The following is a 57,671-nucleotide window of genomic DNA, read 5'->3' on the forward strand; positions in this document are numbered from 1 at the left end:
TCAGATTGCACTCACTTTTTTCACTTCTCTATTTTATTGCGATCGCATTCCTCTTTAAAAACTGTCCGGAGTATTGTAATAAAAAAGATAACTTTAGACCACCTCCAAACTTATATCAAATCAGTCATTGTAAATCTAAAATCTAAAATCTTAAACTTAAAATGGTATAACTTATGGTAATATTATCCAATTCAGCTTTCCTAGCGGACTGCAAAACTCATCGCCAGCTTGAATCATGGATAGTTTTCTGCCAATTGCCTACTTTCAAAACCAATTTCTCCCATTTACCGACGCCAAAATTTCCATAGCAACCCACGCACTGCACTACGGAACCGGAGTTTTAGGCGGGTTGCGGGGAATTCCCGACCCCCAAAATGCCGATCGAATATTGCTATTTAGATTAGACCGTCACTGTCAAAGATTAAGTCAAAGTGCCAGCTTCCTTCACTGCGATTTACCCGCCAGCAAAATCCAACAAATAATTATTGATTTTGTCCAGAAAAACCAACCAACAAAATCATTTTATATCCGCCCTTTTATCTACACATCCAGTTTAGGAATTGCCCCCAGACTGCACAACGTAGACACAGACTTTTTTGTCTACGGATTAGAACTTTCAGACTATTTGCCCAAAGAAGGAGTCAACTGTAGAATTAGCTCTTGGTACCGCCAAGAAGACCGCAGTTTGCCCTTAAGAGGTAAAATTAGCGGCGCCTACATCACCTCAGCTTTAGCCAAAACCGAAGCAGTAGAATCCGGCTTCGACGAAGCAATTATGATGAACACTCAGGGAAAAGTTAGCGAAGCTTCAGGAATGAACATATTTGTCGCCAGAAACGGTAAATTAGTTACTCCCGGTTTCGAGCAAGATATTCTCGAAGGAATTACCAGAGACAGCGTAATCACAATCGCCAGAGACTTAGGAATTGAAGTCATAGAAAGACCAGTTGATAGATCAGAACTGTTGATTGCAGACGAGATTTTCCTCTGCGGAACCGCCGCGAAGATTACGCCAATTAAGCGAGTAGAAAACTATCACTTGCCCAAAAACCGACCCATCACAGAAAAACTATTGCACAAACTCACGGGAATCATCGAAAATCGCGATAGTAACTACCAAGACTGGGTATTTCCCATCGACCTAAATTAACCGTTTGTAGTAAGGAGTTCAGTCGTTCTTTTAAGGACTAAATTCCTCACTACAAATCATCAACTGGACTGCCGTGTCCTTACACCCGTCTGCTGTATTTCATCGGGTTAAAAACTTCTATATCAACGCTCCAGAATTAACTAGATCGATAATATCGATAATTAAGAAATGCGATGGAAGCTCGAGAATTTTACGAACAAGGATTCGACCTCGGTCGCAGGGGGCTGTACGAGGAAGCAGTTGCAGCTTTTACTCAAGCAATAAATCTCAATCCTGACTTTGTAGAAGCTTACATGATTCGTGCTACTGCTCGAAGTGGAACAGGAGATTTACAGGGGGGAATTGAAGATTTTGAGAAAGCTATGGATATCTACAGGGCTAGAGGACAATCGCAAATAGCTGATATGCTTTTAGTCCCCTGGAGTGCGTTGCACAATGAAATTAGGTTTAAGGACTAAAGTCCTTACTACAAACTAAAGTTCACTCACACAAAGCAGCAGCGTGAAATTGAATATGATCCTCCATAAAACTAGCTATAAAATAATAGCTATGATCGTAACCTTCCTGCATCCTTAAAGTTAGTGGCTGTCCCGCTTTTGCACAAGCCTCCGCGAACACTTCCGGCAACAACTGCCCATCAGCAAGATACGAATCAGCCGTGCCGCAGTCAATCAGAATCGGACGGTTATATCGCGCTGCAACTACCAATTCGCTAGCATCCCAAGCCCTCCAAATCTCTTTGTCGTTGCCGAGGTAGTTTGCAAAAGCTTTTTCTCCCCAAGGGCAGCGCATTGGCGCGGAAATAGGCGCAAAAGCGGAAACTGAAAGATAGCGAGATCCATTTTTCAAAGCGCAAATTAACGCCCCGTGTCCGCCCATCGAATGACCGAAAATTCCCTGTTTTTCTGGTATCGCTGGAAAATTTTCGGCGATTAAATTCGGTAATTCATCAACCACATAACTGTACATTCGATAGTGAGCATTCCAAGGTGCGGCTGTGGCATCCACATAAAAACCCGCACCACTTCCTAAATCCCAATCGTCATCTTCCCCAGAAATGCCAGTATTGCGCGGGCTAGTGTCGGGCGCGACCAGAATTAACCCATATTTTGCCGCAAACTGTTGCGCCCCCGCTTTTGCCATAAAGTTCTCTTCTGTGCAGGCTAAACCTGATAGAAAATACAAAACTGGTACGGGTTGAGATAAAGCTTGGGGGGGCTGATAAAGTGCGAATTTCATCTCGCTGTTGCAAGCAGAGGATTGATGGCTATAAAAGCCGAGTTTGCCACCGAAACTTTTATATTCTTTTTGCAGTTTTAGGGAGTCAGAGATCATAATTGGGAATTGGGAATTGGGAATTGGGGATTAAGCTTTGTTCTATCGGTTAGATTCGTTACAAAATCCGTTGCCGAACTTCTTCCTTCAAAAACTCAAAATGTCAACACTGTGCGAATTACTTCGCCTTTGTGCATCAAATCAAAAGCTTCATTGATTTTGTCGATCGGCATTACCTGAGTTACCAGACTGTCAATATCAATTTTACCGTCCATATACCAATCAACAATCTTAGGAACATCAGTTCTCCCTTTCGCGCCGCCAAAAGCCGTGCCTTTCCAAACCCTGCCAGTTACTAGCTGAAACGGGCGGGTGCTAATTTCTTGACCAGCTCCCGCTACCCCAACAATTACGCTCACGCCCCAACCTTTGTGGCAGCATTCCAAAGCTTGCCGCATCACATTAATGTTGCCGATACATTCAAAACTGTAATCAGCTCCGCCTTTGGTTAAATCTACCAAATAAGGCACTAAATCGCCTTCCACTTCGCGGGGATTGACAAAGTGAGTCATGCCGAATTTTTCCGCCATCTCTCGCTTGTCGGGATTCAAGTCTACGCCGACAATCATGTTAGCTCCCACCATGCGAGCCGCTTGAATTACATTCAAACCCACGCCGCCCAAACCAAAAACTACCACATTAGAACCAGGCTCTACTTTCGCAGTATTGATGACAGCACCGATGCCAGTTGTGACGCCACAGCCGATTAAACAAACTTTATCAAAAGGAGCATCTTCGCGAATTTTTGCTACTGCAATTTCCGGCAATACTGTATAATTAGCGAAGGTAGAAGTTCCCATGTAATGGTAAAGTTTCTGCCCGTCTATGGAAAACCTGCTCGTGCCGTCGGGCATCACTCCCTGGCCTTGAGTCACGCGAATTGCTTGACAGAGATTAGTTTTGCCGCTCAAACAATATTCGCAGTTGCGGCATTCGGGAGTGTATAGAGGAATTACCCGATCGCCCACTTTGACGCTAGTTACTCCCGCCCCAATTTCGGCGACAATCCCGGCTCCCTCGTGGCCTAAGATAGCAGGAAACAAACCTTCAGGATCGGCACCGGAAAGAGTGTATGCGTCTGTGTGACAAACACCCGTGGCTTTAATTTCCACCAGCACCTCTCCAGCCCTCGGCCCATCCAGATCAACCGTTTCAATACTCAAAGGTTTGCCGGCACTGCGAGCCACTGCTGCTTTTACTTTCATGCTTTCTCCCTGCGATCGATTTGTTAATTGACCCGTCAATATGTATTATATTACTTAATGTCAAACTAGGAGCAACTTTATGACAAAATTAATTGTAATTACCGGAGTCAGTCGCGGTCTTGGTCTTGCCATGACCGAAAAGTTTATTGAATTGGGACATACAGTTTTGGGATGCGCCCGTTCTTCCGAAGCGGTGGAAAAACTCAACCAAAAATATAGTACGCCACACCATTTTACTTGTTTGGATGTCGCAAACGACGATCGCGTAAAAGCTTGGGCAACAGAAATGCTGGCAAAAAATGAGCCGCCCGATTTGCTAATTAACAATGCAGGTGTAACTAATCATCTCGCGCCTCTGTGGAATGTTAGTAACGAAGAATTTTCGCAGGTAATTGATGTTAATATTAAGGGTACAGCTAATGTAATTCGCCACTTCGTCCCCGCAATGATTGCTCGAAAAAGCGGCATAATTGTCAACTTTAGTTCGGGTTGGGGCAGGTCAACTTCACCGGAAGTTGCGCCCTATTGTGCTTCCAAGTGGGCAATAGAAGGACTTACCCGATCGCTCGCTCAAGAATTGCCCGCAGGTATGGCAGCAGTTCCTTTGAATCCGGGGATAATTCACACAGATATGCTGGAAATTTCCTTCGGAGAAGATGCGGCAAGTTACACGTCAGTCAAAGCATGGGTGCAAAAAGCAGTTCCTTTTTTACTCAAGTTGAAAGCTTCCGATAACGGAATGCCGCTAACTGTTCCTGGATAATACAGCAACCCTTACAGCATTTGCGAACCTCTCTCCTTTCTTCTCCTCTGCGCCCTCTGCGCTCTCTGCGGTTCATAAAAAAATATCAAAAATGAAATAAAATTGCTATATTCCCAAATCAAAACTCTTTCCCCAAATAGCCACAGTGAACTTGCCGCTAACCTCCCCCTCGCAAACCGAAACCCGCAAAGCAGACCACCTGCGGATTTGCCTCGAAGAAGACGTACAATTTCGCGAAACTACCAGCGGCCTCGAACGCTACCGTTTTGAACACTGCTGTTTGCCAGAACTCGATCGCACCCAAATCGATTTAACCTCCACATTTCTCGGCAAAAAACTAGCCGTTCCCCTGCTAATTTCCTCGATGACCGGTGGCACAGAATTAGCCCAGACAATCAATTATCGCCTCGCCGATGTCGCTCAAGAATACAAACTGGCAATGGGAGTCGGTTCCCAGCGAATCATCGTAGAAAATCCTCAACTAGCTCCTACATTTGCCGTCCGTCGCCGCGCTCCAGATATTCTACTATTCGCCAATATCGGAGCAGTTCAATTAAACTACAATTACGGTTTGGAAGAGTGCCAAAAAATTGTTGATATTCTCGAAGCCGATGCTCTAATTTTGCACCTAAATCCGCTGCAAGAGTGCGTCCAAACCGAAGGCGATACTAACTTTAAAGGACTGCTAGATAAAATAGCCAAATTGTGCGCTAAATTACCAGTACCAGTTATTGCTAAAGAAGTCGGCAACGGTATTTCAGGAAAGATGGCAAAGAAATTGCTCGCTGCGGGGGTAGGTGCGATCGACATTGCCGGGGCCGGAGGCACTTCTTGGGCGAAAATAGAAGGAGAGCGAGCTAAAGATGGCAAGCAGCGCAGGTTAGGCGCAACCTTTGCCGACTGGGGAATACCGACAGCCGAGTGCATTGTCAGCACCCGCGCCGTAGCGCCGGATGTTCCCCTGATTGCCTCTGGAGGCTTGCAAAACGGGTTGGATGCAGCGAAGGCTATCGCCCTTGGCGCGGATATTGCGGGACTGGCGCGGCCGTTTCTACAAGCTGCAGCGGAATCGGAATCAGCCGCAGCCCTCCTTGCTGAGGTATTAATTGCAGAAATCGCCACCGTGATGTTCTGTACAGGCTGCGGTAATTTGGATGAGCTAAAACAATCTGGGGTTTTGGAAAGGTTAAGATAAAAGTGAGTCAGCAGTCAAAAGTCATTAGTCAGCAGTCAAAAGTCATTAGCTAATAACTACGACAGAGGATAATTGCTAAATCCTAGTTGCAGGAATTACCCATAATATCGTTTCCGCTGGCATCGGAAAAATATCATTCCGATTGCAGTGCGATCGTCCCGCTCACCTCGGTATGATTCCACTCTCACCGGATGTGCTCTAACTAATGACTAATGACTATTGACTATTGACTAATAACTAATTACCAATTATCTAATGAAAGATTTCCTAAAATATACCTGTGCAAGTTTACTGGGAACCTTCCTAGGATTGTTGCTGCTGGGCAGCATAGGATTGGGGGGACTGGTACTGCTAATTGCTATGGCGGCATCGTCGTCTAAAGATTCAGGCCCGCAAGTTAAAGATAAGTCTGTATTGGTATTAGACCTTTCTTTAAATATCACAGACAGCAAACCGATCCGCAGCACAGGCGCAGCGATTCAAGATGTGCTTTCGGACGATTCCGGCGATGCTGTGACGCTGCGGACTGTTTTAGATACGATCGAATATGCGAAAAAAGACCCGAAAATCGTTGGCATTTATCTCGAAGGCAGCTCGGATTCGAGCAGCAGCGGGTTTGCCAATCTCAAAGAAGTTCGATCGGCCTTGCAGCGTTTCCGAGATGCCAAAAAACCCATTTTTGCTTACCAGATGGACTGGAATGAGCGAGATTATTACCTCGGTTCCGTTGCTAATACAATTGCCGTCAATCCTTACGGCGCTTTGGAAATCAACGGTTTTAGCAGTCAGGCAATGTTTTTCACCGGTGCTTTGGAAAAATACGGCGTGGGAGTGCAAGTGACTCGCGTCGGCAAATACAAGTCAGCCGTTGAGCCGTTTTTACTCACAAAAATGAGTCCCGAAAATCGCCAGCAAACTCAAAAGTTGCTCGGAGATATGTGGGGAGAATACCTGAAAACTGTCGCCCCGAGTCGCAAAGTGACTGTTCCGCAACTGCAAGCGCTTGCAGATAATCGCGGAATTTTGATGGCTGACGAAGCTCTCAAAAACAAGTTAGTTGATAAAGTTGTATACTTTGACGAAATATTGACCGAACTCAAAAAACTAACAGGAACCGATCGCGAAAACAAATCTTTCAAGCAAATTAGTTTGAAAAACTACGCAAAAATTGCTGAGAATAAAAACTCAACTAGCGCTAACAATAAAAACCAAATTGCTATACTTTACGCTGAAGGAGAGATTGTAGACGGCGAAGGGGGCCCGACTGAAGTAGGAGGCGATCGCATCGCTCAAGCAATGCGGAAAATCCGAGAAGATGACGACGTAAAAGCCTTAGTTTTGCGCGTCAACAGTCCCGGAGGCAGTGCGACGGCGGCCGAAGTAATTGCACGCGAAGTTATGTTGACGGGCAAAAAGAAACCAGTGATCGTTTCGATGGGAAATTTAGCAGCTTCCGGCGGCTATTGGATTTCGATGGGTTCCAGCCGCATTTTTGCCGAACCAAATACGATAACCGGTTCGATCGGCGTTTTTGGAATGCTGTTCAACGCCGAAAAGTTGGCTGCTAACAACGGCCTAACTTGGGACGTGGTGAAAACCGGCCGCTTTGCGGATACTAACACGGTTTCCCGCCCGAAAAATCCTCAAGAATTGGCGAATATTCAGAGGATAGTCGATCGCATTTACGATCGATTTATTACTAAAGTCGCCAACTCCCGCAAACTGCCGAAAAACAAGGTACAAGAAATTGCTCAAGGCAGGGTGTGGTCTGGTACGGCTGCGAAACAGTTGGGTTTAGTCGATGAAATTGGCGGGCTTGAAGATGCTGTCAGAGAGGCTGCTAAGCAAGCTAAACTCGGCGACGATTGGAAGGTGGAAGAATATCCCAAACGCCGCAGTTTGGAGGAGCGAATTTTGGAAAGAATTTCAGGCGTTCACGTTTTGAAACCCGCCGCCAAACTTGACCCGCTAACGGCCGAATTTAAGAAAATGCAAGATGAATTGGCTGTTATCAAGTCGATGAACGACCCGCAGGGGGTTTATGTTCGCTTGCCTTTCAATTTGCGGATTAATTAATTGATACCAAATCCGGGATTTTTACCCATTTATTCTTCAGTCCCACTTGACTCTGACAAATGTTTTGCTCTTGAACTGTTGCCAGCGCTGAGTCTAATAGGGGTTTTTAACCCGGATTTGGTAAAAGTAGGCTGACCAAGAATTTCTTGATGGTACCCGCCACGTGATTTATCAGTGGAATCAATCCAAAATCTCAAATCGAAAATCCTCAAGCCCCCGCATTTACCCGTGGAGTCGCCTCTAAAATCTAAAATCTAAAATCTAAAATCGATTGACGCATCCTACCAACAACTGAAAAGCCCGGTTTCTGGAAGAAACCGGGTTTATGAATACCCTAAAAGTCGATCGACTGGGAATTGGCAATATTTGTTATGCAGCACGCTGAGTTAACAATCCCCAGATGAATAGTAGAACGATCGCACCTACGACTGCAAAAGCTATGCTGGGTAGAGTCAATGCTCCGAAGGATGCTCCCCCGCTCGTCCCCAGCAAGACTTGGCCTAGATAACCTCCCACTAACGCGCCCAAAATTCCTAAACCTGTTGTTGCCAGAAAACCGCCGCCTTGAGATCCCGGATAAATGGCTTTGGCTAGCGCACCGGCAATCAGTCCTAAAACGATCCAAGCAATAATTCCCATTTCTCTTTCTCCTGAATACTTAAACTTTTCTTGTGCCTTGTCTTATGTTCTTAGAATAACAACCCCTATCCCGCTCTTACCTCTACCGCAGGGATGAACCGAAAGTGGTAGGATTTCTCATGAATCGTCGGAGTTTGAGGCTTTTTAATATCTCAAAAGAGTTAACCCATATTTTCGAGGGAAGAAAGGTACTTATGCTCAAAGCAAAAAGGAAATAGGAGAATTTTTTCTGGGACTTTTTGTGTTTTACTGGTAAAAAATTACAATAATTTTGTGAAATGAGGAAAGTTTGCGCCCGATGGATCTGACTCTGTGCATGATTGTGAAGAATGAAGAGGCAACACTGTCGCGGACTTTGGACAGCGTTAAGGGTGTTGTGGACGAAATGGTGGTGGTGGATACGGGTTCGGGCGATCGCACTCGTGAAATTGCCCGAGAATCCGGGGCGAGGGTTTATGACTTTGAATGGTGCGACGACTTCGCAGCGCCGCGCAATGAGTGTCTGAAGCACGCCCAGGGCGACTGGATTTTGGTGTTGGATGCCGATGAGGTGTTGGTACCGGAGATTCTCCCTCAAATAAAGCAGGCAATTGCGAGCGATCGGCTGCTGCTAATCAATCTCATCCGCCAAGAAATCGGTGCCTCTCAATCTCCCTATTCCCTAGTGTCGCGCTTGTTTCGCAATCGCCTCGATATCCGCTTTTCTCGCCCTTACCACGCAATGGTAGACGACAGCGTGGCTGAGATTTTGCAGAGGGAACCAAATTGGAAAATAGCTTCTCTCCCCGATGTGGCGATTTGGCACTCTGGTTATCAAAAAGATGCGATCGCCGCAAAAAGTAAATTCCAAAAAGCTCAAGCAGCAATGGAACGCTATATAGCTTATTATCCAAACGATGCTTATGCTTGTAGCAAATTAGGCGCTTTGTATGTAGAAAGCGGGCAAATCGGGCGGGGAATTAATTTATTAACCAAAGGCTTGACTGCGGAGGCCATTAATGATTCTATTCTTTACGAACTAAACTATCATTTGGGAATTGCATATCGCCAGCAGCAGCAGTTTGCCAAATCAAAAGAACACTATCAAGCGGCAATTAATACCAATGTGTTCCCGCCACTCAAGTTGGGTGCTTACAATAACTTGGGCAATTTGCTCAAAGATGAAGGAGATTTGAAATCTGCTGAAAAAGCTTACAAAGCAGCTTTAAAAATTGACCCTAATTTTGGAGTAGGTCACTACAATTTGGGATTGACGCTGAAGGCAGCCGGAAATTTAGCAGATGCGATCGCCTATTACCGACAAGCAATAAAAATCGATCCCGAACACGCGGAAGCTCATCAAAACTTGGCAGTAGCCTTGCTCAAAATTGGCAAAATGCCAGAAAGTTTAGCAGAATTCAAAAGAGCGATCGCCCTTCACGAACAGCGCCGCCCATTTGAAGCAGAACGCCTGCGCCGGGGACTACAAGAAATGGGTTTACTTTAAACTTGCATATCTACTTTATCGTTACCAAATAATTCTTAGGGGCAATCCCCGATGGTTTCCCCTCGCTCCCCAAGGGGTAGGCACTCTTGGCACTACCCTACAAATTCTGAAAATTACCAGCAAAATCAAGCAATTATCTCTACTTTGCCGCTATCCAAATCGTAGCGGCCCCCAACAACTTTAAGCTTGCCGGCTTTGATTGCTTCAGCTAAAATAGGCGACGAGGATTGTAACTTATTTACATTCATTTTCACATTAGCTCTGACTGCGTTATCCCACGCATTGCCTGTTTGACCTTTGGTCGAATCTACTGCGGGTTTAATCGCCGCCACCAAAGTGCTAATGTGACCCGGCACAGCTTTACCATCTAAAGCTGCTTTGACAGCACCGCAGCGTTCGTGACCCAGAATTACTAATAGTGGCACGCCTAATTCTAAGGCCGCATATTCTATATTTCCGAGAACCACATCGTCGAGAAAATTGCCAGCTACTCGGATATCAAATAAGTCCCCTAATCCTTGGTCGAAGATAATTTCGGGAGCAACGCGCGAATCAGAACAAGCCAGGATGGTTGCAAACGGGTGTTGACCCTTTGCTACTTCTACAACTCGCGATCGAGCTTGGTCGGGAAATGTCCGTTTTTGCTCAATGTAGCGTTGATTCCCCTCCATCAATTTCTTAAGAGCACTGCTAGGAGTAATGTCAGTAGGAGTAATGTCAGAGATTGCCTCTGCCTTTGCTGCTTCGGCTTGTAAAAACGCAGGTGCCAAGCTTGCCGCCAGCATCCCTGCACCAGCCCTCAGCATTAAATTCCGTCGCGAAATCATACCTGTTCTTTCGCTTTCAGTCATCAGAAAAATGGGTAGAAACCCCGTCCTTTTAGGACGGCTTTACATTTTTGATTTACTACCGCCTTGGGACTGGTTGGCTCGGTGTGCTTTTGTGTTGCACTTTCAACGGGACAATTACCGCCTCAAACTTCCCAGCCCTGTACGCATAGTGTTTTGCTCTTTTCGAGCCTCCCTTGCGGGGTAATGTTAGCTTCGACAATGTTTTGAGAGCTTGTTAGGCTGAAAGCACTGTTCCAGTGACCTTAGAACTGTTTAACCTTCAGCGACAGAGCAAGGAACTAGCTACGCATTCCAGGGTGTCGTGACTCTCAAAACGTAGGCAATTAAGCCTTAGTCTGGTCAGTACGGCTTTCGAGATTTCTCTTTCAAGCCTCATGCCTTTAGGCTGAGGTTCCTGACTGCTTGCAACTCGGTTCAATTGTTTGTATTTTTTAGCATAATATATACCACAAGCTCAGCCCGACTTCTTTAATTTTTCTTTACAAGCAGCTCCGGCAAAATTTAAACTTCAAAAAAGTTGGCCCTTTTTATTTCATTCCTATTTTATTTAGTAAAGTCAACGGCAGTCATCCTTCTGCGGACAGGGATGCTAGAATGTATCTAAAACGACAATTATTTATCAATGGCTCGAAATGTCCTACGTCGCCAGCATTCATATCTATCCGGTCAAGTCCCTTGACGGCATAGCAGTCAGTCAAGCAAATATTCTAGCCAGCGGAGCTCTAGAAGGCGATCGTTCTTTTGCAATCTGCGATGCAGCAGGAGAATTGGTTAACACTAAGCACAACAGCGGAGTCAGTTTTCTACGCTTATCCTTTGACATCAAAAAGAGAATTGCCGGTCTGAAAATTCAAGGCACCGAACAAGAAATATTTTTTCATGTAGATAGAGAACGCTTGGGAATAGAATCTTGGTTGAGCAGCTACTTTGGTTTCCCTGTCAAATTAATTGAAAACTTGCTTACAGGTTTTCCCGACAATACCGCTGCACCAGGGCCAAGCATTATCAGTACCGAAACAATTGCCGAAGTTGCATCTTGGTTTCCGAGAGTTTGCGTTAACGAGATGCGCCATCGCTTGCGAGCTAATATTGAAATAGGAGATGTCCCGGCTTTTTGGGAAGACCAACTTTTACCACAAGCCGATGAAATTGTGAGGTTTAAAATAGGGACTGTAATATTTGAAGCTATTAATCCAGGTCAGCCATGTCTCCTATCTACGCGAAATTATGCGGCGCAAGCAAGCGATCTAAATTTTAAAAATATACTAACAGCAAAGCAGAAGGAAATTATGCCTGACCTGCTAAAAAAAGGGCATTTAAATCACTTTACTCGGCTGATAGTCAACACGCGACTCGCACCTCAATCAGCAGAAAAAATATTACACATAGGAGACGAAGTTCACATTATCAGGGTCAGCAACTCTCTATTGAATACCATTTCTGATTAGTTGTAGGTTACGAGTCTGATCAAGCCGGCGGCAACTCCAAAGTAAGTTGACCCAAAACACCAGTTCTAAAATCGTTTAACATCTGCCTCGCCGTCCGTTCGACATCTCCTTTGTACCTGTCTTTTGCTACCTCGTGCAAATAATCTTCACCATTACTAGAGGCTGCATCTAATTTATACCTGGATTTGAAACCTGATAGTGATATCAACGTGTCATCAGTCGCCTCCAGCCCTTGGAGCAAATCTACCATAGCTGCTGCTACTACTTGATTGTCGTAAGCTGCTTCGCCAATATCTTCGCAAATAGCTAATTTTAGGGCATTTTCTTGATTGTTAATTCGGGTTGGGATCACTCCGGGGGCGTCTAATAATTCAATTTCGTCAGAAATGCGAATCCATCGGAGCGATTTAGTTACTCCAGCTCTGCGGGCACTGTCTACCACTCTCCGCCCTAACAGCCGATTAATTAAAGCAGATTTTCCGACATTGGGAAATCCCATTACCACTGCCCGGACTGGACGGGGCAGCATACCTCGATCGAACCTTCTTTTATTGAGCTGCACCCCAGCATCCTGCACGGCATCCGCCACAGCGTCTACTCCTTGACCGTGCTCGGCATTAGTAAAATACGCAGTTTCCCCCTGGGCATCAAACCATGTTTCCCACGTCTCGCGCGATCGAGGCGTAATCATGTCCATGCGGTTGACGACCAATACTCGTGCCTTGCCGCCCACCCAATTCGGCATTTGGGGGTGATAAGTAGCCAATGGAATGCGGGCATCTCGGACTTCGAGCACCACATCTACCCGCTTTAGCTGTTCTTTTAATGCCCGTTCAGCTTTGGCAATGTGACCGGGATACCAGTGAATTTTCATTAGTTAGTTGACTGTTGACTGTTGACTGTTGACTGTTGACTGTTGACTGTTGACTTTTGTTACTTGTTAGTTGTTATTTGTTAGTTGTTAGTTGTTAGTTGTTAGTTGTTAGTTGACAGTTGTTAGTTGTTAGTTGTTAGTTGTTATTGGTTAGTTGTTGAATGACAACAGTCAACTGCCAACTGCCAACTGCCAACAGTCAACAGTCAACTGACAACTGTCAACAGTCAACTGACTAAGGCACAATCAAAACTGCACAAGGAGACAGATTGATCACCCGATTGGTAACGCTGTCAGACGCCCCATCATCGGTTAAACCCATCCCCCGACAGCCCATCACAATCAAATCTGCCCCAATTTCGTCAGCCACATCACAAATCGTGAAAGCAGGTTTGCCTTCCCGTTCGATGATTTCAGCTTCAATTCCCTGCTGGGAAAACATCGATTGGGCCTCAGAAAGAAGTTTGGCGACTGCTTCGGGGGAAGTCATCACCTCTCGCGCGGGGGCGTCGGCCTCCTCGGCTGGGGGCTCGACTACCGAGAGAATAACTAAACGAGCACCGTAGGTTTTTACGATATTGACCACCTTTTCGGCAGCTTCGCGGGCTTCTCGGCTTTGATCGACAGGAAATAAGACTGTCTTGAACATACTGCACATCTCCGGGACACGGACTCCGATAAAATGTTTAGGTTAAGCCAATCAGTGCCGTTTGTTCCATCTTCCGTTTTTTATACGGGCGCGGTTGAATGCGTCCGAGGCCGGGGTGCAAGTTACCAGTGCCGCCATTTCAACGGAATTCGACAAAAACACACATATTAGGAGGTTAATCCTGTGACAAAAAAAACTGTAGCAAATTTATCGGCATCGGACTTATCGGGCAAACGGGTATTGGTGCGGGCGGACTTTAACGTGCCGCTCGACAACGGCAATATCACCGATGATACTCGCATCCGGGCGGCTCTGCCGACAATTCAAGATTTAGCGTCCAAGGGCGCTAAGGTGATTTTGTGCAGCCACTTCGGCCGTCCCAAGGGTGTGACGGAGAAGTTGCGCTTGACGCCCGTTGCTGTGCGCCTGTCGGAATTGTTGGGCAAAGAGGTCAAAAAGACTGACGACTGCATCGGTGATGAAGTCGCTGCTACAGTCGCCGCGATGCAAGATGGCGATGTGCTGTTGCTGGAAAATGTCCGCTTCTACCCAGAGGAGGAGGCAAACGACCCAGAATTTGCTAAGAAGTTAGCTTCTGTGGCGGATTTGTATGTCAATGATGCTTTTGGTACGGCTCACCGGGCTCACGCTTCTACTGAGGGTGTTACTAAGTATCTGAGTCCTTCTGTGGCTGGGTTTTTGATGGAGAAGGAACTGCAATATCTCGGCAGTGCGATCGACAATCCTCAGCGTCCTTTAGCTGCTATAATCGGCGGTTCAAAGGTTTCCAGCAAGATTGGAGTCATTGAAAAACTGCTCGAAAAGTGCGACAAACTGCTGTTGGGTGGTGGCATGGTTTTCACGTTCTACAAAGCTCGCGGCTTGAACGTGGGCAAGTCTTTAGTGGAAGAGGACAAGCTGGAACTGGCTAAGTCTTTGGAAGCTAAGGCGAAGGAACGGGGAGTTGCTTTTCTGTTACCTACTGATGTGGTAGTTGCTGACAAGTTTGCTGCTGATGCTAACACTCAAACTGTCTCTGTTGAAAGCATCCCCGACGGTTGGATGGGTTTGGATATCGGCCCGGATTCAGTAAAAACTTTCCAAGATGCTTTGGCCGATTGCAAAACTGTTATCTGGAACGGGCCCATGGGCGTGTTTGAGATGGAGAAGTTTGCTGTGGGAACTGAAGGTATCGCTCATTCTTTGGCTGGACTTACTAAAACTGGTACTACCACAATTATCGGTGGTGGTGACTCGGTGGCGGCTGTTGAACAGTTGAATTTAGGTGAACAAATGAGCCACATTTCTACTGGTGGTGGTGCTAGTTTGGAGCTGCTCGAAGGTAAGGAATTGCCTGGTGTTGCTGCTTTAGATGAAGCTTAATTAAGTTAAGTAGGGCGGGCTTTGCCCGCCTTGCTGGAAGCTGGCCTATATCCTTGGCTGCGAATCATTTTTTTGAAGATTTACCGCAGAGGGCGCAGAGAACGCAGAGCAAGAGAAAAGAGAGAAGGATATGGGTTTAAAGTCTATAGTTTGCTAGTATAATTTTTTTGAAGTAGCAGTGAGGTTTGTTTGTGAAACTTAAACTCTTGGCAACTGTAACGGCAAGTTTAGCTTTGTTTGGGCTGGTCGATCCCGTTCAAGCTCAAAATCCAGATCATGTTAGGCAATTGCTGGAAACTAAAGAGTGCGAGGGCTGTGACTTGAGAAATGCTGATTTGTTCAAGGCTAGCTTGTACAGAGCTAATTTAAGAGGAGCGGATTTAAGCGGAGCAAATCTCTATGAAGCTAATTTGCTAGAAGCGGATTTAAGTGATGCTAATTTGTCTAATGCTAATTTAGTCAACGCTGAGTTGTACGGTGCTGAGTTGTACGATGCTAATCTGCGAAATGCGGATTTGTCTAATGCTTTTTTGGGGCGAGCTAATCTGACGAGTGCGGATTTGCGCGGTGCTAAACTTTTTAATGCGAATCTGGCCGAAGCTTCTCTGCTGGAAGCTAATTTGTCGAATGCCGATTTGAGGCGTTCGCTGGTGTTTAGAGTGAATTTGAATCGTGCGAATTTAAGCGGAGCGGATTTGTCTTTCGCGGATGTGCGCGAGAGTAATTTGCAGGCTGCTATTTTGTCAAATACCAGGCTTCCTAGGGCTCAATTGACCGGGACAAATATTGATGCGGCGAATAACGTGCGACAGGCTGATTTGGAACGTGCCAACTTGCGGGGTACGAATTTGGGGCCGGGGGTTTGCGTGATAACGAATTTTCCTTATTGTGTTTTGAATGTGGAATAATTTGCCTGCTGAGTGCGTCAGCCTCCATTTTTTTGGCAGCTACGGGAGTTTTTGATCCCGGCACAAAAACGGATACAAGCCCCCGACTTAAGTAGTGGAAATCTCCAAATTTTAGACTAAAGTTTGAGTTCCCAGATGAATCTGTGGAGTAAATCTAAAATCTAAAATCTAAAATCGACTGACCCGGCCAAAAAACGGATACAAGCCCCCGACTTAAGTAGTGGAAATCTCCAAATTTTAGACTAAAGTTTGAGTTCCCAGATGAATCTGTGGAGTAAATCTAAAATCTAAAATCTAAAATCTAAAATCCACTGGCTGGCTGGCGCACCCTAGGTTGAGATCCGAGCTAAGTTTGAGGTGGTTTGTATCCTCTTTCTAGGGCAAATCTCACAAGCTGGGCACGATTTTCTAATTGTAATTTGCTGAAAATGCTGCCTAAATGAGCTTGCACAGTCCGGGGGCTAATAAACAGCCGATCGCTAATTTGTTTGTTAGTATAACCCTGGATAACCTCCCAAAAAACTCTTTCCTCGGCTGGTGTTAAAGGCAAAGGTGCAGGTGCTGGCAATACTGCCACAAGTTGTGGTTCCACCGCCCTACCGCTAGAAGTTTGCAGCAGTCGGACAATTTCGGCGTGAATCCGGTGAGAGCGCTCTAACTGCGCCTTTACCTTGGCTAAGATTTCTTCAGACTGAAAAGGTTTTACCAGATAATCGTCACCGCCGATCGAATGACCTTCAACTTTTGACTCCAACTCGCCTTGACCCGACAAAAATATAAAGGGGACTAACTGTCCCAAACGGGTAGTTCGCAAACGGCGACAAAACTCAAACCCGTCCATTTCCGGCATCATGACATCTGAAATTACCAAATCTGGGGGGGCATTTTCAAAAATCGAGAGCGCCTCAACCCCTGAATTAGCGCATTCCACCCGATATCCTTGACTTTCCAGGTACATTGCTAAGACTGTTTGACAGTCTGCTTCGTCGTCCACCACTAATATTCTTTCCATGACAGGCTTGCACCAATTCCAGTTGGACAGTTCTTGAAACTGCCAGTCCCAAAGTAGGAACTTAATTGAGTTTACCTCCTGCAACTTGATAAAAGCTTGCAATTTCAAGACGCCACACTTTCTCAAATAGTCCAATTAGGGGCGCCTAGCGCATAAAAGGGGAAGCAGTAGAGCAATATGGGGAACAATCTCCTTCATTGATTCGCCTATCATCAAAAGCTACAACTTTTTATGAGGAAGCGTCAACTTTTCTGCAGAAAATAGAAGGTAAAAGAAAGAATTTTATCCTATAAAATAGAAATTTTGGTAACACTTACACTATTCCTAGACCCGACATTGAAAGGTTTTTAGATTTTTCGGGTTCGGACACAGGTACAAAAGGAACAACGCGAGCAGGTGCTACTACTGGGGGCGGCGCGAACAAACTCGGGTCGGCAACCAACATACTTTCAATTATCGCTGCTGGTTCGGGGCGACTGAACAGATACCCCTGCATGATATCGCACTGATGTTGTTTCAAAAAATCTAGTTCTGCTTCTGTTTCCACTCCCTCAGCAATTACAGTCATATTCAAACTGTGACCCAGTAAAATTACTGCTGTAGTAATAGCAGCATTTTGAGTATCTTCGTTGGCATTACGGACGAAAATTCGATCGATCTTTAAACTGTCAAAAGCAAATTGCTTAAGATATCCTAAAGTAGCGTAACCGGTGCCGAAGTCGTCAATAGCAATCCGAATTCCTAGAGCTTTTAGTTGGTTTAAAGTAGCGCCTGCTACTGTCGCATTTTCCACCAAAGCGCTTTCGGTCATTTCTAATTCTAAATTAGCAGGCTCTAAACCTGTAGTTTCCAATATTTGGACGATTCGCGCCTTGAGTTCCGGGTCAGACAACTGCCGGGCCGACAAGTTTACTGATATTGTAAAGGGCGAAAACCCCGCCGCCAGCCAACTAGCGGCTTGAGCGCAAGCTGAAAGCAGTACCCACTCGCCAATCTGAATAATTAAACCTGTTTCTTCTGCTAAGGGAATAAATTCTCCGGGAGAAATTATTCCTCGATCGGGATTTTGCCAGCGCACTAAAGCTTCGGCGCCGATAACTTGCCCGGTAGCAATATTCACTTGTGGCTGATAGTATACCTGAAACTCACCTTGTTCCAAAGCGTGGCGCAGCAAAGCTTCGAGAGCAAACTTTTCAGGAGAGAGAGTCGTAACCTTGGTGGAGTCGTTAACTAAATCTTTGAGTCTGGCTTCTGCTTGGTGAAGCGCGACTGTCAGCGGTTGAGTAATAGTTTGCCGTTTCAAGACGCGAGAAGCAATGGCTCCCAGCAATTCAGCCTTGGTAAACGGCTTTGTCAAGTAATCGTCTGCCCCCAATTCCATCCCCCGACGAAAATCGGTTTTGTCACTTTGAGCCGTGAGGAAAATAAATGGAATTGTTCCAGCTAGCGAGTTTTGCCGCAGAGTCCGCAACACGTCATAACCGTCGAGTTCCGGCATCTGCACATCGCACAAAATTAAATCCGGTATCTCCGAAAGTGCCATCTGCACCCCAGCTCGACCGTTCTCGGCCGCAATGACCCGGTAGCTGTGAGATTCCAGGAGTTGCAGAAGAGTTTCCCGGATTAATTCGTCGTCTTCAATTACCAAAATTTTGAGCATGATACTTAGATAACAGATGGCACTATATATCTGAACCTGACTAACTCTAGCATACTCAAACTAGCAAATTAATAATTCAGCTAATTAGCCAATAAACCATTAGCCAAATGGCTGAATATTTCCCCTCGGTTCTTAAGTCACAATCAAAGAACTGCCTAAATTGGGGAGATTTCGCTCTCTTTCAAGAGCAGAAAACTGCTGCGCCCGACTCGTTTGATAAACTTTTATTACAAAATCTTCAATATTTCTCATAAAAGAAATTAGCCAAGAGTTTCAGTGCGCCGATGGCGGAAATTACTCAGGCTATCACTTATATGATGTCCGGTTAATTGTTCATAATTAGTCCGTGTTTTTACTGAAAACTAGAGTTTTTTCTCAATGGATGAATCAGGATGCAGCGTCCTGATTCATCCAAAAAAGGATATTTGCTTTCAGACAACAGCCGTGGAGAGATAAAAATTTTAGATTAAGGTTCAACCTGCCAGATTCATCTGTGAAGTAAATCTCAAATCTCAAATCTCAAATCGACTAACGGAGAACTTAATTATGGTTCTCTAACCGGAAATCCTATTATGCACTGCCTTAATTCACAGGCTTAGTGGAATTCGCGCAAAACTTTTTATCTACAATTGCAGAAGTAATACTGACAGCGTGCATTGATGATGACGGAATTATCAGGTTCTGCGGAACTACCACGGTCTTTTTACAAACCAGCTCGCTACTGCCTACAGAGGCAAAGTTCCAAGCATAAAATTCGGGAGTGCTGACTGTCGCATTGGCAGGATGTAAACCTAGTCCAGTCACCAATACTAATCCAAAAGTCACTAAAGCTACGATCGCGAATCTCAGCATATTCTTTGTTTGAACAGGAAAACTTACCTGATCGGTATTACCTTATTATTGCGCGGGTGGATAGAGAGCGTCAATCGATTTTAGATTTTAGATTTTAGATTTTAGATTTTAGAGGCGACCCCACGGATAAATTCGGGGGGCAAGTTTCATCGGATACAGGTTTTTTATTTCTGAGTCCTGAGTTTGTGCGTTGGAATGAATCCGGGGGCTTGTATCCTGGATGCTTGATTGTCAATAGCAGTTATTCGGCCGTCAGGTTCAACTCGTAAGCGATCGGCTCGGATGCCTGAGAAACTACCACGAATTCATAAAAACCAGCATCATCCAGCAATCCTGACCAACTAAGTCCCTCTGCATCTTCCAGCAAAGCTCGCGCGCCCTTTGTCCCCCCCGGAGTATAAATTGACAGTAGGGTAGATTTGCGCGGTGCTTGCAAATTCACGCGCAAAGTTTGATTTTGAGCCAACCTGGCAATGTAAGCTTTCCCTTCTCCGGGTTTGAGATTGCCTGTGAGGCTTTTGCTCTTCGATAGGCGGTCAAATTCAACGCTTTCGACAGTTGCTCCAGCTTGTAAGGCTTCGAGTTGGTCGGCGGTAATTGCTTGCCAAATTTGTCCGATCGGCAAACCGATGATATTGCGATCGCGCGGCTGTTGTGGAAACCAAGAAAAGAACTTAGCATCAGCCAAATCGTACAAAGCCCGACTGCTCAAATTCAGCTTGTTAACCTCAGTTTTCCAGCGATCGATATCAGTGGTGTCGTAAGTGCCCAACCGCGCTCTAGCGCCGCTGCTGATATTTTCCAGCTTGTCGAGCAACTCGTCGCCGATTTTCTGCCACCTTTCGCGCCACTGGCGATCTTCCTCGCCTTCTTTTAACAATCGTCCCCCCAATTCCGGGTATTTGGCATAGAAAGTCTCGTCCACAAGGTTGACGTAACCGTTATAGAATCGATCGTCAATTTTGAGCTTTACAAAGCGATCTTGCAAAGCATCTTCTTGCTGCTGCCTCGGGCTTGAAGGCTGGGGAACTTTCTGCACTTTTGATTGCAGATTTAACAAAGAATTGCCCGCAAACCAGCCAACTCCCCCCATAGTTGATAGCACCGCCACCACAAACAAAACCATTTTCCAAGCAGGCATTTTTTGCTGATTGCCAATAGCAGCAATTCGCACCGGAGTGCCCGGCAGTTTTGGCGTGGGAGCGGGCACGGGTATAGGCGAGAGATCCGGTGGCTGCGTGATCCCAAAATCCGGGGCTGGTGGCAAATGTGGCTGTAAAGGCGGATTGCCGGAGAGAGCGAGCATTACCTCGCGAGCCGAGGAATAACGCTGGCTCGGCTGCTGAGCAAGCATTTTATCCAGCACCAGGGACAAATTCGGAGACAGAGAACATTCCGCCCGCCAGTTCCAATTCAGCGTCTGGCTGTCGAGCAATTGATGGGGTTCCTTCCCAGTCAGCAACACTAAAACCGTGGCCGCCAGAGCGTACAAATCGCTGTGGGGAGAGACGATACCCATCTGCATCTGTTCGACGGGAGCGTAGCCGAGCTTGCCGATGCGAGTCGCGGGGGCGAGAGTGCCGTTAGCCTCAGCGAAAAGAGACTCTACGGTGGCGGCGACTTGTTTTACTCCGCCGAAGTCGATCAGCACTGGCATCCCGTCAGAACTCCGCAGAATCAGGTTGTCCGGGGAGATGTCGCGGTGAATCACTCCCAAAGAGTGAATGTATTCGAGCACGGGCAAAATCTGCAGCAGCAGTTGATTGATTTCTGCTTCTATGAACCGCAAACCCTGACGCTTGCGGGCGTCGAGCAGAAAGCGGTAACTTTGGCCCGGCACGTAGTCTTGGACGAGAAATAGGTAGCCTCGATCGCTGATACTGACGCGGAAGAGTTCGCGAAAGCGGGGGATTTGATTGTGTTGCAGCTTGTAGAGCACTCCCGCTTCCCGCTCGAACAGTTCCTCGGATTTTTGTAAAGCGTAACTTCCATGTACTTGGGGCGCAAATTCTTTTAAAACGCAGGGTTCGTTAAATCGGTGGGCATCTTCAGCGAGGTAGGTGCGCCCGAAGCCTCCGTGTCCCAATTCGCGGACGATGCGGTAGTGATTGTTGAGAGTTATGCCGGGGTAGATGGGATTGTTCATTGGAACTTGCTGCGTCGGATTTTCACGCTTGACTGAGACTGGGAGTTTTGGGCGATCGCTGAATTAATCTTGCCATAGTGTGTCAGTGTTTATTAGTCGATCGGCAGCTTGGCTATCCCCTGTGGTTATTGTGAAAACAGCGGTTTCGTGCTATGGAAGTTTATCTACTGCGCCATTTTTTCGATCGACCTCAAAATGTGTTCAAATTTTTAGTGTCCAGTCCAATGTGCGATCGGGTGTTAGCGCTACTAATTGAATCTTGAGCGATCGAGGTGCAAAATAGCTGGTAAAAGTATAGTCATTTATAGACATGGGAGGCTTCAAGCCCCGCCCCTTTCACTTTTACTTTGAGCGGATTGACCCGCCTCGGCTGAACTACGCAGCTCCCTATCCCATTGCTAAACGCATTTGAGATTGCTTTTCTGAGGATATTGTACGAACCGTTAACATCAGAATTGATTAATTGACCAATTGATGTTTTGTACAAACCTCGTTTAATTCGCTTGCCCGTGAAAACGGGGTCTTTATCAGTTTTTCCGTAAACTGGGATTGGGTCTAAACCCAGGAAGTTCGCTCGCGAGGTGTAGGACTCTTCTTGTACAATTACTTCGATTCCAACCAGTCGAGCTTTGTAATCCAAAATCTCGATTAATCGAGCGTGAGGAATGCTGACAAAGTTTTGGTTAGTTTGCTTCCCTAGATCGATCTCGGTTTTCCATTGTGCATTCTTACCAATTACTAGCGTCCCAATTTGTTTCGCTACCAAATGGTCAACAATTAGGCGACTTGTGTGATGCAAGTAATTATCAACTTTTTGGTGGCGACAGCGAGTTAAACGCTGAATGCGACATGAGGTTCTGCGATTTCCTTTCAACTGACATTGCAACTTGGCTTTGCGCTTGTTGTAGAACTGGTTGATAGATTTCAACGGTCGCCCATTAACCAACAGTGGGGTAAACCCCGGTTGACTTGAAGTTAGCGCCGCTAAATTATCCAGTCCTAAATCAATGCTAGCTACAAAGTTGTCACCACTAAAGGTGGACTCCGGTTCATCATAAATCACCTCCATTACATAGCAATCGCATTTGGTAACTAATCTGACGAAAGCAAATTCGAGCGGGATTAATTTTAGTTTTGATCGAAAGGTCAGTCCCCGAAAGTTTAATGATTCCCTTTTTCAACTGTTTGCTGCTAATTGCTTGAATTGTGTAAACGAGAATGTTTCGCCCTTTAGTTTTATCTTTGTATTTCGGCAGTTTTGGGCGACCAGTGAATTTAGAGGAATCCGTTTTGTAAGCTTTAACCGCTTCAAAGAATGATTTCCAATTCTTGTCCAACACCATTAAGATTTGTTGGCTAACCTTGGCAGGTAAAGCCTTGTACGCTTCGTGAGACTTCATTAAGCGGTTCATTTCGTTGTAGCCGACATAGCCCCATCCATAAATAAAACTCTGACGAATGACGTAGTTGGCGGCATTGTAGAGATTCTTGGATTTAAAAGCTAGTCGATCAATTTCAGCGAAACGGTGTTCCGTAGATTTAATGATATGTCGTTCTGTTAACTGCATTTAAGGCTTTTCTTTTTGAGATTGCGCGTATTTCACTCGACCGCTATGATAATATCATACTACTATTGCTTATAAGTGCTTACAAACTCAACGAAGTTTTACAATACGCATTTTAAGGAGCAAATCATGCAGCCAGAACAGCGTCAGCGAGCAATTGGGGCGTTTGAAGAGTTTTTGAGGGCGCCGCTTGAAGAACCATTACAACAGCAGCAGAGTCGAGTTGCCGAATCCGGGGCGATTCCCTACGGGATAGCTGCGCTTCACGCGCTTTTTCAAAAAGTCGCGGCCACAGTACCAGCTTACCAGACTTTCCTAACTGAACATAACATCAATCCCGCCTCAATTCAAACCTTTGAAGACTTCCAAAAATTGCCGCTAATTACCAAAGAGAATTATTTACGCTGTCACCCGCTACCTCAGTTGTGCTACCAGGGCAAATTAGAAACTTGCGATTTCATTGCTGTTTCATCTGGTTCGACAGGAAACCCGACATTTTGGCCGCGTTTTATCAGCGACGAGTTGCAAATTGCCGCTCGTTTTGAACAAATATTTCACGACAGTTTTTCCGCCGACAATCGCTCAACTTTAGCTGTCATTTGCTTTGCGTTGGGAACTTGGGTAGGTGGAATGTACACGGCAAATTGCTGCCGCTATCTAGCGAGTAAGGGCTATCCAGTTACAGTTGTGACGCCTGGGAATAATAAGACTGAAATATTCCGAGTTGTGCAGGAACTTGGGGAGCATTTTGAGCAAGTAGTTTTGTTGGGATATCCGCCGTTTATCAAGGATGTGATTGATAGCGGAATTGCTGGGGGTGTGGAGTGGCAAAAATACCGAATTAAGATGGTGTTTGCGGGGGAAGTTTTTAGCGAAGAATGGCGGAGTTTGGTGAGCGATCGCACTCATTCTGACAATCTATATTACAACTCTGCGAGCCTTTACGGTACTGCCGATGCGGGCGTTTTGGGCAACGAGACACCGCTGAGTATTTGCATCCGTCGCTTTTTAGCAAACAATCCCGAAGCAGCACGCAATTTATTCGGGGAATCGCGGTTGCCAACGCTGGTACAGTACGATCCGAAAAGCCGCTTTTTTGAAGTTAATAATGACGGCACGCTATTATTTTCTGGTGACAATGGCATCCCGCTAATACGCTATCACATCTCGGATAACGGCGGTTTAATTTCTTACGAAGCAATGCTCAATTTTTTGGCTGAATGGGGATTTAACCCTGTGGCACATTTGCAGCAAGCAGCAGGTATGAAAGTTCCTGATTTCCCCAGAGGAATTCGCTGCTTGCCATTTGTCTATGTATTTGGGCGATCCTCTTCGAGGGCTTCGCTAACGCACTTTACCGTTTCCTACTTCGGTGCTAACATTTACCCGGAAAATGTCACCGTAGGTTTAGAAGTTCCCACCATTCGGGAATGGGTGACGGGAAAATTTGTGCTGCAAGTCAAGGAAAATGCGGATCAAAATCGGTTTTTATCGGTGGTTGTGGAATTAGCAGCGGGGGTGGAGGGCGATGAGGAGATGAAGCAGGCGATCGCATCTTCAATTCTCGCACAATTGCGGCGGCTAAACAGCGAATTTGCTAATTATGTGCCGCCCGAATATCAGTTACCTGTGGTGACATTAACGGAGACGGGCGATGCGGAGTATTTTCCGATTGGGGTGAAGCACCGATACACGCGGCAGTAAACCGTGTTTTTGTGAGTAGGGGATGCGCTAAATTGTATCGGGATCAATGTTTAATTCTCGCAGTTTCGCGGCCAGGCGATCGGCTCGTTGAGCCTCCCTTTCTGCAACCTCTTGAGGAGTAGGGACAAGCTCTCCTTCTGCTGTAAAGAAACGCAATTTTCCGCCACAAATTCCGAGACTCAAATCGAGCTGCTGACTTCGCAGATGCCCGAATTCGTTCGGTGCGATTGCTTCATATTCCCCATCAAGTAAATGAAACCCAGCTAATTCTAAAGTTTCTGGGTCAAACCAAAAGTAGTCGTGAGTGCGAAAAGTATCTTGATAGAGTTGTTTCTTAAAGTTTTTGTCTATATCCGCTGTTTTGGGAGACAGGATTTCTACGATAATATTGGGGTACTTTCCCTCTTCATCCCAAACTACCCAGCTTTTCCGAGTTTTGCGTTCAGTTCCGAGTACCACAAAAAAGTCTGAGCCTCGGAAGTCCTTCGATTTGAGTTGCTTAGAACAGTAATAAAGGGCGAGGTCTCCAGCAGCATAGAAATCATTTCTATCTCGCCACAGCCATTCTAGACAGTTGAGGAGTAGGATTATTTGTCGCAGGTGCAGTTCTGTTTCCACCGGAGGTTCATCACTCTCTAAATCGCCGGGAGGAAAGATAAAGTTTTCCGGTATCTCTTGTTCTGGTATCTCTTGGGTAGTAGCTAATTCTGCGGTTGCGGACATGGCTGCTGGCTGAGGAGTAAGAGGTTGTGTGTCTATTTTAGCAAGCTTTTCATACCTCTGCCGAGGACTGTTCTGAAAGCCCGATCGCGCTTTTTGCAAAAAAATGCGATCGAACACCGAACAATATCAAATCTAGCATCATAATTCTTCATATCTCTCTGATATTAATCTGCGTGAATCGGCGTCAATCCCTTGTCATCTGCGGTTAATATATTCACTTTTTTTTACCGCAGATGAGGGCAGATGCAACACAGATTAATGCAGATGAATTATATCGAATCCGGTTGCACCCTCCGTGATTGTTGCCGGAATCGATCTAATTAGTCTTTAACTATTAGCAATTACCGCTTTATTCGCCGTCAGTGTCCCTGAGAGCGGCCAGAATTTCCGGTCGTTTCATGCGCGCGTAGCCCCGCACTTTCCTGTCTTTGCCGATCGCCTTCAACCGTCTCAGCGAAAGACTTTCGTAGTCTTCTTCTGGGGACGGAAACGGCAACTCCAACTGCAACTGCGGTAACTGAGGTTTCTGCTGTGCTTTCGACTGCTTCTTCGGCTGCGTTTTTGACTGCTTCTTCGGTTGTGCCTCTGGCTGTATTTCTGAGTGCGTCACTGTGGCTCCCAGTTGGCGGCGGAGCGTTTCAATTTGATTTTTCAGGTCATTTTCTACGTCTTCAATAGCGTCGGAAACAAACTGATTAATTGTTTGGACTGTGCGTTCTAATTTTGTTGACAGTAGTTTTTCCAGTTCATCCAACTGTCTCAAAGCACCTTCTAGATTTCCCTCAGAAATAACAGCCGATGTTGGCGGACGGTTGCTGCTCGATTGTTCAATTTTTTTAGCCATTTTATCTACCTTTTCATGAAATGCTTTTTCCACTTGTTCGAGCAAATGCTTAATCTGTTCTATTTGATTACGCTCAAAGTTCTGCTCAGTGAGAGCTTTTACGTGCTTTTTTAGCAGATCTTCATTTTTTTTAACAGATTGTTCTATTTGTTTTGTTAGACTATCTACCTTTTTTTGAAATGATAGCTCAAATTGTTGCAGTACAGTCTCAATTTGTGCAGTTTTCTGAGTAGGTTGCGGAGCTAAATGTTCCATTTCTGCTTGAGCAACAGCTACCTCCTCGTCAGTCATTTCAAATACCCAAGCCCACATTTGCTCGATGCCGAGTTCTTTAGCAACAATACACCAATCTGAGCCGCAGACTACTTCATATTCTTCTTCGTTGCTATAAGCTTCTGTAGGGCGTACAATTAAAGGAATTAAGTTGCTGCCTTGCTCGATCAGACTTCTCCTGAGAGCTTCGCGGCGTTCGCGAGGAATTTCGCCCCGATGAGGCTCTGGTACTGCAATTTGGGAAGTGTAAATCTGGCTGTGACTAATTGGCTTAATTCGCAAATATTCAACTATTCGGTTTTGATCCGACGATCGCTCCATCTTGTTATAAGTCCCCTTTTCTCATTAAAATCTGGTGTTTGGGTGTTTATGTATATTTGCACTTTACAGCCTGCATTTTAAGTGCAGCATGACCAACCCAAGAACTCTAATTGTAGGGTGCGAGACAAACACCTTACCCAGACTGTGGTTAAGTTATAAGGGTTTCTTGGCCTGAGTCTTCCAAGTCTAGGATCGCACTCGGTTATCTGGGGGAGATATCGCTTTGCTGCTGTACCTGTGCGGCTGGCTGTGCGGTGACAGCCCGGGCGATGGCGTCCCGCCCTCGCCCGTGCTACAGCAAAAGTTACTGCAATTCCTAAAAAAAGCGACTGTGATGAGTTTAACTGCCTGTGGGACACCAACGATACAATGCTTTACTCATCTTTACTTTTTTTGGCGTCAGGGCGATCGGGCTGACGTTGCGAGTAGCCGCAGGAGTTGCAAGTTATGAGTATTTTTGCCACTTGTCAATTATTTTAATCATTGTTTTGTCACCTAACTTATCAACACGTTCCACCACATTTGCAAATGATGTAAACTGTCGCACACCTCGCTGTTCGATGATTGTTTTGATTACTGGAAGCTTTAATCCAGCATCTTTAAAATTCGCGAACAGTGCAGATTGATCTAAATTATTTAGTGCTTCCAACGCCGACATTGATTCCGAAGTTACTTTTTTAACTTCTGGTATCCTCTCTACCACCACTTGTTTTTCCGGTGGCGACTCTGATTTCAACTCATTAATTCTGTTTGCTAACCCAGCTTCAACTAACAGAGATACTTGTTGTAAAAGTCGGTTTTCAACTTCTTGTATACTCAGTGCTAATACCTGTTTTTCACGGGCATACTCGGCTTTTAATTCATTAATTTGGTTTTCAAACTGAGCTTCAAGATTGGTTAGCCGCTGTTCTAAACTGGATGATGATTGAGGAGTTTCATTCTCACAGGATTTAGGAACTTCGACCACAGAAACTGCGTTTGTTATTGAATCTGCCGGCTGCGACGAAGTATTGTCGTACAAAAATCCGGTTTCTGGGTTCTCAACTAAGTTCTCAGTGATTGCGGTTTTTCTGAGGATTTCAAGTTGTTGGAGGAGAAGCTCTTCATTTTCTTCTTCGAGGATGAATGCTCCGATTGTCTCGCCTTTGAGAGATTCTATTTCCTTTGCTCTCACCGCCGCGTAGTATTCAAAATCTCCGTCTACTATCTCGTAGGCATCCATACCGTTTCGGCGGACAATTATCGGATTAATCAATCCTCCTGAATCTAAAATTAGTCTCGCTAATTTCTCCAACTCAGCATCTGCAAAATTGGAACGGGGAACTGTGGATGTAATTCTTTTCACTGCAACCAGTGACGGAAATAATTTTTTCATGAGTTTTTACTTACCTATTTTTTCCAAAACTTCTATTGCTAGCATTTCAAATTCTTGGGCGGCGATGGAATCTGGCTTAAAGTCCAGCACTGAAATCGGATCGGCGATTTCCATATTTCCCACGATTTGCATTTGTTCTGCACACTTTGCTAAATCGTCTCTCTCGTAAATTACGCTGTCCATGATTTCCAGGCCGTAGCGTTTGGGAATTGCATCCCTCCGCTTGGGCAAACTATACTGTACAAATTTAGTATTAGTTGAGATTTTGCAGGGGAGTACGCCTAAAATTGCGATCGGCTGTTTGCCGATTATTTTCCTGAATGCGTTAACTTTTTTGATAAAATCCTTGACATTAACCAATCCTTGATTGGCAAAAGGTTTTAAGTCAGAAGGAATAATTAAATAATCCGCCGTAATTAGGGCAACTCTGGCGTAAAAATTCAAAGAGGGCGGCGTATCGATCAGTACAATATCATATTTATCCTGTGCTACTGCTAGTTTCTGAATTAAAATCAGGCGACTGTAATCTAGTTGATTGAATTCGGTTTCTTCGTGCATTAAATTGATGTGGGAAGGAATCACATCAATTTCGGGATGGCAAAAACTTGACTTGCGAGCTACTTCTTCGATAGAGAAAAAGTCTTCTGATTGCAAAACTTGAAGAATATTATTATCTTTCAAATCGTCTTGTTCTTCATCCTCAAATTTAACTAAACCTGTCGCAAAGGTTGTATTTGCCTGACTGTCTAAGTCGATTACCAAGACTCTCTTACCTTTCTTGCTCAGCGCTGCGGCTAAATTGACTACTGTTGTAGTTTTGCCAACGCCGCCTTTGTTATGGTAAACTGCAATGATTTTCATCGTATTTTGAGTTTTTGGGGGAACGGTTACATCGGATTTAACTTGAGGCTTAACTAGATAATTTTCAGGTAGTTGTTCCGGTTCAGAGATTAGACTTGGCTCAGGTTTTGCGGTGGCGGGATTGTTTTGCTGTACTGGGACTTCGGTAATTAACTCAGGACTAACCAAATTAATTTTACTATCTTCCAGTTCGAGATTATCGGGAGTTTTTATAGGTTTTAAACTATTTCGGCCAATTAAAGCTATAATTTCCTCAATTCTAGTTTCCACGTCTTTTCCAGCACACTTAAAGACTGGCTGAATATCATCGGCGACTCTTTCGTAAATTCTAATTTCTTTACCGTTAGTTATGAGTCCGTAGCGGATGCTCAAACTTGTTAAATAGCGATTGAGTTTTCGCAGGTGGCGGTCTAAATTTTCCTTCGGATGTTTAGCCTCCATAACTACGCTCATCGGCGAGTCTGCATCCACAAGTATGGGAATAACTGGGGCGGCAAATGAGAGGAAGTCTAGGCGAATAGTCCCAAATTCTATTTCTTGGTGCCAAGTGTCGGGGGTATAGCCTAGTTTTGGTAGCAGATAGCTGACAATGAGTTTGCTTTCTACTTCGCTTTCGTTGCGACAGTTATTGGGATTGAAAGTCATTCGATTTTAGATTTTAGATTTTAGGTTTTAGATTTTAGATTGGGAATGACTGATTTAATAATGGTACTGATTGTGATATTGACAGTAGGGCGTGCATTCCGTACCTTACACAAGCTACGAATTGTAATATCGAAAAACCCGGTTGTGTTTGACAAACCGGGTTTTTAGGGGATTAATCGCGTTTCAAACTTACTTGGTTTGAGCGTTAAATTCCTGCAATGTTTTATAGCCGCCAGCAGGATTGTACAAGTGACAGTTGTCGGCAATCCGCTTCATTAAAGACCAAGAAAATTCTGTTTCGTAGAGATGATCTTGCCAATTTTCCTTTAAGCTGCTGTGGGCCAGGCGCAAATTGTACCAGGGAATAGCAGTTGAAAGGTGGTGGGGAACGTGGACGTTAATGTCGTGGCACAGAAACTCTACCCAGCGGGGATAATCGCAGTGAACTGTTCCCGATAGTTGCGCTTGGGCTTCGTTCCATTCTTCGGGTTCTTTAAAGGAAATATCTGGTGCTGTGTGGTGAACGATCGTAAAAGTGCTCATCCAGAAATGGTAAACCAGCCAGGGCACTAACCAAAATTTGACAAATCCCCAAATGCCTGTGGTTGCAATTAAAATCGGGAATCCGATCGCAGCACCGATTAAAACGACAAAAACTGAAAACCGCACTTGTTCTTGTTTCTGTTGGCCTTTGAAGCGCCACCACATAAAGTGCACTTTTGCCCAGTGGGCGATCGAGCCGATCCACCACATCCGACCGAATATTAAACTATAAGCTATTTGTAAAGGCTTGGACGCGCCAGCGTAGTCTGCTGCTGTCATCGGCTGCCAAGCATTATCTTCGCCAATTTTGTTGGTGTGCTTGTGGTGGTAATTGTGTCCATGCCGCCATGCGTGAAACGGGAAAATTAACGGCAGAAATGCAATATGTCCCACTAAATCGTTTACCCAGCGGCGGTTAGCAAATGACCGATGGCCGCAGTCGTGGCCGATCACAAAAAAACCGGTTAATCCGGTTCCTGTGAAAATCCACATTAGGGGTAGTAGAAACCAAGGAGAGACTGCTATGCCCCAATAACCGACAGCAACGAGCAAAACGTTGACGATTACTTTTGTCCAAGCTTTGCGGGGGTTTTTGACGAATACTTCCCGCGGCAGGGTTTTGAGAATATCTTTGAGGCGCAGGTTGGAGGTGTCACTTGCGGATGTCAAATTTAGTGGTTTTTCGATCGATGCTGTCATAAATTGATTTCGATTCTCCGTATGCCATGAGGATGGCTTAACAAAATTAGCGCATAAAAAAGCGCAGTAAAATCTCAGCTCGTTGCCAGCTTGCGGCAGACGAGTTGAGCAGTAGGCAAGCGCGTTTTAGCAAATGCTAGCGATCGCTATCCGCAGTTAGGAATTTCTAGCACTTTCGCCAAAAAACACTGCGGGTAGCAAAACCTTTGTTTTTATAACACAGGGGCAGGACAATTAGCATTAGGCGCTGTTGTCTGCTAATTGCTCTTGCTGCCAGAAATCGGGTCGAGAGCCGGCAAGCCAGCGATCGAGCGTTGCTGTTTGAGGCTTTGCACTTCCAGCAGCAAGGATTCGATTTCTGCTTGCAAGTGCAGGAACTTAACTTGCTGATCGGCTTGGTAGGGGCACTTTACCAAATCTACTTTGCGGGCAAAACTGGTCGATAGGCTAGAAGAACTAGCCATTTCGGGGTTGCTCGCGGTCACTTGAGGCCGGGAAAGAGTGGATGAATTATTTGACATTAGTAATTGAGTAGACATATCTACACATTCACACCATTAAGTTACTTTAACCTGAACCGATCGTATTAAACATCAAATTAACCGATCGAGCTAAAATTAGTGTAAATTCTTTGGCCATTGCCTAAAACCATTGACATCGTGACCCTGATTCTACCTGCTACTGACTCTGTTGCTAACTCCGCTGCTAACTCCGCTGCCCGCGCAGCCGAGCCGAAACGCTACGGCTGGCCCGGCTTGATCGAAGCTTATCGCCCCTACCTGCCGGTGACGGAAACCACGCCGGTAGTGACTCTCCAAGAAGGCAATACTCCCTTGATTCCAGCACCTGCGATCGCCTCTCTCATCGGTCGAGACGTGCGCGTCCTAGTGAAATACGACGGCCTCAACCCCACTGGTAGTTTCAAAGACCGGGGGATGACAATGGCGATTTCCAAGGCAAAGGAAGCTGGTGCCGAAGCTGTAATTTGCGCCAGTACGGGCAATACTTCGGCCGCCGCGGCCGCCTACGCCAGACGCGGGGGAATGCGAGCTTTCGTGTTGATTCCCGAAGGTTACGTGGCTTTGGGCAAGCTGGCGCAAGCTTTGCTTTACGGTGCGGAAGTAATTTCAATTGGGGGAAATTTCGATCGCGCCTTAGAAATCGTCCGCGAAATGGCTGTCAATTATCCGGTGACATTGGTCAACTCCGTGAATCCTTACCGCTTGGAAGGCCAGAAAACCGGTGCTTTTGAAGTGGTGGACGCTTTAGGCGACGCCCCAGACTGGCTGTGCATTCCCGTGGGAAATGCGGGAAACATCACAGCATACTGGATGGGTTTTTGTCAATACCACCAAGCCAAAAAATGTTCGCGCTTGCCGCAGATGATGGGATTTCAAGCAGCCGGGGCTGCGCCTTTGGTAACGGGCCAAGCAGTGGCGAACCCAGAAACCCTGGCGACGGCAATTCGGATCGGCAACCCGGCTAGCTGGAAACAGGCGATCGCAGCTTCCGAAGCCAGCCGTGGCAGTTTTGCCGCAGTCACCGACGCCGAAATTCTCGACGCTTACCGTTTGTTAGCATCACAGGAAGGAATTTTCTGCGAACCGGCGAGTGCAGCTTCTGTGGCCGGTTTGCTGAAGGTAAAAGACCAAGTTCCGACTGGGGCGACGGTAGTTTGCGTGCTAACTGGTAACGGTTTGAAAGACCCGGATACCGCAATTAATCACAGCAACAATCAATTTAAAAGTGGCATTGCTCCGAGTTTGGATGCAGTAGCTGGGGCGATGGGGTTTTAGAAGAAGGAAGAGAGAACAGGGAAGAAGTTTCGTTTCAACAGATATGAATACTTTCTCAGGATTTACGCAAAGCCTCTGCATATAGCGTTTTGTAGGGGCAATGCCCCTGGGAGTTCCCCAGCATTGCACCTGTCTGTGGTGATGTTGCGTAATATCAAATCCGTCTGCATCCTAATTATTCATTTTTTCTTTCTTATTGGGCGTCGGGGCTCGTGGCGGTTTTAATCATTCAGATGCAACCGGAAACGATATAAGTCCCGACTCAGTTAACTGAAGTTAACTAGGGCAGAGTATACACTACTCTCTCTAATGAGGTTCATCAGCTCAAAAAGTATATGAATGGAAACAATTAAAATGGACAGCTCAAATATACAAAAGCTTGAAGCCCAGCTTGAAGAAATTGTTAGAGGCAGCAATGCTGATAAGGATTATAATGCAACCAAAGCCCTGATTAGTTTCATTCCGGCTGTCGGTTCGGGGCTTGTATCTTTTTATGAATCTAATGTCTCAGCTCCCGCTACTAAACGTCTGAATGAATTTCTCAAAACCTTAGTTTTAGCCTTAGCAGAAATCCAGGATAAGCTTGACGGGCTAGCATTTCACGATCCAGCATTTCAAACAACGCTCATGTATACTCTCCAGATAGCCAGTCGTAATCATCAAGAAGAGAAACTGGAGGCTTTAAGGAACATCGTTTTAAATGCTGCTTTGCCCAATGCTCCGGAAGAAGAGATACAGCAGATGTTCTTAAATTGGATTGAGAATTTTACAACTTTGCACTTGAATTTGCTAAAGTTACTTCATCAGCCTGACCGTAAAACAAATATCGATTTTATCCTGCCGGACTGGGAAAATAAGGCTAATTTATACCAAGTCATTTTCGATGATTTAAAGAGTAAAGGATTAGTTACTACGGAGAACCAAGCTCTTAAGTTTCTACGCCAAAGGGCGCAGCAGCGTCGCTTGGAATCTTCCATTAAATCAGGAAAAGTGAAAAGTGTTAATTTTTTAGATGATCTCCCAAATAAAAGCGAAGATATAAAGACATTAATATTGCAAATTAAAAGGGTAGGTGGAAGCTCTCGTACAACAAAATTAGGTAAAGCATTTATCCAATTTTTAATTTCACCTATAGAACCGCAGGCTACGGACAGAGGGACAGCCTCTGGACATTGATTAGATTATGACAAACTCTAGTCTTAGAAAGAGCATAATACCATGACTAGCCCTACTGCAACCCTGTTAATTTCCTGTCCAGATCGCAAGGGACTCGTCGCGTTACTTGCTAATTTTATCGCGTCTCATAACGGCAATATTATCCACGCAGATCACCATACAGATTTTACCGCTGGATTATTTCTTAGCAGGTTAGAATGGCAATTAGATGATTTTGACTTAACCACCGAACAAATAACACCTGCTTTTAGTGAAATTGCCAAGGACTTACAAGCCAACTGGCAATTGCATTTCTCTCATAAAATTCGACGCATCGCAATCTGGGTAAGCCGTCAAGATCACTGTTTATTAGACTTGATTTGGCGACAGCGAGCGCAAGAAATCAGAGGTGAAATTCCCCTGATAATCAGCAACCATGAAAATTTAAAGCCTCTTGCCGCACAATACGGTATCGACTTTGAGTATATTCCCATTACTAAAGACAATAAAGCTATTCAAGAAGCACAACAGTTAGAAATTCTTAAGAAATATAAGATTGATTTAGTAGTCTTGGCTAAATATATGCAAATTTTGAGTCAAGACTTTATCAGGAAATTTCCCAATATGATTAATATTCACCATTCATTTTTACCCGCGTTTGTGGGTGCAAATCCCTACGAAAGGGCTTATGAAAGAGGGGTAAAAATTATAGGTGCAACAGCCCACTATGTTACACCGGATTTAGATGCTGGCCCGATTATCGAACAAGATGTTGTGCGGGTGAGTCACCGCGATGAAGTGTCTGATTTGATTCGCAAAGGTAAAGATTTAGAAAGGGTTGTGTTAGCAAGAGCCGTGCGATATCATTTACAAAATCGTGTTTTAGTTTATGGCAATCGGACTGTGGTTTTTGCTTGAAAATTAGGCATCATATCAATTCTGGTTTGTTACTCTTTTGATCAATCGGCGAGTGATATCAATTCCGGTTGCACGAGCGAAGTGCAGCGAATCCCAAAGTCTTCTCAACTTGATATTTTTCCTTAATTGTGATGCTGTTAAGATTTTCCGTTGCCGTCTTGTTGCGATCGCCTTTCGACCAGTTTTCGTAAAGAGCGGCGCATACGACGAGGTTTCGGAACTTTTCCTTCGCGCTGCTGCGAGCGATCGCCATCGGTTTCTTCGGTTTGATCGTGCAACAAGATGTTCCGCGTGGGATAAGGCAAATCGAGGCCATTTTCCACATATAGCTTTTTTTTAATAGCAGAAATTACCTTGTCGCGCGATCGCAGATCGTCAATTCGGCGCGGCGGAGCAATCCACCACCGAACGCGGATATTGACGGTACTTTCTGTTAACTCCATCGCCAGCACATCGGGTTCAGGAGCTTTCAACACCTCCTTCACGCTGTACATTGCTTCCAGGATTAACTGCTTGGCGTAATCAATATCGTCGCCGTAACCAATACTAATATCGTATTCCATGCGGCGTTTATCGAAAGCAGTATTCACTGTCACCGTATTCGTAAACAATTCGGCATTAGGAATGACAATCCGCCGACCATCATAGGTTTCGATTGTTGTAGCGCGCGTCTCAATATTTTCTACCGTTCCCTCAAAGTTTTTAAACACAATTTGGTCATCGATTCGGAACGGTTCCGTCAAAAGAATTAGGATACCTGCTAAGAAGTTTTGCAAGATATCGCGAAAGGCAAAACCAATCGCCACCCCGCTAATTCCCAGCAGTTGCACCAAATCGCCAGCTTTCAATGTGGGAATTATAATCGAAAGAGAAATAAATAGACCAACTAGAACGATCGTACCCTGCGCTAACCGTCCTAACACCAGCCCCAAATTTCGAGCTTGGTGGTGCTTGCGGGTAACTCGCCTGACCACTCTCTTAATTTGCCGACCCACAAAGTAAAAAATTGCAAAGACAATTAACGCCAGCACAATATTAGGGAGCATGATCAGAAAGCCGTCGATCATGCTCTGAATCTTTTTCCAGACTATGGATATCTCTGCCTTCATGAAGTTTCCTCGCGCATCAGTCGTTGTCGATAGTAGTAAAATTTAGCTCGATTAAGTTCTATCTAAAGACTGTAGGTTGGTACCACGCGAGGAAGATTTTTTGGCAGTCCTCAAAATTTTGAATGCGGATTATAGGTTGGGATGTAGTACAGTTACATCAATTAGTAAATTGTCCCTAGATGCGGAATAATATCATTTCCGGTTACACCGGAATGATGTTGACTGTTGACTGTTGACTGTTCACGGCGTCAACAGTCAACAGTCAACAGTCAACAGTCAACTCGAATTTACTATTCCGATGCTAACGGATTTGATATAATAAAAAAGCTGATAGATTAATGCAGCCTAATTGCAGGAAAAGCAAAAACAACGCATCGGTGACTAAATCCCACCTGGTAAGGGGACTCGCCATGCCGAAAATTCCTGAATTTTTAATTCTTAATTCCCAAACGGCGGTAGATCGAGTAACTGATTTTTAGAAGGTGGAAGCTGGGCGGGATTTTTGCCGGTTTGGGCGGAAGTTTGGCGGATTTCCAGAGCAGTTTCGCCAGGATTTGCAGTGCGAGTAGGTACTATTTCTAAAGAATATACTGTCTCTGTTTTTGCAGGGGCAGGATTTTGGGCTTTCGTGAGCAAGTCAACGGCATCTCCGAGGGCGCTAGTTAAATTTTTGCTAGTTTCGGCGTGACGGGCTTCTTCTTGTTTGAGGGCTTGAGTGAGTTGTTTAACTTGTTCGATCGCCCGATCGCGCTCTTCGAGAACTTCTGCTAACTTAGCTTTAAGTTCCCCTACTGTTTGGAGTTGTTCGACTTCCTGCTGGCGAGCAACTCCAGCATCGTCGCCTTCGGACACAATTGGAGAAAAATTTTGTAATTGCTGTATTTGTGCTTCCAGAGAGGCGATGCTTTGCTGAGTTAATTTAGCATCATTCCGCCGCTGCTCAGCTTCGGTATTGTAGAGTTGGCGCCACTGAGCCGCACTTTCACCGGCCTCATCTCGATCGCGCGAAACTTCTGTTAACTGCTGTTGCAGCCGCTTAATTTCATCTAACCACTGTCTGACATCCTGAGCCATAATATTGATTTTAGATTTTAGATTTTAGATTTTAGATTGGGGAATTGGGAATTGGCAATTGCGAGTTGATAATGGCTTAATTAATTAACGACTTGTGTACCTCATCTTTCGCCCCATTGCCTGTGCGCTATGAACATTTTTTACTGGTTGCGCTACCTGATTTTAGCTTTGTTTAAGGCATTTTTGAGGCTGCTTCGAGCTCTCAAACGGAAATTTGGTGGTTTTTGGCTGTTTTGTCGGTGTTTGACTTGGGACACGCTCAAAGAAGTCGGCGCGAAGGCAGGAGAACAGCGCTTGCCGGGGCTGTCTGCGGAAATGGCCTACAATTCTATGCTGGCGCTGTTTCCGGGGCTGTTGGCTATCTTATCTGCGATCGCCCTCTTTGAACCTTTGCAGTCAACACTGTATCAAATCGCCCGTCTTTTGGGCGAAGTTATACCCGATAACGTTCGGAACTTGATTGGTGGGTTAATCAAAGAAATTATGTTAACTCGGAGTAAAGGGCTGTTTTCGGTGAGCTTTCTTGGGGCGATTTGGGCATTTTCTGGAGTAATGAGCGCGGCGATGGCTGCACTCGATCACATCCATGAAATCCCCAGCGATCGAACTAGACCATTTTGGAAAGCAAAACTTATTTCTCTGGCGCTCAGTATCGGTACAATTGTGCTGTTAATTCTAGCATCGGGAGTAGTATTTGTCAGCGACTTAATTGTACAAGCTATTGCCCGCCAGAGTTGCCTGCTGGAGTCCGTCGCCAATTGCGATTTAAAAGATGTTCAAAATTGCTTGCTGCTCGCCAGCACTTGCCCTTTGGAATCGCAACTGTTAGGTGTTTGGCGGCTGTGGCGGTGGCCGATTTCTTTGGGAATTGTATCACTGGCCTTTGCCTTTGTTTACCGCTACGGGCCTAGCCGCCGTCAACCAGATATTCCTATTTTGTCGGGAGCTGTTTGTGCTGCTATTTTGTGGGCGCTATTTTCAGCTTTATTTCGGTTTTATGTTTTGCACTTGGGCAATTATACTTGGACTTACGGCACGATCGGAACTTTTATTGTGTTGCTGCTGTGGCTCGATCTTTCTTCTTTGGTGATGCTGATCGGCGCTCAGTTGAATGTGACAGTGGGAAAGGCAATGAAACTAAAATAACGGGCATTGGGCATTGGGCATTGGGCATTGGGCATTGGGCATTTGTTATTTGTTATTTGTTATGACAACAGTGAACAGTGAACAGTGAACAGTGAACAGTCAAAAAACTATTATTAATTACCGGATGCCGGCTTACCTGCGGAGTAAAGTGCTGAGGATACCCGCAACAAAAGACAACAAAATCAGTATCCAGACAACACCACCGGGAATGAATGTCAATATCCCAACACCTCTGAGAATCCAAACTAGGAGGGTGAGGCCCAGGATAGTCAAAAAGATGCGGGTAGATAGTCGCATTTGAAATCTAGGAGAATTAGTCATGTTGAATGTTAAAGTTTTGTCTGGATCAATGATAGCTGCTTTGCTGGCGATCGGCAGTTACCTCACTTTAATTTCGGTTCCGGGTTCCGCTGTTGCGCCTGGGGGTGCAAATAAGTTGGGGGAAATGGCAAATGCTGCTCAAAAAACACCTGCTGCAAGTTTAACAATTTCCGATCGCACAATTGGAGCGGCGAAGGTGGGGATGACTTTCGGACAATTGAAAAAGGCTCTGGGTTCCACGGCGCAGTTTAAAGTTCAGTCTCCTTTTATGGTAGACTTTGATGCCGTGGCTGTCAGCCAGTCGGGAAAAGTGCAATATCGGATTATTTATGCTGCAGGCACAAAGCTGAAAGATACCGATGTCATTGAACTTTTGATGACTGAAAATGTTAATTATAAAACAGTTCAGGGCGTCGGGCCGGGAATGACGTTGAAACAAGCTGAGGCTATTTACGGCAAAGCTACTTTATCTTATAATGTTGATAATGAAATGAGAGAAGGGGTTGTATTTGCCAAGCAACCCACTAGAAACATTATGTTTGTTCCCAAGGCTGAAGGGAAACAATTTGCGGGAGTTTATGGCGCTGGTAAAGGGGGATTCTATCAGACTAATAAGTATCACCCGAATGCTGTAATTAAGTCTGTGATGGTGCGGAAATAAATTATTAGAGACAGCCCAATAGATCACTCTGCCAGTAAAATCGCTTCTACAGAACCTATGATCCCAGCAGAGAAGGACGATCGCACTTATCAAAAAAAGTGCGATCGCACATCTTTAGTTAACCGAAGTTGCCGCGAAAATTACCCTTTATAACGCGCTGCTGACGTAATTGGAAGGGCGGCCCAACCGCGATAAACGGTGACTGTCCCCGCTTAAATCGAACACAACCTCAAACTTAACGTGAGGTATAGTTTGTCGCAAAAACTGAAAATGCCCGTCTGCATCTGAACGACTGCGGAAGCGGGCAACAATTATCCATTGATGAGAAGGTAACAAACGGGCGATCGCCCAACAACACAAGCGGTCTTTGTATGTCAACATAGAACTCGTCTCCATTGATATTTTTGGAGCCAGAGCCAGCCCGGAACCTTGGACAGTGAGGGGCTGGCTTCTGACGTTTTAAGGCCTGAGCCTTATATACACTAATAGCATAATTTGATGCCATTGACATCAAATGACACAAAGATATATCAAATGGTGTTGGAGTGTAAAATTGAAGACAATTGAAGTAAAACCATGCCAGCCCATGCCTTCACGAATGCGAGTCACAGTTACCCTGCCAGAAGACGTTCATCAAGCCTTGTCCGAATGGGCTGAAGAAGAAGATAGAACCCTTGCAAACCTGCTATCCCATGTGGCAGCTAAAGCAGTCAGAGAGCGCCAAGAGCAGAAAAAGGAAGAATCAGAAAGCGATCGCCCTTAAGCGATGACCACGGCGTAAGATGGACTGTGTTGAGATGTTTTGCAGTGCAACCAATGGCTTCACGGGGACGAGTTACCGCATACTTGCCAGAAGAGATTCAAAAAGCTCTCGAAGAATGGGCAGAAGAAGACAGCAGATCCGTCAGCAGTTTGGCAACGTACCTGCTGACGAAATCTGTTCGAGAACGCCAAGAACAGAAAAAAGATAAATCAGAAAGCGATCGCCCTTAAGAACGATCGCCCGCAATCCCATCCGCGTCCATCCGCGTCCATCCGCCTACATCTGCGGTCAAAAAAAGAACCATCGCCTCAAAAAAATAAGGTGGGCCGCAGCCCACCCTACCCAAATTATTTCGCAGTCACCAACTGCGCCGGCAGCCGCTTAAAGGCCAACCTTTCATTCTCGATATCCACAAAAATGGTATCGCCATCAGCAAAATCTCCCCGCAAAATACCCTTCGCCATTTGCGTTTCCAACTCCCGCTGAATTCCGCGCTTCAAAGGCCGCGCGCCGTAAACCGGATCGTAACCAATTTCTGCTAAGAAATCGATCGCAGATTCCGACAATTTCAGAGACATTTTGCGATCGGCTAACCGTTTTTCCAAGCGCTTGACTTGCAACAGAACAATCTGCCGCAGTTCTGCCTTACTCAAACCGTGGAAGATAATCATCTCATCAATCCGGTTCAAGAATTCAGGGCGGAAAGTTCCCCGCATCGCTTCCATCACCCGACTCCGCATTTGTTCGTTATCTCCCGCCACATCTAAGATGTATTGAGAGCCGACATTCGATGTCATAATAATCACAGAATTCTTAAAGTCTACTGTGTGACCTTGAGCATCGGTAACGCGGCCGTCATCCAGAATTTGCAGCATGATGTTGAATACATCCGGGTGCGCTTTCTCGATTTCATCGAATAGAATCACCGAGTAAGGACGGCGGCGCACAGCCTCAGTTAATTGTCCACCTTCATCGTAGCCGACGTATCCCGGAGGCGCACCAATTAACCGCGAAACCGCGTGTTTTTCCATGTATTCCGACATATCAATTCGGACGATCGCTTCTTCGGTGTCGAACAGATAAGACGCTAAGGCTTTGGCTAATTCGGTTTTGCCAACACCCGTGGGGCCGAGGAAGATAAAACTCGCAACCGGACGATTGGGATCTGCTAAACCTGCGCGCGATCGCTGAATCGCATCTGCAACAGCCGTCACCGCTTCATCCTGTCCAATTACCCGCTTGTGCAATTCATCTTCCAAGTGCAGAAGTTTCTGCATTTCCGATTCAACCAACTTGCTAATCGGAATTCCCGTCCACTTGGAAATAATCTCGGCAATGTCAGCTTCCGTGACTTCTTCCCGCAGCAGAGTTTTACCTGTGGTTTGAGTTGCTGAAAGTTGAGCTTCTGCTTCTTGCAATTGTTTTTGCAATTCAGTTAACTTGCTATATTTCAACTCAGCAGCGCGGTTCAGGTCATATTTTAATTCAGCTTGCTGAATTTCAATATTCACCTTATCAATCTGTTCTTTAATCTTTTGAATGCTGCCGATGACACCTTTTTCCGATTGCCACTGGGCATTCAAAGCGCTTTGCTGTTCTTTGAGGTTTGCTAAGTCTTTTTCCAGTCTTTCCAAGCGTTCGATCGAAGCAACGTTACTTTCTTTTTGCAGCGACAGTCTTTCCATTTCTAGCTGCAAAATCCTGCGATCAATTTCGTCTAGTTCTTCTGGCTTGGAGGTAATCTCCATTTTGAGTTTAGCGGCTGCTTCGTCCACTAAGTCAATGGCTTTGTCTGGAAGGAAGCGATCGCTAATATATCGAGTAGACAAAGTAGCCGCCGCCACCAAGGCGCTGTCAGAAATTTTCACGCCGTGGTGAACTTCGTAGCGTTCTTTCAAGCCCCGCAAAATCGAGACAGTATCTTCAACTGTCGGTTGGTCAACATAAACTTGTTGAAAACGGCGTTCTAGTGCCGCATCTTTTTCGAGGTACTTGCGGTATTCGTCGAGAGTTGTAGCGCCGATACAGCGCAATTCTCCCCTCGCTAACATGGGTTTAAGTAAGTTGCCGGCATCCATCGAGCCTTGAGTTGCGCCAGCACCGACAACGGTGTGAATTTCATCGATAAATAAGATGACTTTGCCGTTACTATCCATCACTTCTTTGAGTACCGCTTTCAAGCGTTCTTCAAATTCTCCCCGGAATTTTGCACCCGCAATTAACGCGCCCATATCTAAGCTAATTAATTGTCTGTCTTTGAGAGATTGTGGCACATCTCCGGTGATAATTCGCTGGGCGAGTCCTTCGGCGATCGCAGTTTTGCCGACTCCCGGTTCCCCAATCAATACCGGATTATTCTTGGTGCGACGGCTCAAAATTTGAATCGTGCGGCGGATTTCGTCATCCCGTCCGATTACCGGATCGAGTTTGCCTTGACGCGCGGCTTCTGTCAAATCTCGGCCGTATTTTTCCAGCGCTTCGTATTTGCCTTCTGGATTTTGATCGGTCACTTTGTTCTTCCCCCGGACTTGGGTAATGATATCTTTGAGCTTGCCTTCATCTAGTTTAAATTCTTGTAGTAAATTTTTGCCGAAGCGATCGTCCTTAACGTAACCTAGTATCAAATGCTCGATCGAAATAAATTCATCGCCGTACTCTTTGCGATAAGTTTCGGCGCGATCGAGCAAAGTGTCGAGAGAACGACCTAGATAAACGTTGCCGCCGCTTCCAGTGATTTTGGGCTGACGACTGATAAACTCGTCAGTGCGATCGCGCAATTTTGCTACAGAAACTCCAGCTTTGTTAAACAAGCTGCTAGCAAGTCCCGATTCTTGTTCCAGCAAAGCTTTCATCAAATGTTCGCTTTCTAGCTGCTGCTGCTGACCTGCTTTGACGATTTCGGGGGTGCGGGCGAGGGCTTCCCAGGCTTTTTCGGTAAATTGGTTTGGATTATTTGGTTGCATAAATTTTAATTCCCTGCATTAAAAATGATGACTGCTGTAGAGGCAATTACTTAATTCCCCGTACAATTGTCATTGTAGGCAGTTGCGGAGGGGGGGGCGGATCGGTGTTCCCCTATCTTGAGATAGGTATTTCCGTCCTGTGTAGCAGTCTCTCGCAAGGAAAAGCAAACTATCGCCCCTAAAAGTTGGACTCTTGGATAAGAGCAACTCTCACATTAAAAATGCTTTCTAGTGCCACTTGAAAAAACGGCACCTTCTTAAACAGTCTCCTGCTGCGGAAAATGGAGAAACACTCATGTAAATAGGAGAGAGGACTTGAGAAGCGCCACAGTCCTATAGCGAAACCCGAAGCGTTATTGTTTTACTCATCAATAACAGCCGCTATAACTCTCACACATGGAAAATATAGCTATGAAAATTTTACCTTTAATTTCGTTAGGTATTATAGCAAGTGCCGCGATCGCACTAGCCCCTGAAGCTTTGGCAAGTACCTGGCGTGCCGCACACCGGATGTCGGGTTTTTCCGCCGACAGCAATTACTACTTGTATTTAGAAAGTTCCAGAGATACAGGAGCGGGAATTCCCAAAGCAAAATTGCAAATTGTCCAAGTTGCTGCAAATTCCTGCATCAGAAATGGGTGTATCGAAACTAAATATGGCGAACCCGACTCCAATAAAAGCACTAAAATGGCAGAAGATGACTTGCTTAAAAAAAGTTGGAATAACAGGCAAACTTTGAAGTTAACTCCTCCTCAAGCTGGAACTAAACTGAACATTATTTCTCGTACTCCCGGAGCCAATGGAAGCGAGACAGTTGCCGTCAAACTCAATACAGCAAAGCCTTTACAAATTCGCCTGGAACAGCGGCAAAAAAATGCTTCTGCTGGCAAAGAAAGCGCGGCAATGCGTCTTGTAATTAATCATAACGGTCGGCAGCGTGTCCTCGGAACGCTGAACAATTTTCAAGATTGGGTGTTCTCTTATTCAATCCGAGAAGTTCGTTTGTCTCCGAATGGGCGCAATGTCGTTGTCCTGGTGGACAAGACAGAACGCACTTTTGAAGGAGTCTTGAAAACTACTTTTGTACAAGGCTTTGTTCTTTAGACTTGCTATATTCCCAGGTTAAAACCTGGGAATTATCAAAACTTACAGTGATTATTGGCCAATTTTAATCATGTTCCCTGAGCAAAAGTGATTTCAAAAATGACCACTTTACTATCTCTAAACCGAGATGAAATCTTCAGAACCGATGAGATTGGGAGCAACACCTATCAAAGAAGCTAAAACTTCACCGCTGCTGGCTACTGTAATTAATGTGCCGTCAGTTCCCGGCGAAATTGATAGCTGTGCGAACGTCAAGCCATTGATTAATTGCACGGTATCTTGAGACTTAGCGAAATCAGCGATCGTATCAACTCCCAATCCGATACCTAAAACAAAAACATCGTTGCCCCCACCGCCGACTAGAATATCGTTGCCTAAACCGCCGTTGAGGGTGTCAAAACCTTTGCCACCATTCAGGACATCGCTGCCGTCGCCGCCGACAAGGATATCGTTGCCTCGCAAACCGGTAAGTACGTCGTTCCCTTCCACACCGTTGATAATATCGTTGCCGCTGGTGCCAGCCAGGTTGTCGTTGCCGCTAGTGCCGTTGATGTTGTTATCAGGAGGGTTATTGCCTGGAGTGTTGCCGATGTCAGAAACAAAGACATCGCGGGTATTGTTAGTATCCCCCGGCACGAGGTTGGAAGAATTTGAATTAAACGCTACTCTCCGCCCATCTGCTGAGATGGAGGGGTAGAAGGAGGCATTGTTTCCCTGATTGCCTGCTGCATCTACTGACACACGGGTGGTGGTATTGGTGAGCGTGTCTCGCACGAAGATGTCGGAGGCATTGTTAGTATCCCCCGACACAAAGTTGCTGGCACCTGAATAAAAGGCCACAAAGCGCCCGTTGGCAGAAATGGACGCGTTGGAAGAGTCGCCGTTCGCCTGATTGCCTGCTGAATCTACTGACACACGGGTGGTGGTATTGGTGAGCGTGTCCCGCACGAAGATGTCATAGGTTTCGTTAGTATCCCCCGGCACGAGGTTGGAGGCATCAGATCTAAACGCTACAAACCTCCCGTCGCCTGAAATAGAGGGATTGTAGGACTCCCCGTTCCCCTGATTGCCTGCTGAATCTACTGACACACGGGTGGTGGTATTGGTAAGCGTGTCCCGCACAAAGATGTCAGGGCTATAGTTAGTATCCCCCGGCACAAGGTTGGAAGAATATGATTGAAACGCCACAAACCTCCCGTCGGATGAGATGGAGGAGTTTTGAGACCCGCTGCGTCTAAAGTCGTCGTAGCGTGTTAATGGGTCTACGGAGGTATTGTTCCCCTGATTTCCTGCTGAGTCTACAGAGACGCGGGTGGTGCTATTGGTGAGCGTGTCCCGCACGAAGATGTCGTAGGTTTCGTTAGTATCCCCCGGCACGAGATAGGAGTCCTTTGACTCAAATGCCACAAACTGTCCGTCGGCTGAGATGGAAGGGTTGATGGAGCCATAGTACGTCTGATCGTCCGCCTGATTGCCTTCTGAGTCTACAGAGAGGCGGGTGGTGGTATTGGTGAGCGTGTCCCGCACGAAGATGTCAGAGTTAGCGTTAGTATCCCCCGGCACGAGGTTGGTGGCAACAGACCAAAATGCCACGAACCGCCCGTCGGCTGAAATAGAGGGGTCAAAGGAGTCCTCGTTCGCCTGATTGCCTGCTGAGTCAACAGAGACACGGGTGGTGGTATTGGCTAGCGTGTCCCGCACAAAGACATCCTCGCTAGCGTTAGTGTCCCCCGGCACGAGGTTGGATGCTGGAGATTCAAACGCCACAAACCGCCCGTCGGGCGAAATGGAAGCAGAGGAAAAGATGCCCAATGGCCCTCGATTGCCCTGATTGCCTGCTGAGTCCACTGAGACGCGAGTAATATTCATAAGCTCTGATATTTCAATAGTCCGAACTGTTTTTATTTCGTAGTCTGAAACCCTCGATTTTCCGTTGGTAGCTCGATCGCCTTAAAGCCTTGAAACCCTTATTCTACGACTGGTAATCAAAAACTATCCGAAGTATTAATATTTAAGAGTAGAACTTTGGAGATGGGTTTTGCGATCGCACGGCAATTGAGGCTATTTACACTTTATGCCCTCATCGCCTTGGCGGTTGCTATATCAATACATTTTAAAATTTCCCTCTTCATTCCTCCCTCTTTCTTTTTCCTTGAATATCTGCCTCCTGACTATTGACGAATGCTCAATAATTAATATGTGTATCCGTGTCAAAATCAATATCTTGCCTGACTTTATGCTTGCATAACTACCCGTTCCGGGAGACTGACAATAAAAGTTGAACCCTTACCATCCTCGCTTTCAACGCTAATTTCGCCGCCGAGAATTTGACACAAACGCTGGCTAATTGTCAATCCCAAACCCGTGCCTCCGTACTTGCGGGTAGTCGAAGCATCAGCTTGGGTAAAAGGTTTGAATATCTGCTCTAATTGCTCGTCCGTCATGCCGATTCCGGTGTCGCTGACTCGAAACATTAAAACTTGAGAAGTGTAGCTTGAACCCGATTGAAAATCATTATTTTTATTTTGTTTGGTCGGTCTTGATTTTTCAATTTTCATTCTTTCCACGCCGATAGTAATGACGCCTTTTTCGGTAAACTTGGCAGCATTGCTGAGCAAATTAAGGAGAATTTGCCGCACTTTCGGTTGATCGGCGTACATTGTGCCGAGTTCGCCTTTGGTTTTCAGTGCTAAAGAATTGCCTTTCTTTTCTACTAGCGGTTGAGCAGTAGTCATCACTTCTTCAATCATGGTCGCCACGTCGAAGTTTTCCAAATAAAGCGTGACGTGACCGGCTTCTATTTTGGAAATGTCGAGGATGTCGCTAATCATATCTAACAGGTGTTTGCCTGCGGTTTGAATTTTTTCTAAGTCCGGGAGAAAGTCTTCTGAACCGGAATCTTGAGCATCTTCTTGCAGCATTTCGCTGTAGTTAATGATGGCGTTGAGGGGGGTGCGTAGTTCGTGGCTCATGTTGGCGAGAAATGCACTTTTCGAGCGGTTGGCAGCTTCGGCGGCTACTTTTGCTTCGTGCAATTCTTCGGTGTATTCAGCTACTCTTTGGATCAGTTCGTTGAGGGAGATTGCTAGCATTCCCACTTCGTCGGAAGTAGTGACGGGTACTTGCAGGTCAAAGTTAGATTCTTCTGTCACTCGCTGAGCGATGAGGGTGGTGGCTTCTAAGGAGCGAGCGATCGCCCCGCTGGTGTATGCTGCTAGAATTGCTGCGATCGCACCTGATATCAAGAGAGAGCAAACGAGAATGAGAGTTCCGAGTTTTTCGGCATTTTCGTAGGTTCTCAATGCCTCATCTGCTTTCTCCCGAAAGTTGGCGGCCAGTTGGGCTGAATCCTCGGAAAACTGTTTGAGTTTCAAAGCAGTTTCGCCAGCCACAAAATTGTTCAAGTTTTGCCCCAAAGCCTGCTGCTGCTTCGGATTCAAAGCAGATAATTTGGCAGCAGCCAACAATTTTTGTACTTGTTGAAAGTATGATTCTACGGTTTTGCCGTTGACTTGAGCGAACTGTTGAAGCTGTTGGTAGTCTTTGGCAACCTCGGGATTCTTCGTAGGCGACGAGGTTTGCAGTTGTTCGAGGATGCCGCTCATCTGAGCAACGCGAGTCAGGAATTCCGAGCGTTGGCTATCGAAAATTTGCGGTTTGGCCGTCAGACTCGCCAGCTCTTGCTGCTGAATTCTGACTTCCTGCACCGTGTTGTTGAGGTTTGTCAGGATTTCCGCTTTATCTCGGTCGAGCGCTAGTTTTTCTCTAACTTGCTGCTTGTGATAGGATTCTACTCCCCGTCCCGCCACAGCACCCAAAACGGCAATACCAATGACCAATGCGTATCCGCAGCCGATTTTCTGCCTGATACCCAAGCGGCCCAACAGACTTTTCAACCCTATTTGAGGACGGTTCTGCAGTTGATTTTTCAAAGCTAAGGTTAAAGACATGGGCAATGTACTCGTCACCTTTGAGAGGCACCATCTATATTCTAATTGATGCCTGTCTGAGGGTAAATAAAGTTCTGGCTTCAAGCCCGCTTTCGGCAGTTATTGGGCCTTTGCAGGGTTCCACAGCTCGATCGGCTTGACAGTTTGGAGGAGTTATGCGTAACAAATTATAGCAGAAGGAAGAAGAAAGAAGGAAGAAATAGTCAAAGGGAGCATTTCAGTAATTAAGAACGTGCTCACCGTCGGGCGTGGTTGCGATATTGTGAGTGGCGAGTTATAAGTTGCAAGTTATGAGTTAGATTTCTAATTCATAACTCTACTCTACTCGCAACCCACAACTCTATAGCTGTTCCCCTACTGGCAAAGTTGAAATTGTGCTATCTCAGCAGGAATTCTTGAAGCATTAGGTACGCTCGCAGAGGCAGGAACGAAGATTCCCATGCCGTAACTGCAACCCTCTGCCGTCTTGCATTCCCCAGGCTTAGCACTGATTTGATATTCACCTTGGGATGGGGGAGTAAAAGAGATTGACGCCAGTTCGCCTGTCTTTTGACTCACAGCTATTTCCTGGCCGCTTGCATCCTTAAGAGATAAGTTTAAATCCTGGCAATTTCCGTCGCAAGTGGCAACAAAAACATACTCCACATTAGGATGCAGCGTCGCTCTAAAAGGAGATGAAACTTGGTTGCGAACTTGACCGAGCAACGGCACAAATACTAATTTTTGACCGTTGCCTTTCCGCTGGTCAACTTCTGTTTTCAAGCGACAAATAACCGTTTTTTCGTTTTCGGTCAGTTCTTGAGCAATAGCATTTCCTACGATTGTAGTACCGAGGAGCAGGGCAAGGCCGGAAATAACCAGATGTTTGAAATTCATTGATGTCCCTTAAAGTTAATTTTGGGTGATTGCAATAGACCGCTTTTGTCAGCAGTCTATTAGTTTATCTGGAGCCTATCACATTTGTTGACTTTTCCTAAAAAAAGCTGGGACAAAAGTGCGATCGAACTCATGTCTGGTTTTAGATGAATCTGGCGTCAGCTATCGCCGAAACTCCACAGATTGCAGACCGTAGGAGCAGAACCTCGTCCTGATTGTATTGTACTAAATTAGGACGATCGGCATCGGTATCTAGAAACCCGCTTCCTGGGCCGATGCGGAGCAGCTAAACCTAGGATTTATAGTATAGACGGGGTTTAAAAAAACCGGAGTGACTCCAAGACTGTAAATGTCTGATAAAGGTTCCCCGATTCCACCCCAACAACATAATCTTGTCCCTGTCAATATACAAATAGGTTGAAACTTGTGGCTCTACTAGACTAACAAAACTCCGAAGGCAAGACTTAGCTCGTACTCCTACCATTTTCCTTTTTTTTACCCGATCGCGAAGTCGGAGGGCTTTCTTCCCATCATTTATCACTGTTCCGAAATTTCCACGCGGGAACAAATTTAGAATCTCCCCAAACGCCGCGGCGATTTTTCTTAGCTTCGGCTTCCGCTTGTTCCAGAATACTTGCACTCGGACAGTTTTTCAAGTAAGGACGGTAAACCATTGCTAATCCTTCGCGGATCAAAACTTCTTGGGCAAATGTACCATTTGGCAAGCGAACTTCGCTAACTTTGCGACCGTAACGGTCAGTATCGGTGACTGTCAAAACAACGCGGTCGCCCCCTTTTTTGACAAGCTGCTGCATTCTTTGGTGGGCTAGATTTCCCCACTTAAATTGATTTTTCTTTGCTGCTGCTTTGCTATTTTTTTCAGCATTGGTGTGCGCCACTTCCGGTGCATCTACACAGGCAAAACGCACTTTGATATCTTTCCCGGCGGCATCGCTAGCGACAAGGGTGTCGCCGTCGCTGACTCGCTTGACAGCATAGTTATTCGGTGCGAACTTTTGTGGACACCCGAATAGTAGCAATAGCACAGCAACTGCACTTAAGGTTTTTATTTTTGGGAAAATGGCAATTTTAAGTTGGCTCATATTTCTGTGTTTTATTTAGTTTCCATCCAATTTTGCCCAGCGTGGATGTCAACTATCAGCGGTACCATACCGGGCGCATTTTCCATCGCACTTGTATTTTTGGGCAGAGCATTTTCCATCGCACTTATAATTGTCGGAGCACTTTCCATCGCACTTCTAATTTTTGGTTGCAATTCTTCCCATTCATCGGGAGGGACTTCAAAGATTAATTCATCGTGAACTTGCAGCAGTAGCCGCGCCTGATAGTTTTGCAAAATTTTGTCTACCTCAATCATGGCAAGTTTAATGATATCAGCACTGGAACCTTGAATGGGAGCGTTAGCTGCTGCCCGCAAAGATTGGGCGTCATCTCTGCTGAGAGATTTAAGCCTATCGGAGTGAATGTCTTGGGGATTGCGGCCTTTTAAGTCGCGGAGGCTTTCGCTCTCGAAGTTTAAGTAACGGCGGCGGCCGAGTATTGTGGTAACGTATCCGAGGGCGATCGCCTCTTTTTTTACTTTCTCCAAATATTCAAAAACTTTACTGTAACGCTCGTTAAATCGCTTAATAAATTCCTTGCCGTCTGCTGCGCTTTTACCCATCGATTTGCCAAACTTAATCGCCCCCATACCGTAAACTACGCCAAAATTAATCGTTTTGCCAAACCTGCGCTCGTCGGGAGTTATTTCCTCCTTTTCAAACAGCAGTTGAGCCGTCACAGTATGCACATCTCGGTTATTTTGGTAAGCTTCAATTAACACAGGTTCTTGACTCAAGTGAGCCAAAATTCGCAGTTCAATTTGAGAATAGTCAGCCGACACCATCAGCCAACCTTCTTCCGGTAAAAAAGCCTTGCGAATTTGCTTAGAAAATTCCGTACCGATGGGAATATTCTGCAAATTAGGATTAGAAGAAGACAGACGACCTGTGTCTGTAACAGTTTGATTGAAATCAGTATGCAATCGCTGAGTATCGGGACGCACCCGCTTCGGTATAGCATCTACATAGGTAGAATAAAGCTTTTGCAGGGTACGGTAATCTAAGATAGCATCGACAACCTTATGGTCTCCTTGCAAATTTTCTAGGAAGTCAGCATTGGTGGAGTAGAAGCCTGTCGCAGTTTTACGAGACTTTTTGGTGTTTAGCTGGAGTATGTCAAACAGCAGTTCGCTCAACTGGGATGGTGAGTTCAACTTTAAAAGTTCACTGGGTGCTGTGTTGTCAACTTTCTGCTTAATTTCAGCTAAATCCAGGTTATTTTTTGGCAATATTTTCTTGAGATAAGGCTTTAAAATTGCACTGGGCACAGTCTCGTAAACTTTCTGAGGAACCGTGCCTAAAGTTGGTTCGATATGTTCGATTTTTTCGGCGAGATAAGCCTTGAAATCCTCAAGAGGTATGGCATTATAAATTTCCTGCTCAATTGCTGCTAATTCCGGTTCCATTTGATTGGAGAGTTCTTTAAGATATCCTGTGTCTATGCGAACTCCCTGATATTCCATTTCTGCTAAAACTGGTTCTAGGGGCTGTTCTACTTCCAGCAATAACCCCTCCAAAGTTTTTCCGGGAAAGCTAGTTTTATCAGCTTCCTTCAATTCTGCTCTAAGTTTACCTACTAACTGAAATGTAGTGTAAACATCCATGCCGCAGTAGTCGGCTACTTTTACAATACTGATGTCAGCAATTGTTTTGTTTTTCGGTACTAATTCATTGTAACTTTTGGCAACAATTCCTAAATATTTCTTTGACAATTCGCTGAGGCTGTGGCTAGTTTCGGGATTGAGTACGTAACTGGCTAGCATGGTGTCGAAGACGACTCCTGCTAGTTTAATTCCTTGACAACGCAGGATCGATCGATCGAACTTAGCATTTTGCAGCGCTTTGGGATAATTCTCGCTTTCCAAAATCGGACGCAAAGCATTTAAAACTGTGGCTTTGTCCAAGTTTTTGCCCGTTTTGTGTCCCGTAGGAATGTAAGCGAGATCCTCTTCACCAGTTCCCCAACAGCAGCCAATTCCGACTAATTCGGCGTCTCGCGGTTCGATGGCGGTGGTTTCGGTATCCCACGCCACGGGTGAGGCTTTGTCGGTGAAGGTTTGCAGCAGTTGAACTAATTCGTTTAGCTGTTCGATTGTTTGAATTATTCGGGGTTTAATGGGTAATTTGTTTGCTTGCTGGGCGGCTTTGGTATCATTATGACTCCAAAAGGATAAGGCGTTTTCTTCTGAACTTTCAGAAGTTGGAGGTGACTTATCTATTGTGGGGAGTAGGGGTTGGGCATCTTGCCCGCCCTGTTCCAATGGCTTTTCTACACCCTCCAATTGCTGTTCTAGGGTGTTTGAGGAGGATTCTTCTTGTTTTTCCTTCTCTTCTACACCACCAAAACGCTTTTGAATTTGTTTAACTTTGCTTAAAAAGGTTTTAAATTCCAACTTTTCCAGCATGGGAATCAAGGCTGATTCGTCAAAACCGATAAGCTGGCAATTTTCTAAGTTGATTTCTAATGGCACGTCTTGGACAATTGTTGCCATGCGTTGAGAATGATAAGCAGCTTCTTTGCCTTCTTCTAGCTTTTTCTTAGTTGCTCCTTTAATCTCGTCGATGGCTGCATAAATTCCATCAAGGGAATTGTAAGCCTCCAGCAATTGCAGGGCGGTTTTGTCGCCGATGCCTTTGACTCCGGGAATGTTGTCGGATTTGTCGCCGCAGAGAGCTTTGTAATCTATTACTTGTTCGGGCAAAATACCGAGTTTGGCTTTGACTTCTTCCGGGCCGTATTCTTGGGATTTGCCTTTGCCCGATCGCCTGAGTTCATCGGTACTCAAATATAATACGCTGATTTGTTTTTCGGTTTCTACTAATTGAAACAAATCTCGATCGCCCGTGAGGATTTTGACCTGATAACCGGCCGCGCTGGCTTTGTTTGCCAAAGTTCCCAAAACATCGTCCGCCTCGTAGCCTGGAGCAGTTATTGCAGGTAAATTCAAATAGCTGAGGAGTTCTTGCAGGTTTTTGATATCGGGAATAAAATCTTCGGGAGTTTCGGCACGACCGGCTTTGTAAGTTTCGTCTGCTTCGTGGCGAAAAGTGGGTGTGGCGAGGTCAAAGGCGATCGCCATGTACTGGGGGTCGTGGGCGGCCATTACTTCCAGCAGCGACTTGAGAAAGCCAAAACAGACGCTGGTGGGAATGCCCGTCGTAGTTCGCAAGCCTCCGTCTCGACTTTTGGCAAAGGCGAAGTAGGATCGAAAGGCCAGGGAGTGGCCGTCAACTAAGATGAAGATGGGAGCTTGATTTGCCGACACAGACACAAATACCGATCGCACGAAAGGATTTTCTCATTGTACTCAGTTGTCCGCCTGCATTGATCGACCGGAAGGATGGCCCGCAGACTTGAGGACGCTTGACACTCGATCGGATCTCGGCTTACTGTGCAGCTTGGCTGAGAATAGTAGAAGATGTTAAGTAGGATTCCCTACGGGATAGCTTCGCTTCACGCGAATTTACAAACACCTGCCCGAAGCCTATGGCTGACATTAACCGATGCTACGAAATCCTCGAAATTGAGCCAGGAAGTTCCCTAGAAGAAATTAAGCGCGCTTACAGGGATTTAGCGTTTGTGTGGCATCCCGATCGGTTTGCCCACAATGACCGCCTGCAACAAAAAGCTAACCAAAGATTAACAGAAATTAATGAAGCTTACCAGCAGTTGGTGTTGTTTCTGAGTCAGCCTGAATCAAAGTCGATCGAACAACAGTTTCAGCAGCCACCCCCGCCGGCGCCGGAAAAGCCGCTGAGAAGGCGTTCTGGAAAATCAGCAGCCAGGCCTGGTTCCCAGCGCCGTCAAACCCGCCCAAAAGCCGCCTCCAAAAAATTTCTAACTCAAAAAACCTCTTCAAGAAAGAAACGATTTACCACTCACAATGGTCCAGCGTGGCGGGGCACAAAGCAACCAGGGCGAATCGTTGCGAGGAAAGCACGGCCATCTCAAAACTATCGAAAGCTTACTTCCAGAAGGAAAACAGAATTTTCAACTCAATACTCAAAACCCCGAAGCGCGCCGAGGGAAGTGCGACCATCTCAACACTATTCAAGCTTCCCTTGGTGGCCGCTGGCAATCGCCGTGGCGAGTTACGCTTTGACCGGTTGGATTTTGACGGTATCAGACGCCCCGCTGTGGATGTGGGCTTTAATCTGCGGTGCAGATTGGCTGTGGGCCGCGATTTTGCTGGCGGAGGGCTCGGCAACGCCTAGAGTGTGGCTGGCGGCGTTAGTTTTGGCTGGGGCGGTAGGGGGGTCGATCGCCGGTTTTCAGGCGGGAGGAATGGTCACAGGGGCTGCTTGGGGCGCAGTTGGGGCTGGTTTGGGGGCGATCGCCAGTTCCGAGGCCGAGTCTCGGGCTGTGGCTGCTGTTTTGGCCGTGGCGGGAGTGGTGACACTGGTGGGATTGATGGCTGGAACTGGTTCTGGGGATTGGGCCAAGGCGTTGGTGGCTGCCGTGTGTTGGGCGATTGTCGGCTTGACGTGTGGTTTGGCGACGGAAGTAGGCGTCAATTCTGGCGGCCCCGTCGGGTTCTCTGGTGCGATCGGGCTGGGGATTGGGGCGTGGGCGGGGGCTTTTGCTGGGGCAGGTTCGGGGGCGATCGTCCAAGCCTTGGCTATCGCCGGGTCTAAGAGTGTTTATGGGGCTTGGGCTGCGATCGGCATTATTGCTGGAGTGGTGGCGCGGATGGTAGCTGCAGAAAGGTTGATCCACAACGGAAGCGGGCTTTATACGTTTATCCTGTTGGTGGCTACTTCCGGTTTTGGGCTGTGGCTGGGAAGTTGGTTGGGCGATCGTATCTTTTGAATTAGTCATCAGTCATCAGTCATTAGTCATCAGTCAACAGTCAACAGTCAACAGTCAACAGTCAACAGTCAACTATTCCGGAGGATTGCAACCGGAATTGATGTAAATCCCAGCACTTATCGCTTTTCAGTAGCGCTTCAAACTCACCGCTTGGTAGAGCTTTGCTGAAAAAATAACCTTGAATTTCGTCGCACTCGTAATCGCACAAAAAAGCAAGTTCCGACTCATTTTCTACCCCCTCAGCAATCACAGTCATGTTCATGTGGTGTGCCATTTGAATAATGGCTATTGTAATCGCTGCATTTTGGCGATCGTCCGCAATATCGCGAATAAAACTCTTGTCAATTTTTATCGCATCCAACGGAAATCGTTTCGGAGAACTCAAAGAAGAATATCCCATTCCAAAATCATCAATTGCTATCCTAATCCCCTGCTCTTTCCACACCCTAAAAGCTTTAGCTGCTGCAATTTCGTCTTGCAAAACAAGACTTTCAGTCAGTTCTAATTCCAAACACTTGGGATCGAGATCGGTTTCTGTTAATATCTCCCTGACTCTTTTCGTGAAATTTTTGCGCTCGAATTGACGGGCTGACACGTTAACTGCCACTCGCAGAGGCGGTAAACCTGCTCTTTGCCATGTTTTAGTTTGCCTGCAAGCAGTCTCTAATACCCATTCGCCCAACGGCGCAATCAAGCCCATTTCTTCAGCCATTGGAATAAATTCCCCAGGGGAAACTCGCCCCCGTTCTGGATGATTCCAACGCACCAAAGCTTCAGCACCAATAATTTTACCTGTTTTAATTGCTATTTGTGGCTGATAGTAGATTTCAAATTCTGAGCTTTTTAAAGCATGGCGCAGGGAAGTTTCTTGAAGAAGTGTATTGATGAAAAAATTAGCATTTTTTTTCGTATAAAAATGATAATTATTCCCGCCTTTCTGCTGAGATTGATACATTGCTATATAAGCATTTTTCAGCATTTCATCTCCGTCGGTGCCGTCCCCAGGATACAAGCAGATCCCCATACTAGCAGTGACAGAGACTTCGCAATCTTTGACAATCATACCTTGGGATACAATATCTAAAATGTTTTGAGCAATCTTAGCCACATCCTGTTTTTGTGCAACTGGTTTAAGAATCAGTGCGAATTCTGCTGCTTCCAAACGAGCAACAATAGTAATGTTTTCCATGCAGTTAGTTAGCCGCTGGGCGATGCTGCAAAGCACCGAGTCGCCGATATCGTGTCCCCAGGTACTGTTAATGCGGTTGATTTTATCTAAGCTAAGCGTAACAACTGGTACGACTCCTGACAATTCTTTTTGACCATCTAATACTCGACTTAACTTTTCTCGCAAAAATGAACGATTCGGCAGGTTGGTTAAGCTGTCATACTGATGTCGGTAGAGTGCCAGTTGAATAGTTGTGTGCAAGTTTTTCTCTTCAAATGGCTTGACAATATAGCCGAACGGTTTTGTACTATTGACTCGTCGCAAAGTAGTTTCATCGGCATAAGCTGTTAGATAAACTACCGGAATTTGAAAGCGCAAGCGAATTTCTTCGGCTGCTGTAATGCCGTCGATTTCTCCTTGCAGATTAACATCCATTAAAACTAAATCCGGGCGCAATTTGGCTGCCGATTCAATTGCTTCTTCTCCCGAATAGACCATCCCAGTTATTCTATACCCTAGAGATATCAAACTGTCGGAAATGTCTTCCGCAATGATGCTCTCGTCTTCAACTATCAGAATTTTTTTGTTTGACACTAAATTTTCTCCTCAGAGTGCAATTTGGGTTGAGAAAAGGTTATTCTAAAAGTCGTGCCAGCAGTTTCTAACAGTTCTATTCCCCCCCGGATTTGCTTAACTAAAGACCCGACCAGTCGCAAACCCAACGTTCGGGCTTTTCGATAATCTAAATCTTGAGGCAAACCAATTCCGCTATCGCTCACGGTTAGCACGCAAACTCTGTTATTATCTAAAGTGAAATCTATGTTAATTTTACCTTTAACTTGCCCTTTAAAAGCATATTTGAGGGCATTTGTCACAAGCTCGTTGATAATTAACCCGCAAGGAACTGCCGTATCAATATTGAGAGAACACGGCGCAATATTTGTTTGCAAATTGACGCCTTCTGCATGATTTTCATAAGCTTGGAATAAATTGTGGGCGAGATTTTGAATGTATTCAGCAAAGTCAATGTTTGACAAGTCTTTGGATTGATACAATTGTTCGTGAACCAGGGCCATTGATCTGACTCGGTTTTGACTTTCTTTTAACATTTCACTAACGTGGCTGTCTTGGATATAGCGGGACTGAAGTTTGAGCAAACTGGAAATAACTTGGAGGTTGTTTTTGACACGGTGGTGAATTTCTTTGAGGAGAACTTCTTTTTCTGCAAGGGATGCTTTAATGCCATCTTCGTCGCGCTTGCGATCTGTAATATCCCGCACTACTGCTTGAATTACTTTTCGTCCGTTAATTTCCATTGCATTTAACAGCACTTCAGCAGGAAATTCTGAACCGTCGAGTCGTTTGTGTACCCAGTCAAAGCGACAGCTACCTGTTTGCATTGCTGTCGATATTCTCTGTATTGCTAGACTGGATGAGTCTTGTCCGCTAGGCTGAAATTGTGGGGAAAAGTCGCTCAGTTTCTTGCCGTAAAATTGTTTTGTGTTGCTACAGCAAAATAATTTTAAGGTAGCTGGATTGCAGTCAAAAAAC

General features: G+C 45.6%; 46 protein-coding genes and 1 pseudogene (1 of these 47 running past the window's edge). 19 read left to right on the plus strand and 28 right to left on the minus strand.

The window, feature by feature from the left end; translation table 11 throughout:
• Window positions 1-235 precede the first annotated feature (235 nt).
• Both QUB37_RS17450 and QUB37_RS17455 read left to right on the plus strand, forming a co-directional pair.
• On the plus strand, window positions 236-1,150 hold the full coding sequence (locus QUB37_RS17450) for a branched-chain amino acid transaminase (protein ID WP_333164245.1): 915 nt from the start codon (window positions 236-238) through the stop codon (window positions 1,148-1,150).
• A gap of 173 nt (window positions 1,151-1,323) precedes the next feature.
• Window positions 1,324-1,608, plus strand: coding sequence for a tetratricopeptide repeat protein (locus QUB37_RS17455; RefSeq protein WP_332984688.1), 285 nt, complete (start codon window positions 1,324-1,326; stop codon window positions 1,606-1,608).
• 22 nt (window positions 1,609-1,630) lie between these two features.
• Here the strand turns inward: QUB37_RS17455 and fghA are convergent, their stop codons facing one another.
• The gene (gene fghA, locus QUB37_RS17460; protein ID WP_333164248.1) at window positions 1,631-2,485 is read right to left on the minus strand and encodes an S-formylglutathione hydrolase; all 855 of its coding nucleotides are present in this window, start codon (window positions 2,483-2,485) and stop codon (window positions 1,631-1,633) included.
• A gap of 95 nt (window positions 2,486-2,580) precedes the next feature.
• Entirely contained in the window at window positions 2,581-3,690 is a 1,110-nt protein-coding gene (locus tag QUB37_RS17465) for an S-(hydroxymethyl)glutathione dehydrogenase/class III alcohol dehydrogenase (RefSeq protein WP_333164250.1), read from the minus strand.
• A 79-nt stretch (window positions 3,691-3,769) separates the two neighbouring features.
• On the opposite strand from QUB37_RS17465, the gene QUB37_RS17470 reads away from it, so the two are divergent.
• From QUB37_RS17470 to sppA, 3 genes are all read left to right on the plus strand, one after another.
• Entirely contained in the window at window positions 3,770-4,453 is a 684-nt protein-coding gene (locus QUB37_RS17470) for an SDR family oxidoreductase (RefSeq protein ID WP_333164252.1), read from the plus strand.
• Between the two features lie 145 nt (window positions 4,454-4,598).
• The gene (gene fni / locus QUB37_RS17475) at window positions 4,599-5,648 is read left to right on the plus strand and encodes a type 2 isopentenyl-diphosphate Delta-isomerase (RefSeq protein WP_333164254.1); all 1,050 of its coding nucleotides are present in this window, start codon (window positions 4,599-4,601) and stop codon (window positions 5,646-5,648) included.
• A gap of 255 nt (window positions 5,649-5,903) precedes the next feature.
• The gene (gene sppA / locus QUB37_RS17480; RefSeq protein ID WP_333164257.1) at window positions 5,904-7,724 is read left to right on the plus strand and encodes a signal peptide peptidase SppA; all 1,821 of its coding nucleotides are present in this window, start codon (window positions 5,904-5,906) and stop codon (window positions 7,722-7,724) included.
• A 369-nt stretch (window positions 7,725-8,093) separates the two neighbouring features.
• Here sppA and QUB37_RS17485 read toward each other — a convergent pair whose 3' ends face one another.
• The gene (locus QUB37_RS17485) at window positions 8,094-8,363 is read right to left on the minus strand and encodes a GlsB/YeaQ/YmgE family stress response membrane protein (protein ID WP_333164259.1); all 270 of its coding nucleotides are present in this window, start codon (window positions 8,361-8,363) and stop codon (window positions 8,094-8,096) included.
• A 298-nt stretch (window positions 8,364-8,661) separates the two neighbouring features.
• On the opposite strand from QUB37_RS17485, the gene QUB37_RS17490 reads away from it, so the two are divergent.
• A complete protein-coding gene (locus tag QUB37_RS17490; RefSeq protein WP_333164262.1) occupies window positions 8,662-9,849 on the plus strand; it encodes a tetratricopeptide repeat protein in 1,188 nt (395 codons plus the stop codon).
• Between the two features lie 125 nt (window positions 9,850-9,974).
• Here QUB37_RS17490 and QUB37_RS17495 read toward each other — a convergent pair whose 3' ends face one another.
• Window positions 9,975-10,700, minus strand: a complete 726-nt coding sequence (locus tag QUB37_RS17495) for a carbonic anhydrase (protein ID WP_333164264.1) — start codon at window positions 10,698-10,700, stop codon at window positions 9,975-9,977.
• A 632-nt stretch (window positions 10,701-11,332) separates the two neighbouring features.
• On the opposite strand from QUB37_RS17495, the gene QUB37_RS17500 reads away from it, so the two are divergent.
• Window positions 11,333-12,148 carry an MOSC N-terminal beta barrel domain-containing protein gene (locus QUB37_RS17500; RefSeq protein WP_333164266.1) on the plus strand — a complete coding sequence of 272 codons (816 nt, stop codon included), beginning with the start codon at window positions 11,333-11,335 and terminating at the stop codon, window positions 12,146-12,148.
• A 19-nt stretch (window positions 12,149-12,167) separates the two neighbouring features.
• Here the strand turns inward: QUB37_RS17500 and ylqF are convergent, their stop codons facing one another.
• Both ylqF and QUB37_RS17510 read right to left on the minus strand, forming a co-directional pair.
• Window positions 12,168-13,022 (minus strand): ribosome biogenesis GTPase YlqF, encoded by an 855-nt coding sequence (gene ylqF, locus QUB37_RS17505; protein ID WP_333164267.1) that lies wholly within the window; start codon window positions 13,020-13,022, stop codon window positions 12,168-12,170.
• 235 nt (window positions 13,023-13,257) lie between these two features.
• The gene (locus QUB37_RS17510; RefSeq protein WP_333151871.1) at window positions 13,258-13,671 is read right to left on the minus strand and encodes a universal stress protein; all 414 of its coding nucleotides are present in this window, start codon (window positions 13,669-13,671) and stop codon (window positions 13,258-13,260) included.
• A gap of 183 nt (window positions 13,672-13,854) precedes the next feature.
• On the opposite strand from QUB37_RS17510, the gene QUB37_RS17515 reads away from it, so the two are divergent.
• Both QUB37_RS17515 and QUB37_RS17520 read left to right on the plus strand, forming a co-directional pair.
• Entirely contained in the window at window positions 13,855-15,054 is a 1,200-nt protein-coding gene (locus tag QUB37_RS17515; protein WP_333065849.1) for a phosphoglycerate kinase, read from the plus strand.
• Window positions 15,055-15,245: 191 nt separating this feature from the next.
• The gene (locus QUB37_RS17520) at window positions 15,246-15,962 is read left to right on the plus strand and encodes a pentapeptide repeat-containing protein (RefSeq protein WP_333164270.1); all 717 of its coding nucleotides are present in this window, start codon (window positions 15,246-15,248) and stop codon (window positions 15,960-15,962) included.
• Between the two features lie 346 nt (window positions 15,963-16,308).
• Here the strand turns inward: QUB37_RS17520 and QUB37_RS17525 are convergent, their stop codons facing one another.
• The 5 genes and pseudogenes from QUB37_RS17525 to QUB37_RS17545 all read right to left on the minus strand — a co-directional run bounded on the left by QUB37_RS17525 (window position 16,309) and on the right by QUB37_RS17545 (window position 23,200).
• Window positions 16,309-17,082, minus strand: a complete 774-nt coding sequence (locus QUB37_RS17525) for a response regulator (RefSeq protein ID WP_445251298.1) — start codon at window positions 17,080-17,082, stop codon at window positions 16,309-16,311.
• A 205-nt stretch (window positions 17,083-17,287) separates the two neighbouring features.
• Window positions 17,288-18,634: an EAL domain-containing response regulator gene (locus tag QUB37_RS17530; RefSeq protein ID WP_333164272.1), complete on the minus strand. Its 1,347-nt coding sequence runs from the start codon at window positions 18,632-18,634 to the stop codon at window positions 17,288-17,290.
• Window positions 18,635-19,216: 582 nt separating this feature from the next.
• Window positions 19,217-19,486, minus strand: a complete 270-nt coding sequence (locus QUB37_RS17535) for a hypothetical protein (protein ID WP_333164274.1) — start codon at window positions 19,484-19,486, stop codon at window positions 19,217-19,219.
• A 241-nt stretch (window positions 19,487-19,727) separates the two neighbouring features.
• Window positions 19,728-21,632, minus strand: a complete 1,905-nt coding sequence (locus tag QUB37_RS17540) for a serine/threonine-protein kinase (RefSeq protein ID WP_333164277.1) — start codon at window positions 21,630-21,632, stop codon at window positions 19,728-19,730.
• Between the two features lie 298 nt (window positions 21,633-21,930).
• Window positions 21,931-23,200, minus strand: a pseudogene (locus QUB37_RS17545) (RNA-guided endonuclease InsQ/TnpB family protein).
• Window positions 23,201-23,326: 126 nt separating this feature from the next.
• Between QUB37_RS17545 and QUB37_RS17550 the strand changes: the two are divergent.
• Entirely contained in the window at window positions 23,327-24,901 is a 1,575-nt protein-coding gene (locus QUB37_RS17550; RefSeq protein WP_333164279.1) for a phenylacetate--CoA ligase family protein, read from the plus strand.
• Between the two features lie 27 nt (window positions 24,902-24,928).
• Here QUB37_RS17550 and QUB37_RS17555 read toward each other — a convergent pair whose 3' ends face one another.
• From QUB37_RS17555 to QUB37_RS17580, 6 genes are all read right to left on the minus strand, one after another.
• Window positions 24,929-25,624 carry a Uma2 family endonuclease gene (locus tag QUB37_RS17555; RefSeq protein WP_333164369.1) on the minus strand — a complete coding sequence of 232 codons (696 nt, stop codon included), beginning with the start codon at window positions 25,622-25,624 and terminating at the stop codon, window positions 24,929-24,931.
• Window positions 25,625-25,973: 349 nt separating this feature from the next.
• Entirely contained in the window at window positions 25,974-27,062 is a 1,089-nt protein-coding gene (locus QUB37_RS17560) for a Rho termination factor (modular protein) (RefSeq protein ID WP_333164281.1), read from the minus strand.
• Between the two features lie 445 nt (window positions 27,063-27,507).
• Window positions 27,508-28,437, minus strand: a complete 930-nt coding sequence (locus QUB37_RS17565) for a ParB N-terminal domain-containing protein (RefSeq protein ID WP_333164283.1) — start codon at window positions 28,435-28,437, stop codon at window positions 27,508-27,510.
• Between the two features lie 6 nt (window positions 28,438-28,443).
• Window positions 28,444-29,943 (minus strand): AAA family ATPase, encoded by a 1,500-nt coding sequence (locus QUB37_RS17570; RefSeq protein ID WP_333164285.1) that lies wholly within the window; start codon window positions 29,941-29,943, stop codon window positions 28,444-28,446.
• A gap of 189 nt (window positions 29,944-30,132) precedes the next feature.
• Window positions 30,133-31,185, minus strand: coding sequence for a fatty acid desaturase (locus QUB37_RS17575; protein ID WP_333164287.1), 1,053 nt, complete (start codon window positions 31,183-31,185; stop codon window positions 30,133-30,135).
• Window positions 31,186-31,442: 257 nt separating this feature from the next.
• Window positions 31,443-31,649: a hypothetical protein gene (locus QUB37_RS17580; protein WP_333164289.1), complete on the minus strand. Its 207-nt coding sequence runs from the start codon at window positions 31,647-31,649 to the stop codon at window positions 31,443-31,445.
• A gap of 195 nt (window positions 31,650-31,844) precedes the next feature.
• Between QUB37_RS17580 and thrC the strand changes: the two genes are divergently transcribed.
• The 3 genes from thrC (at window position 31,845) to purU (ending at window position 35,054) form a co-directional block, all read left to right on the plus strand.
• Window positions 31,845-32,981, plus strand: a complete 1,137-nt coding sequence (thrC, locus tag QUB37_RS17585) for a threonine synthase (RefSeq protein ID WP_445300036.1) — start codon at window positions 31,845-31,847, stop codon at window positions 32,979-32,981.
• A 339-nt stretch (window positions 32,982-33,320) separates the two neighbouring features.
• Window positions 33,321-34,157, plus strand: a complete 837-nt coding sequence (locus QUB37_RS17590; protein WP_333164292.1) for a hypothetical protein — start codon at window positions 33,321-33,323, stop codon at window positions 34,155-34,157.
• Window positions 34,158-34,199: 42 nt separating this feature from the next.
• Complete coding sequence (gene purU, locus QUB37_RS17595) at window positions 34,200-35,054, plus strand: formyltetrahydrofolate deformylase (protein WP_333164294.1); 855 nt, start codon at window positions 34,200-34,202, stop codon at window positions 35,052-35,054.
• A 137-nt stretch (window positions 35,055-35,191) separates the two neighbouring features.
• On the opposite strand, the gene QUB37_RS17600 is transcribed toward purU, so the two are convergent.
• Entirely contained in the window at window positions 35,192-36,163 is a 972-nt protein-coding gene (locus QUB37_RS17600; protein ID WP_333164296.1) for a mechanosensitive ion channel family protein, read from the minus strand.
• Window positions 36,164-36,601: 438 nt separating this feature from the next.
• Window positions 36,602-37,237 carry a hypothetical protein gene (locus QUB37_RS17605; protein WP_333164299.1) on the minus strand — a complete coding sequence of 212 codons (636 nt, stop codon included), beginning with the start codon at window positions 37,235-37,237 and terminating at the stop codon, window positions 36,602-36,604.
• Between the two features lie 129 nt (window positions 37,238-37,366).
• Between QUB37_RS17605 and QUB37_RS17610 the strand changes: the two genes are divergently transcribed.
• Window positions 37,367-38,383, plus strand: a complete 1,017-nt coding sequence (locus QUB37_RS17610) for a YihY/virulence factor BrkB family protein (protein ID WP_333164301.1) — start codon at window positions 37,367-37,369, stop codon at window positions 38,381-38,383.
• 319 nt (window positions 38,384-38,702) lie between these two features.
• Complete coding sequence (locus tag QUB37_RS17615) at window positions 38,703-39,365, plus strand: hypothetical protein (RefSeq protein WP_333164303.1); 663 nt, start codon at window positions 38,703-38,705, stop codon at window positions 39,363-39,365.
• A gap of 147 nt (window positions 39,366-39,512) precedes the next feature.
• Here the strand turns inward: QUB37_RS17615 and QUB37_RS17620 are convergent, their stop codons facing one another.
• Window positions 39,513-39,746 (minus strand): hypothetical protein, encoded by a 234-nt coding sequence (locus QUB37_RS17620; RefSeq protein WP_333164305.1) that lies wholly within the window; start codon window positions 39,744-39,746, stop codon window positions 39,513-39,515.
• Window positions 39,747-39,951: 205 nt separating this feature from the next.
• Here QUB37_RS17620 and QUB37_RS17625 point away from each other — a divergent pair, with 205 nt between their 5' ends.
• Together QUB37_RS17625 and QUB37_RS17630 are read left to right on the plus strand one after the other, a co-directional pair.
• The gene (locus tag QUB37_RS17625; RefSeq protein WP_333029546.1) at window positions 39,952-40,128 is read left to right on the plus strand and encodes a ribbon-helix-helix domain-containing protein; all 177 of its coding nucleotides are present in this window, start codon (window positions 39,952-39,954) and stop codon (window positions 40,126-40,128) included.
• A 53-nt stretch (window positions 40,129-40,181) separates the two neighbouring features.
• Window positions 40,182-40,358 carry a ribbon-helix-helix domain-containing protein gene (locus QUB37_RS17630; RefSeq protein ID WP_096829277.1) on the plus strand — a complete coding sequence of 59 codons (177 nt, stop codon included), beginning with the start codon at window positions 40,182-40,184 and terminating at the stop codon, window positions 40,356-40,358.
• Window positions 40,359-40,475: 117 nt separating this feature from the next.
• Here QUB37_RS17630 and clpB read toward each other — a convergent pair whose 3' ends face one another.
• Complete coding sequence (clpB, locus tag QUB37_RS17635; protein WP_333164307.1) at window positions 40,476-43,091, minus strand: ATP-dependent chaperone ClpB; 2,616 nt, start codon at window positions 43,089-43,091, stop codon at window positions 40,476-40,478.
• A gap of 411 nt (window positions 43,092-43,502) precedes the next feature.
• Between clpB and QUB37_RS17640 the strand changes: the two genes are divergently transcribed.
• Window positions 43,503-44,195, plus strand: a complete 693-nt coding sequence (locus QUB37_RS17640) for a DUF2259 domain-containing protein (RefSeq protein ID WP_333164309.1) — start codon at window positions 43,503-43,505, stop codon at window positions 44,193-44,195.
• A gap of 117 nt (window positions 44,196-44,312) precedes the next feature.
• Here QUB37_RS17640 and QUB37_RS17645 read toward each other — a convergent pair whose 3' ends face one another.
• The 5 genes from QUB37_RS17645 to QUB37_RS17665 form a co-directional block, all read right to left on the minus strand.
• Window positions 44,313-46,064, minus strand: a complete 1,752-nt coding sequence (locus QUB37_RS17645; protein WP_333164311.1) for a calcium-binding protein — start codon at window positions 46,062-46,064, stop codon at window positions 44,313-44,315.
• Between the two features lie 365 nt (window positions 46,065-46,429).
• On the minus strand, window positions 46,430-48,145 hold the full coding sequence (locus tag QUB37_RS17650) for an ATP-binding protein (RefSeq protein ID WP_333164313.1): 1,716 nt from the start codon (window positions 48,143-48,145) through the stop codon (window positions 46,430-46,432).
• Between the two features lie 354 nt (window positions 48,146-48,499).
• A complete protein-coding gene (locus QUB37_RS17655; protein WP_333164315.1) occupies window positions 48,500-49,021 on the minus strand; it encodes a hypothetical protein in 522 nt (173 codons plus the stop codon).
• A gap of 530 nt (window positions 49,022-49,551) precedes the next feature.
• Complete coding sequence (locus tag QUB37_RS17660) at window positions 49,552-50,124, minus strand: thermonuclease family protein (protein WP_333164317.1); 573 nt, start codon at window positions 50,122-50,124, stop codon at window positions 49,552-49,554.
• An 11-nt stretch (window positions 50,125-50,135) separates the two neighbouring features.
• Window positions 50,136-53,429: a DNA polymerase I gene (locus tag QUB37_RS17665; RefSeq protein WP_333164321.1), complete on the minus strand. Its 3,294-nt coding sequence runs from the start codon at window positions 53,427-53,429 to the stop codon at window positions 50,136-50,138.
• Window positions 53,430-53,629: 200 nt separating this feature from the next.
• Between QUB37_RS17665 and QUB37_RS17670 the strand changes: the two genes are divergently transcribed.
• Complete coding sequence (locus QUB37_RS17670) at window positions 53,630-54,952, plus strand: J domain-containing protein (RefSeq protein WP_333164324.1); 1,323 nt, start codon at window positions 53,630-53,632, stop codon at window positions 54,950-54,952.
• A gap of 61 nt (window positions 54,953-55,013) precedes the next feature.
• Here the strand turns inward: QUB37_RS17670 and QUB37_RS17675 are convergent, their stop codons facing one another.
• Both QUB37_RS17675 and QUB37_RS17680 read right to left on the minus strand, forming a co-directional pair.
• Entirely contained in the window at window positions 55,014-56,714 is a 1,701-nt protein-coding gene (locus tag QUB37_RS17675; protein ID WP_333164327.1) for an EAL domain-containing protein, read from the minus strand.
• Window positions 56,714-57,671: the 3' end of a PAS domain S-box protein gene (locus tag QUB37_RS17680; RefSeq protein WP_333164330.1), read on the minus strand. 1,415 nt of this gene lie beyond the right edge of the window; the window shows 958 of its 2,373 coding nt (coding positions 1,416-2,373); its start codon lies beyond the right edge, outside the window; its stop codon occupies window positions 56,714-56,716. The genes QUB37_RS17675 and QUB37_RS17680 overlap by 1 nt, the downstream gene beginning before the upstream one ends.

It is taken from the genome of Microcoleus sp. AT3-A2, assembly GCF_036705685.1.
Taxonomy (GTDB): Bacteria; Cyanobacteriota; Cyanobacteriia; order Cyanobacteriales; family Microcoleaceae; genus Microcoleus.

What these genes read in the sequence shown, in the direction of transcription:
- QUB37_RS17450 (WP_333164245.1), top strand. Translation starts at nt 236, where the DNA reads ATGGATAGTTTTCTGCCAATTGCCTACTTTCAAAACCAATTTCTCCCA.
- QUB37_RS17455 (WP_332984688.1), top strand. Translation starts at nt 1,324, where the DNA reads ATGGAAGCTCGAGAATTTTACGAACAAGGATTCGACCTCGGTCGCAGG.
- fghA (WP_333164248.1), bottom strand. Translation starts at nt 2,485, where the DNA reads ATGATCTCTGACTCCCTAAAACTGCAAAAAGAATATAAAAGTTTCGGT.
- QUB37_RS17465 (WP_333164250.1), bottom strand. Translation starts at nt 3,690, where the DNA reads ATGAAAGTAAAAGCAGCAGTGGCTCGCAGTGCCGGCAAACCTTTGAGT.
- QUB37_RS17470 (WP_333164252.1), top strand. Translation starts at nt 3,770, where the DNA reads ATGACAAAATTAATTGTAATTACCGGAGTCAGTCGCGGTCTTGGTCTT.
- sppA (WP_333164257.1), top strand. Translation starts at nt 5,904, where the DNA reads ATGAAAGATTTCCTAAAATATACCTGTGCAAGTTTACTGGGAACCTTC.
- QUB37_RS17485 (WP_333164259.1), bottom strand. Translation starts at nt 8,363, where the DNA reads ATGGGAATTATTGCTTGGATCGTTTTAGGACTGATTGCCGGTGCGCTA.
- QUB37_RS17490 (WP_333164262.1), top strand. Translation starts at nt 8,662, where the DNA reads ATGGATCTGACTCTGTGCATGATTGTGAAGAATGAAGAGGCAACACTG.
- QUB37_RS17495 (WP_333164264.1), bottom strand. Translation starts at nt 10,700, where the DNA reads ATGACTGAAAGCGAAAGAACAGGTATGATTTCGCGACGGAATTTAATG.
- QUB37_RS17500 (WP_333164266.1), top strand. Translation starts at nt 11,333, where the DNA reads ATGTCCTACGTCGCCAGCATTCATATCTATCCGGTCAAGTCCCTTGAC.
- ylqF (WP_333164267.1), bottom strand. Translation starts at nt 13,022, where the DNA reads ATGAAAATTCACTGGTATCCCGGTCACATTGCCAAAGCTGAACGGGCA.
- QUB37_RS17510 (WP_333151871.1), bottom strand. Translation starts at nt 13,671, where the DNA reads ATGTTCAAGACAGTCTTATTTCCTGTCGATCAAAGCCGAGAAGCCCGC.
- QUB37_RS17530 (WP_333164272.1), bottom strand. Translation starts at nt 18,634, where the DNA reads ATGCTCAAAATTTTGGTAATTGAAGACGACGAATTAATCCGGGAAACT.
- QUB37_RS17535 (WP_333164274.1), bottom strand. Translation starts at nt 19,486, where the DNA reads ATGCTGAGATTCGCGATCGTAGCTTTAGTGACTTTTGGATTAGTATTG.
- QUB37_RS17540 (WP_333164277.1), bottom strand. Translation starts at nt 21,632, where the DNA reads ATGAACAATCCCATCTACCCCGGCATAACTCTCAACAATCACTACCGC.
- QUB37_RS17550 (WP_333164279.1), top strand. Translation starts at nt 23,327, where the DNA reads ATGCAGCCAGAACAGCGTCAGCGAGCAATTGGGGCGTTTGAAGAGTTT.
- QUB37_RS17555 (WP_333164369.1), bottom strand. Translation starts at nt 25,624, where the DNA reads ATGTCCGCAACCGCAGAATTAGCTACTACCCAAGAGATACCAGAACAA.
- QUB37_RS17560 (WP_333164281.1), bottom strand. Translation starts at nt 27,062, where the DNA reads ATGGAGCGATCGTCGGATCAAAACCGAATAGTTGAATATTTGCGAATT.
- QUB37_RS17565 (WP_333164283.1), bottom strand. Translation starts at nt 28,437, where the DNA reads ATGAAAAAATTATTTCCGTCACTGGTTGCAGTGAAAAGAATTACATCC.
- QUB37_RS17570 (WP_333164285.1), bottom strand. Translation starts at nt 29,943, where the DNA reads ATGACTTTCAATCCCAATAACTGTCGCAACGAAAGCGAAGTAGAAAGC.
- QUB37_RS17575 (WP_333164287.1), bottom strand. Translation starts at nt 31,185, where the DNA reads ATGACAGCATCGATCGAAAAACCACTAAATTTGACATCCGCAAGTGAC.
- QUB37_RS17580 (WP_333164289.1), bottom strand. Translation starts at nt 31,649, where the DNA reads ATGGCTAGTTCTTCTAGCCTATCGACCAGTTTTGCCCGCAAAGTAGAT.
- QUB37_RS17590 (WP_333164292.1), top strand. Translation starts at nt 33,321, where the DNA reads ATGGAAACAATTAAAATGGACAGCTCAAATATACAAAAGCTTGAAGCC.
- purU (WP_333164294.1), top strand. Translation starts at nt 34,200, where the DNA reads ATGACTAGCCCTACTGCAACCCTGTTAATTTCCTGTCCAGATCGCAAG.
- QUB37_RS17600 (WP_333164296.1), bottom strand. Translation starts at nt 36,163, where the DNA reads ATGAAGGCAGAGATATCCATAGTCTGGAAAAAGATTCAGAGCATGATC.
- QUB37_RS17605 (WP_333164299.1), bottom strand. Translation starts at nt 37,237, where the DNA reads ATGGCTCAGGATGTCAGACAGTGGTTAGATGAAATTAAGCGGCTGCAA.
- QUB37_RS17610 (WP_333164301.1), top strand. Translation starts at nt 37,367, where the DNA reads ATGAACATTTTTTACTGGTTGCGCTACCTGATTTTAGCTTTGTTTAAG.
- QUB37_RS17615 (WP_333164303.1), top strand. Translation starts at nt 38,703, where the DNA reads ATGTTGAATGTTAAAGTTTTGTCTGGATCAATGATAGCTGCTTTGCTG.
- QUB37_RS17620 (WP_333164305.1), bottom strand. Translation starts at nt 39,746, where the DNA reads ATGTTGACATACAAAGACCGCTTGTGTTGTTGGGCGATCGCCCGTTTG.
- QUB37_RS17625 (WP_333029546.1), top strand. Translation starts at nt 39,952, where the DNA reads ATGCCTTCACGAATGCGAGTCACAGTTACCCTGCCAGAAGACGTTCAT.
- QUB37_RS17630 (WP_096829277.1), top strand. Translation starts at nt 40,182, where the DNA reads ATGGCTTCACGGGGACGAGTTACCGCATACTTGCCAGAAGAGATTCAA.
- clpB (WP_333164307.1), bottom strand. Translation starts at nt 43,091, where the DNA reads ATGCAACCAAATAATCCAAACCAATTTACCGAAAAAGCCTGGGAAGCC.
- QUB37_RS17640 (WP_333164309.1), top strand. Translation starts at nt 43,503, where the DNA reads ATGAAAATTTTACCTTTAATTTCGTTAGGTATTATAGCAAGTGCCGCG.
- QUB37_RS17645 (WP_333164311.1), bottom strand. Translation starts at nt 46,064, where the DNA reads ATGAATATTACTCGCGTCTCAGTGGACTCAGCAGGCAATCAGGGCAAT.
- QUB37_RS17650 (WP_333164313.1), bottom strand. Translation starts at nt 48,145, where the DNA reads ATGTCTTTAACCTTAGCTTTGAAAAATCAACTGCAGAACCGTCCTCAA.
- QUB37_RS17655 (WP_333164315.1), bottom strand. Translation starts at nt 49,021, where the DNA reads ATGAATTTCAAACATCTGGTTATTTCCGGCCTTGCCCTGCTCCTCGGT.
- QUB37_RS17660 (WP_333164317.1), bottom strand. Translation starts at nt 50,124, where the DNA reads ATGAGCCAACTTAAAATTGCCATTTTCCCAAAAATAAAAACCTTAAGT.
- QUB37_RS17670 (WP_333164324.1), top strand. Translation starts at nt 53,630, where the DNA reads ATGGCTGACATTAACCGATGCTACGAAATCCTCGAAATTGAGCCAGGA.